The 40,584-nt window shown below is 72.3% G+C and carries 37 protein-coding genes; 13 read left to right on the top strand and 24 right to left on the bottom strand.

Translation table 11 applies throughout. The annotated features are described in order from the left end of the window. Nucleotides 1–5: 5 nt before the first annotated feature. On the top strand, nucleotides 6–956 hold the full coding sequence (locus IE275_RS39160) for an ABC transporter substrate-binding protein (RefSeq protein ID WP_229871048.1): 951 nt from the start codon (nucleotides 6–8) through the stop codon (nucleotides 954–956). Nucleotides 957–973: 17 nt separating this feature from the next. Here IE275_RS39160 and IE275_RS39165 read toward each other — a convergent pair whose 3' ends face one another. Further along, the gene (locus tag IE275_RS39165; protein ID WP_189717458.1) at nucleotides 974–1,567 is read right to left on the bottom strand and encodes a GTP-binding protein; all 594 of its coding nucleotides are present in this window, start codon (nucleotides 1,565–1,567) and stop codon (nucleotides 974–976) included. Between the two features lie 122 nt (nucleotides 1,568–1,689). Further along, nucleotides 1,690–2,892: a DUF5685 family protein gene (locus IE275_RS39170; protein WP_189717459.1), complete on the bottom strand. Its 1,203-nt coding sequence runs from the start codon at nucleotides 2,890–2,892 to the stop codon at nucleotides 1,690–1,692. Between the two features lie 347 nt (nucleotides 2,893–3,239). On the opposite strand from IE275_RS39170, the gene IE275_RS39175 reads away from it, so the two are divergent. Further along, entirely contained in the window at nucleotides 3,240–3,677 is a 438-nt protein-coding gene (locus IE275_RS39175; protein ID WP_189717460.1) for a cell division protein SepF, read from the top strand. A gap of 37 nt (nucleotides 3,678–3,714) precedes the next feature. On the opposite strand, the gene IE275_RS39180 is transcribed toward IE275_RS39175, so the two are convergent. Further along, entirely contained in the window at nucleotides 3,715–4,905 is a 1,191-nt protein-coding gene (locus IE275_RS39180; RefSeq protein WP_189717461.1) for an acyl-CoA dehydrogenase family protein, read from the bottom strand. Between the two features lie 211 nt (nucleotides 4,906–5,116). After that, nucleotides 5,117–6,703, bottom strand: a complete 1,587-nt coding sequence (locus tag IE275_RS39185; protein ID WP_189717462.1) for an MFS transporter — start codon at nucleotides 6,701–6,703, stop codon at nucleotides 5,117–5,119. A gap of 247 nt (nucleotides 6,704–6,950) precedes the next feature. On the opposite strand from IE275_RS39185, the gene IE275_RS39190 reads away from it, so the two are divergent. After that, complete coding sequence (locus tag IE275_RS39190; RefSeq protein WP_189717463.1) at nucleotides 6,951–8,291, top strand: mannosyltransferase family protein; 1,341 nt, start codon at nucleotides 6,951–6,953, stop codon at nucleotides 8,289–8,291. Between the two features lie 227 nt (nucleotides 8,292–8,518). Then, complete coding sequence (locus IE275_RS39195) at nucleotides 8,519–9,553, top strand: phosphatase PAP2 family protein (protein ID WP_189717464.1); 1,035 nt, start codon at nucleotides 8,519–8,521, stop codon at nucleotides 9,551–9,553. A 108-nt stretch (nucleotides 9,554–9,661) separates the two neighbouring features. On the opposite strand, the gene IE275_RS39200 is transcribed toward IE275_RS39195, so the two are convergent. Further along, nucleotides 9,662–9,877 (bottom strand): I78 family peptidase inhibitor, encoded by a 216-nt coding sequence (locus IE275_RS39200; protein ID WP_189717465.1) that lies wholly within the window; start codon nucleotides 9,875–9,877, stop codon nucleotides 9,662–9,664. A 452-nt stretch (nucleotides 9,878–10,329) separates the two neighbouring features. Between IE275_RS39200 and ctaD the strand changes: the two genes are divergently transcribed. Next, nucleotides 10,330–12,036: an aa3-type cytochrome oxidase subunit I gene (ctaD, locus tag IE275_RS39205; protein WP_189717466.1), complete on the top strand. Its 1,707-nt coding sequence runs from the start codon at nucleotides 10,330–10,332 to the stop codon at nucleotides 12,034–12,036. 39 nt (nucleotides 12,037–12,075) lie between these two features. Here ctaD and IE275_RS39210 read toward each other — a convergent pair whose 3' ends face one another. Then, nucleotides 12,076–13,353, bottom strand: a complete 1,278-nt coding sequence (locus IE275_RS39210) for an ABC transporter substrate-binding protein (protein ID WP_189717467.1) — start codon at nucleotides 13,351–13,353, stop codon at nucleotides 12,076–12,078. Continuing rightward, entirely contained in the window at nucleotides 13,325–13,855 is a 531-nt protein-coding gene (locus IE275_RS39215; protein WP_189717468.1) for an MTB12 C-terminal domain-containing protein, read from the bottom strand. Before IE275_RS39215 ends, IE275_RS39210 begins: the two co-directional genes overlap by 29 nt. Before the next feature lie 121 nt (nucleotides 13,856–13,976). Between IE275_RS39215 and IE275_RS39220 the strand changes: the two genes are divergently transcribed. From IE275_RS39220 to IE275_RS39230, 3 genes are read left to right on the top strand one after another with little or no spacing between them, the layout of a single operon-like run. After that, on the top strand, nucleotides 13,977–14,450 hold the full coding sequence (locus tag IE275_RS39220; protein WP_189717469.1) for a hypothetical protein: 474 nt from the start codon (nucleotides 13,977–13,979) through the stop codon (nucleotides 14,448–14,450). Further along, nucleotides 14,450–17,095, top strand: coding sequence for a branched-chain amino acid ABC transporter permease/ATP-binding protein (locus IE275_RS39225; protein ID WP_189717470.1), 2,646 nt, complete (start codon nucleotides 14,450–14,452; stop codon nucleotides 17,093–17,095). Before IE275_RS39220 ends, IE275_RS39225 begins: the two co-directional genes overlap by 1 nt. Further along, nucleotides 17,092–17,748: an ABC transporter ATP-binding protein gene (locus IE275_RS39230; RefSeq protein ID WP_189717471.1), complete on the top strand. Its 657-nt coding sequence runs from the start codon at nucleotides 17,092–17,094 to the stop codon at nucleotides 17,746–17,748. The genes IE275_RS39225 and IE275_RS39230 overlap by 4 nt, the downstream gene beginning before the upstream one ends. A 37-nt stretch (nucleotides 17,749–17,785) precedes the next feature. Here the strand turns inward: IE275_RS39230 and IE275_RS39235 are convergent, their stop codons facing one another. After that, nucleotides 17,786–18,496 carry a LysM peptidoglycan-binding domain-containing protein gene (locus IE275_RS39235; RefSeq protein ID WP_189717472.1) on the bottom strand — a complete coding sequence of 237 codons (711 nt, stop codon included), beginning with the start codon at nucleotides 18,494–18,496 and terminating at the stop codon, nucleotides 17,786–17,788. A 517-nt stretch (nucleotides 18,497–19,013) separates the two neighbouring features. Between IE275_RS39235 and IE275_RS39240 the strand changes: the two genes are divergently transcribed. Together IE275_RS39240 and IE275_RS39245 are read left to right on the top strand one after the other, a co-directional pair. Then, nucleotides 19,014–19,799, top strand: coding sequence for a DUF8842 C-terminal domain-containing protein (locus IE275_RS39240; protein ID WP_189717473.1), 786 nt, complete (start codon nucleotides 19,014–19,016; stop codon nucleotides 19,797–19,799). Nucleotides 19,800–19,935: 136 nt separating this feature from the next. Continuing rightward, nucleotides 19,936–20,355 carry a hypothetical protein gene (locus tag IE275_RS39245; RefSeq protein ID WP_189717474.1) on the top strand — a complete coding sequence of 140 codons (420 nt, stop codon included), beginning with the start codon at nucleotides 19,936–19,938 and terminating at the stop codon, nucleotides 20,353–20,355. 76 nt (nucleotides 20,356–20,431) lie between these two features. Here the strand turns inward: IE275_RS39245 and der are convergent, their stop codons facing one another. From der to aroH, 5 genes are all read right to left on the bottom strand, one after another. Beyond that, on the bottom strand, nucleotides 20,432–21,907 hold the full coding sequence (gene der / locus IE275_RS39250) for a ribosome biogenesis GTPase Der (protein ID WP_189717475.1): 1,476 nt from the start codon (nucleotides 21,905–21,907) through the stop codon (nucleotides 20,432–20,434). Between the two features lie 78 nt (nucleotides 21,908–21,985). Continuing rightward, nucleotides 21,986–22,633: a lysophospholipid acyltransferase family protein gene (locus IE275_RS39255; protein WP_189717476.1), complete on the bottom strand. Its 648-nt coding sequence runs from the start codon at nucleotides 22,631–22,633 to the stop codon at nucleotides 21,986–21,988. Beyond that, nucleotides 22,630–23,316 (bottom strand): (d)CMP kinase, encoded by a 687-nt coding sequence (gene cmk / locus IE275_RS39260; RefSeq protein WP_189717477.1) that lies wholly within the window; start codon nucleotides 23,314–23,316, stop codon nucleotides 22,630–22,632. The genes IE275_RS39255 and cmk overlap by 4 nt, the downstream gene beginning before the upstream one ends. Nucleotides 23,317–23,563: 247 nt before the next feature. Then, nucleotides 23,564–24,649, bottom strand: coding sequence for a prephenate dehydrogenase (locus IE275_RS39265; RefSeq protein WP_189717478.1), 1,086 nt, complete (start codon nucleotides 24,647–24,649; stop codon nucleotides 23,564–23,566). Further along, nucleotides 24,646–25,008 carry a chorismate mutase gene (aroH, locus tag IE275_RS39270; protein ID WP_189717479.1) on the bottom strand — a complete coding sequence of 121 codons (363 nt, stop codon included), beginning with the start codon at nucleotides 25,006–25,008 and terminating at the stop codon, nucleotides 24,646–24,648. Before aroH ends, IE275_RS39265 begins: the two co-directional genes overlap by 4 nt. Nucleotides 25,009–25,209: 201 nt before the next feature. On the opposite strand from aroH, the gene IE275_RS39275 reads away from it, so the two are divergent. The 3 genes from IE275_RS39275 to IE275_RS39285 are packed head-to-tail and all read left to right on the top strand — an operon-like array spanning nucleotide 25,210 to nucleotide 26,913. Next, nucleotides 25,210–25,875, top strand: coding sequence for a hypothetical protein (locus IE275_RS39275; RefSeq protein WP_189717480.1), 666 nt, complete (start codon nucleotides 25,210–25,212; stop codon nucleotides 25,873–25,875). Nucleotides 25,876–25,897: 22 nt separating this feature from the next. Continuing rightward, nucleotides 25,898–26,476, top strand: coding sequence for a DUF6529 family protein (locus IE275_RS39280; protein WP_189717481.1), 579 nt, complete (start codon nucleotides 25,898–25,900; stop codon nucleotides 26,474–26,476). Then, nucleotides 26,473–26,913, top strand: coding sequence for a Rieske (2Fe-2S) protein (locus tag IE275_RS39285; RefSeq protein ID WP_189717482.1), 441 nt, complete (start codon nucleotides 26,473–26,475; stop codon nucleotides 26,911–26,913). The genes IE275_RS39280 and IE275_RS39285 overlap by 4 nt, the downstream gene beginning before the upstream one ends. A 35-nt stretch (nucleotides 26,914–26,948) precedes the next feature. Here IE275_RS39285 and IE275_RS39290 read toward each other — a convergent pair whose 3' ends face one another. The 11 genes from IE275_RS39290 to pyrG all read right to left on the bottom strand — a co-directional run bounded on the left by IE275_RS39290 (nucleotide 26,949) and on the right by pyrG (nucleotide 39,924). After that, nucleotides 26,949–27,971, bottom strand: a complete 1,023-nt coding sequence (locus tag IE275_RS39290; protein WP_189717483.1) for an ADP-ribosylglycohydrolase family protein — start codon at nucleotides 27,969–27,971, stop codon at nucleotides 26,949–26,951. Beyond that, nucleotides 27,968–28,687, bottom strand: a complete 720-nt coding sequence (locus tag IE275_RS39295) for an NUDIX hydrolase (protein WP_189717484.1) — start codon at nucleotides 28,685–28,687, stop codon at nucleotides 27,968–27,970. Before IE275_RS39295 ends, IE275_RS39290 begins: the two co-directional genes overlap by 4 nt. A 187-nt stretch (nucleotides 28,688–28,874) precedes the next feature. Next, nucleotides 28,875–30,047: a pseudouridine synthase gene (locus IE275_RS39300; protein ID WP_189717485.1), complete on the bottom strand. Its 1,173-nt coding sequence runs from the start codon at nucleotides 30,045–30,047 to the stop codon at nucleotides 28,875–28,877. After that, complete coding sequence (gene scpB, locus IE275_RS39305) at nucleotides 30,047–30,673, bottom strand: SMC-Scp complex subunit ScpB (RefSeq protein WP_189717486.1); 627 nt, start codon at nucleotides 30,671–30,673, stop codon at nucleotides 30,047–30,049. The genes IE275_RS39300 and scpB overlap by 1 nt, the downstream gene beginning before the upstream one ends. Beyond that, nucleotides 30,673–31,770, bottom strand: a complete 1,098-nt coding sequence (locus IE275_RS39310; protein WP_189717487.1) for a segregation and condensation protein A — start codon at nucleotides 31,768–31,770, stop codon at nucleotides 30,673–30,675. The genes scpB and IE275_RS39310 overlap by 1 nt, the downstream gene beginning before the upstream one ends. Nucleotides 31,771–31,788: 18 nt before the next feature. Then, entirely contained in the window at nucleotides 31,789–32,373 is a 585-nt protein-coding gene (locus IE275_RS39315; protein WP_189717488.1) for a hypothetical protein, read from the bottom strand. Next, the gene (locus IE275_RS39320) at nucleotides 32,358–33,494 is read right to left on the bottom strand and encodes a ParA family protein (RefSeq protein WP_189717489.1); all 1,137 of its coding nucleotides are present in this window, start codon (nucleotides 33,492–33,494) and stop codon (nucleotides 32,358–32,360) included. The genes IE275_RS39315 and IE275_RS39320 overlap by 16 nt, the downstream gene beginning before the upstream one ends. 401 nt (nucleotides 33,495–33,895) lie before the next feature. After that, complete coding sequence (gene ald, locus IE275_RS39325; RefSeq protein ID WP_189717490.1) at nucleotides 33,896–35,020, bottom strand: alanine dehydrogenase; 1,125 nt, start codon at nucleotides 35,018–35,020, stop codon at nucleotides 33,896–33,898. Nucleotides 35,021–35,155: 135 nt separating this feature from the next. Next, nucleotides 35,156–37,342: a tetratricopeptide repeat protein gene (locus IE275_RS39330; protein ID WP_189717491.1), complete on the bottom strand. Its 2,187-nt coding sequence runs from the start codon at nucleotides 37,340–37,342 to the stop codon at nucleotides 35,156–35,158. Between the two features lie 171 nt (nucleotides 37,343–37,513). Then, nucleotides 37,514–38,140 carry an NUDIX domain-containing protein gene (locus IE275_RS39335; RefSeq protein WP_189717492.1) on the bottom strand — a complete coding sequence of 209 codons (627 nt, stop codon included), beginning with the start codon at nucleotides 38,138–38,140 and terminating at the stop codon, nucleotides 37,514–37,516. A gap of 116 nt (nucleotides 38,141–38,256) precedes the next feature. Then, on the bottom strand, nucleotides 38,257–39,924 hold the full coding sequence (pyrG, locus tag IE275_RS39340; protein ID WP_189717497.1) for a CTP synthase: 1,668 nt from the start codon (nucleotides 39,922–39,924) through the stop codon (nucleotides 38,257–38,259). Nucleotides 39,925–40,584 lie beyond the last annotated feature (660 nt).

The raw sequence follows: 40,584 nt of genomic DNA on the forward strand, positions 1-40,584 counted from the left end.
CACCCATGCGCATGCCTTCGCGTGTCCGACATCGGCATTTCCTCCCCTTCGCCCTGATCACCTCGGCGACCCTGCTGCTCACCGCGTGCGGCTCCGGCTCGTCCGGGACCGACACGGCCGAGGTGGCCGCCCAGTCCGACGCGATCCCCACCACGGACGTGGTGTCCTCGATCCACAAGGACGAGAAGGCCGCCGCGCTGCTGCCGTCCGGGGTGAGCGGCCTGACCGTCGGCCTCAGCGTCGGCGGCACCCCGCCCGGCACCGGCTTCCTGGACGACGGCAAGACCCTGGCCGGCCAGGACGTCGACTTCACCGACGCCGTCGCCAAGGTGCTCGGCATCGAGGTCAGGACGGAGCAGGCGAGTTTCGAGGCGATCCTGCCCGCCCTGGACAGCGGCAAGTACGACCTCGGCGTCAGCAACTTCGGCGTCACCACCGAACGTCTCAAGACCATCGACTTCGTCACCTACATCAACGACGGTCAGGGCTTCGCCACCCGCGAGGACAGCAAGCTCTCCGAGGTGACCGACCTGCGGCAGCTGTGCGGTCTGACCGTCGCCACCGGCGCCGGCACCACGTTCGAGGCCACGCTGGAGGAGAACAAGCACCTCTGCACCGACGCCGGCGAGAAGGCGTACACCGTGCAGACCTACAGCGAGCAGGGCGCCATCTGGTCCTCCCTCCAGCAGGGCCGCAGCGACATCGTGATGTCCACGATCAACGGCCTGCGCTACGCCGTCGCCCACCAGAAGGGCGTCAAGTTCCTCAACGAGTTCCACCGGCTGGACGTCGGCTTCGCCTTCGACAAGGGCACCGAGCTGGCTCCCGCCTTCCAGGCGGCGGTGAACCGGCTGATCGAGGACGGCACGTACGCCAGGATCCTGAAGAAGTGGGGCACGACGGACTCGGCCATCGCGAAGTCCGAGATCTCGCCCCCGGAGGTGACCACCCCCTGAGGGGCCCGGGGAAACCGTCAGGGCACGACCACGGCCCGCCGGCCGCGGTCGGCCCTGACCCCGATCACCCGGTCCACCAGCGCCCCGAGCACCTCCCGTACGGACCCCGCGTCCCGTGCGTCGCACTCCAGTACGGGGATCTCCGCGTTCAGCCCCAACGCCGTGCGCACCCGGTCGAGTTCGACGCGCTCGGCCCCGTCGAACCGGTTGACCGCGAGCACGAACGGCGCCCCCCGCGCCTCGACGTGGTCGACCGCCGGAAAACACTCCTCGATCCGGCGGGCGTCCACGAGGACCACCGTGCCGAGCGCGCCGTCCACCAGGTCGTCCCAGAGGAACCTGAACCGGCTCTGCCCCGGCGTCCCGAACAGATACAGCGCGATGCGGTCGAAGGTGATCCGCCCGAAGTCGAGGGCGACGGTGGTGGTCGTCTTGGACTCCACCCCCTCCAGCGAATCGACCCCCACCGACACCTGGGTGAGGGGAGCCTCCGTGCCGAGGGGCTCGATCTCGGAGACGGCCCCGATGAAGGTCGTCTTGCCCACCCCGAGCCCCCCGCTCACCACGATCTTCAGCGCGAGAGGCACGGCTTTCTCTGAGCACCCGGACATGGTCCCTGGTCCTTTCGAGCATCGACGGGCCGTACGCGGTCCGTCTCCTCGACCGGAGATACGGCCGTGGGCCGCCGACCACTCACCCGTCCGGCGAACCCCGCCGAAAAGATGACGTCACGTCAGCAGGAGCAGTCGCAGCCGCAGCCGTCACAGCAGTCGCACCCGTCACAGCAGTTGCAGCAGTCACAGCAGGAGCCGTCGCAGTTGCAGCAGTCGCCGCACCAGCCGTCCCGCTTCTTGCGCGACCAGGGCCCCTCGAACTCGTCGGCGCAGCACACCTGGCAGGTGCAGAACAGTCCGAGGGCGACGGCGCATCCGGCGAGCAGGCCCCGCTTGTCCGGACGCGGCGGCTCGCCCCCGAAGGGGTTGCCCGGCGTGTCCGGACCGGCCGGGCTCTGCGGGGCGTACGGACCGGTCGGCGGCCCGAAGGCGCCGTCCGGACCGTGCGCGTGCCCGCACGACCGCGACCCGAACGCCCGGTCCACCGACCGCTCCAGCTCATGGGCGAGCAGCAGATGCGCCAGCCTGCCCTCCGTGAACTCGACGTCCTTCAGGGCGAGCCGGATCCCGTGCAGGGCGTCGTCGGCGAGCCGCCGGGCCTCGGTGAGCGGGGTCCCGGTCGCCGTCAGCGGGTTCCAGGCGCCGGCCGCGGCGTCGGTCTCCCGGTCCTCGACGGCGTCCAGCAGATGGGCCAGCCGTCCGAACAGGCGCCCGGCCTCGGCGAGCGGCTGGGCGTTGCCGGGGCGGCCCGCCAGGACCGCGGTGTGCGCGAACGCGGCGGCGGTGGCGGTCTCGGTGGGCTCGGTGACGGTCAGCAGCGAGGTGCCGGGCCCGGCGAGCGACTCGATGCCGATCTGCCGCTCCACGGCGCCGACGAGGACGGCGGTGTCGAAGCCGACCGCGGCCCCGCTCCGCTCCCCGGCCCGCCCCCAGCTCGCGGCGACCCTGCGCGCGGCGACGGCGACCGGCCGGCGCTTCAGCAGTCCGTCGCCGTCGGCGACATGGTCGCGGACCTTGGCGGAGGCCAGCACCAGCGAGACGGCGGCCGCGAGTCGGGCGCCCTCGCCCTGGGCGACGGAGGCGGTGCGCATACCGCGCAGGGGGCACGGCCCCGCCGTACGCCGCCAGCCGCCGGCCCTGGCCCGCTCGGCCTGAGCCTCCGTCAGAACCGAGATGAGCAGGCCGTCGTAGTTGGTGACGATCCGCGCGAACTGGCCGTGATCCCCGCGCAGCGCGAGGCAGAGCCCGCACAGGTGGGCCATCCACTGGGTCTTGAGGCCGTCTCCCAGACGGTGGCTGCATGGCCTGACAATTCCGAACACGACGATCCCCCGTGGTTCTACGATGTGATGGGCGGGTAGCCGCAAGCTGCTGTCAAGTGCGTGAGGCTGCCGCATCGTATCGACCGATTGTCACGCCGGTTCCGCTTGCCCTGTTCACCCGTACGCACCGCCCTTCACCCGTACGCCATGAAGAGTCATATTTCACTCTCAGTCAGCAGCCGTGCACGGTACGACCCTTGGGAGACGCGGGCTCTCGACGGATTCGCTGTGCACCAGTACCGTCACAAACCCCCCGCGCGGCGTCTATCCACTTGGCGCGACATCCGCATCATGGACGACCATGGGGATGCGGAAGACAAGAAAGACCGCTGTGAGAGGAGGCGTCCATGGGATCGGTGCGCAAGGCGAGTGCCTGGCTTGGCCTCGTCGACGACAACGATGACGAGCGTTACTACGACGACGACTACTCCGAGGGGACCGACTCCGGGGACGCCTGGGTCACCGACCCCCGGGTGAAGGTGGCCTCGGACACGGCCGAGGAGAAGGGCCGCCGGATCGGCACGGTCACCCCGGACAGCTTCCGGGACGCGCGGGCCATCGGCGAGCTGTTCCGCGAGGGTGTGCCGGTCATCGTGAACCTCACGGCCATGGAGGCCGGCGACGCCAAGCGGGTCGTCGACTTCGCGGCCGGGCTGATCTTCGGTCTGCGCGGTTCGATCGAGCGGGTCTCGACCCGGGTGTTCCTGCTGACCCCGTCCAACACCGAGATCGTGAACGGCGATCCGGCGGCCCGCCGTACGGACGGCTTCTTCAACCAGAGCTGAGGCAGGGCCGCTCACCGGCCCTGCCCCCCCTTCGGGGTCAGCGGAAGGCGTCGAGCCCGGTGAGCGCCTTGCCCAGCACGAGCTGGTGCATCTCGACGGTGCCCTCGTAGGTCAGCACGGACTCCAGGTTGGTCGCGTGCCGCATGACCGGGTACTCCAGCGAGATCCCGTTCGCCCCCAGGATCGTCCGCGCCGTACGGCAGATCTCGATGGCCTCCCGTACGTTGTTGAGCTTGCCGAAGCTGACCTGCTCGGGACGCAGGCGGCCGGCATCCATGCGCCGCCCCAGATGATGGGCGAGCAGGATCCCCTTGTGCAGCTCGACCGCCATGTCGGCCAGCTTGGCCTGGGTCAGCTGGAACCCTCCGATGGGCCGTCCGAACTGCTCCCGCGTCCTCGCGTACGCGACGGCGGCCTCGAAACTGGCGCGCGCCGCCCCCATCGCTCCCCACACGATCCCGTAGCGGGCGTGGTTCAGACAGCCGAGGGGTCCCTTGAGGCCGACGGCCTCGGGCAGCACGGCGTCGGCGGGCAGCCGTACGTCGTCCAGCACCAGTTCGCTGGTCACGCTGGCCCGCAGCGACCACTTGTGCTTGATCTCGGGCGCGGAGAACCCGGGGCTGTCGGTGGGCACGACGAACCCCCGGATCCCGGCGTCCGTCTGCGCCCACACCACCGCGACGCCCGCCACGGACCCGTTGGTGATCCACATCTTGCGCCCGTCGAGGACCCAGTCCGAGCCGTCGCGCTTGGCGTAGGTGCGCATGCCGGCGGGGTCGGAGCCATGGTCGGGCTCGGTGAGGCCGAAGCACCCGATGACCTCGCCGGAGGCCATCCGCGGCAGCCAGGCCCGCTTCTGTTCCTCGCTGCCGAACCGGTGGATCGCGTACATGGCGAGCGAGCCCTGCACGGAGACCAGCGACCGGATCCCGGAGTCCGCGGCCTCCAGCTCCAGACACGCGAGCCCGTACTGCACGGCGCTGGCCCCGGCGCACCCGTACCCGCTCAGCGACATCCCGAGCGCCCCGATCGCCCCGAGCTCCCGGGCCAGCTCCCGGATCCCCGGCAGCTCCCCCTGTTCGTACCACTCGGCGACATGGGGCAGCACCCGGTCCGCGGCCCAGCTCCGCACGGTGTCACGGATCGCCAGATCCTCCGGCTCCAGCAGATCGTCGATCCCGAGCGGATCGGTGGGATCGAAGGGCGGCATCTTCGAGGACGCGGACATACGACAGCCTCCGAAAGCGCAAAACTAGCACCGCTAGTCACGATGCCCGGTCGACGTTACGACCCGGCGTCCCGCACGTCCAGTACCGCCGGAGCCACCCTGTCCCGGGCCCGTCGGCCGTGCCGCCCCGCACCCGTCGGCCGTGCCACCCCGGGCCCGTCGGCCGTGCTCCACCCGCACCGGAAGGGCCACGCCCCGGTGCGCGGGAGCGTCACACGGAGACGCGGGACTCCGCGACCTCGCGGGGCGCGGGCAGCTCCACCTCGGCCGCCGGCATCTCGCACTGCATCGTCCGCGGCAGCCGCAGCGCCATCACCGCGCCCAGCAGCAACAACCCCGCGCTCACCAGCAACGTCACATGCAGCCCGTGCACGAAACAGTCCCGGGCCGCCCGGCGCAGCGCCACCCCGACCGGCCCGCCCAGCTGCGCGGCGACCTCGTAGGCCTCGCCCAGCGAGTGCCCCGCCGAGGCCGACGCCGACGCCGGCACCCCGGGCACCGAGCTGAGCCCGGGCGCGTACGCGGCGTTCATGACACTGCCCAGCAGGGCGATCCCGATCCCCGCCCCCAGCTGGTACGACGTCTCGCCGATCGCCGCCGCGCCGCCCGCCTGCTCCGGCGGAGCCTCGCTCAGCATCGACTCGTACGCCGCGAACAGCGTCGTCTCCAGGCCGAACCCGAGCAGCACGAACCCGCACAGCAGCAGCCCCGGGTTGTCCGACTGACCCATCGCGGTCAGTGTCAGCACCGCGACGGCGGTGAGGCAGAACCCTCCGCAGACCATCCGCCGGGGCCCGAACCTCCGCAGCAGTTTCGCCCCGGCCAGCCCCGCCGCCATCGCCGCGAAGGTCAGCGGCAGCAGTCGCAGGCCGGTCTCCAGCGGCGACAGTCCCAGCACCAGCTGGAGGTACTGCGCGGCGATCAGCTCCAGGCCGACCAGTGCCAGCATCGCCAGCACGATGCACCCCACCGAGGTGCTGAACGCCGGCCGCCCGAACATCCGCAGGTCCACCAGCGGATACGTGCGCCGGCGCTGCCGGCGGACGAACAGCACGAGCAGGACCGCGCCGACCACCAGCGGCACCACGGTGAACACGCCGAGTTCCCCGCCGCCCAGCCGCTTCACGGCGAGGACGACGGCGAACAGCCCGGCCGCCGCCATCAGGGCGCCGATCACGTCCCAGGGGCCCTTCGCCGTGCCGCGCGACTCGGGCAGCAGCAGACGTCCCACCGGCAGGCTGACCAGCATCAGCGGGATGTTGACGAGGAAGACCGACCCCCACCAGAAGTGTTCGAGGAGGAAGCCGCCGAGCAGCGGCCCGACCGCCGCGCCGACCGCGGCCACCGCGCTCCAGATGCCGATCGCGAGAGCACGCTCGCGCCGGTCGGGAAAGACCTGGCGCAGGATCGACAGCGTGGCCGGCATGATCATCGCACCGCCGACGCCGAGCAGCCCCCGCGCCAGGATCAGCACCTGGGCGCTCGGGGCGAAGGCCGCCAGGGCGGAGGCGACGCCGAACAGGGTGTAGCCGAGCAGCAGGACCCGGCGGCGGCCGACCCTGTCGCCGAGCGTGCCGAAGAGGATCAGCAGCGAGGCGCAGACCAGTGGATAGGTGTCGACGATCCAGAGCAGCTCGATCGCGCCGGGCCGCAGGTCCTCGGTGACGGCGGGCACCGCGACGTGCAGCACGGTCGCGTCGACCGCGACCAGGAGCAGGCTGACGCAGAGCACCACGAGCACACCGGCCCCGGCCGCCCGACGGCGCAGCCCAGCGGCGGCCGTGGTCGTCCCGGACATGTACGTACCTCCCAGGTGTCCCTCGGTCCGGCGGGCTCACGGGGTGGGGACTCCCCGTGGCTCGGCCGGAGAGGAGCGGTGGTCTCCGGCCCGCGCAAACGAACACGAGTGGAACGCAGCGTACGCGAGTTCGCGCCAGGGCCACGTGGCGGACCTCTCACACTCCACGGCGAACCCATGTGGCGTACGCCACTCCCGAAGGACCCGCCCGGCGCCCGTCCGGACACCCCCGCCGATAATCGAGCCCGTGACCGATCTCGAGACGCGCGCGGCGCCCACCGGCCCTTCCGCCCTGCGGCGGGCGGCGCCCGCCCTGCTGGGGTACGCGGCCGTGCGGGCCACGGGCCTGCTCGCCCTCGCCCTGTGGAGCGCCGCCCGCGACAAGAGCGCTCACACGCTGCTCACCGCCCGCTGGGACGCCCTGTGGTACACGAGGGTGGCCGAGCTGGGCTACGGCTACGAGGTCCGGCTGCCGAACGGCGACGTCCACTCCAATCTCGCCTTCTTCCCGCTGCTGCCGTGGCTGGAAGGGCTGCTGCACGCGGTGACCCCGCTGTCGTACGCCGACGCGGGGCTCGTGGTCTCGCTGCTCTCCTCGCTCGCGGCGGCCTGGGGGATCTTCGCGGTCGCCGACCATGTGTACGGACCGCGGGCGGGGGTGTGCGCGGCCCTGGTGTGGGCCCTGCTGCCGGTCGGGATCGTGCAGTCGATGGCGTACAGCGAGTCACTGTTCACCGCGCTGGCCGCCTGGTCGCTGTACGCGCTGCTCACCGGGCGCTGGGTGACCGCGGGCCTGCTCGCGTCGCTGTGCGGGCTGACCCGGCCGGTGGGGCTCGCGGTGGTCGCGGCGGTGTGGGCGGCCGGCGCGGCGTCCTTCCTCCGGGACCGGGGCACCTGGCCGGCGTCCCTCGTCCGGGACCGGGGCACCCGGCCGGCATCCTCCCTTCGGAACGGAGCCGCCCGGTCGGTGTTCCCGTTCGGGTGGAGTCGCAGCGCGTCGCCCGAGCCCGGCGCGCACGCACCCGAACGCGCCCCCGCCCGGCCCGCCGAAGCCCCGGCCCGGCGCGAGCCCGCTTCCGACGGCGCGTCCCCGGCCGTACGCGCCGCGGGCATGCTCCTCGCACCCCTCGGCGCCGCCGGGTACGTCCTCTGGGTCGGCCACCACACGGGCAGGGGCCCCCTCGGCTATCTCGACGTCCAGGCGGGCTGGCGCAACGGCTTCGACGGCGGGTACGCCTTCGCCCGTTTCGTCGCCGACAAGTTCACGTCGTTCCCGTCCGCCCTGGCCGGCCTCGGCCTGACCGTCGGCGTCGCCCTCCTGCTCGTGCTGTACGTCGTCGGCGTCCGGCAGCGCCAGCCGCTCCCGCTGCTGGTGTACTCGGGCACGGTCCTCGCGCTCGCCCTGTGCGCGTCGAGCTACTTCGGCTCGAAGCCGCGCCTGCTGCTGCCGGCCTTCCCCCTGCTGTTCCCCCTCGCGCTGGCCCTGGCCCGGCTGCGGACCTCCCGGTCGGTGATGGTCGCGGGGGGTGTCGCGGTGGCGTCGGCCGTGTACGGCGCCTGGTGGCTGAACGGCTCCGGTCCGCCGTGACCGACGGCGTACGGCCGGGGAATTGAGTCCAAGCTTTCGGTGAACGCATTCATACGTTCCCTAAAACTATCCCTCTGAATGATCAAAGGAATTGAAGGGAAGAGTGTTCGAGGATTACCGATTCCGTAGGAATAAACGCCCTTCTGAGAGCAATCCCACATCACATCGTCATCACAAAGACGCGGAATCGGCCGGGTTCAGAGCTCACTCGCTGTAACGTCGTTTAGGTGCGTACCGAACAAAACCTCACCCGTCTGGACCGGGTGTTCGCAAGGCTCGACCGGGAGCCGGAACGACCGGCCCACATCGATGTGCCGAAGATGAGCAGGCACCGGGTCGCGCTGTTCGCGGCGACCCTGGCCTTCTATCTCGCCATCGTGTGGCTCGTGGTGATCACCTCGTGGCTGGTCCGCCTCGACTGGCAGGTCATGTTCTTCCGGCCGTACCAGCAGTGGCCGGAGATCCACGCGTTCCTGGACTACTACGTCGTGCTCGGCCAGCGCGGCCCCACCGCCGTGATGGTCGCGGCCTGGCTGGGCTGGAGATCCTGGCGCCAGCACACCCTGCGCCCCATGCTCACGCTGGGCGCGTCCCTGCTGCTGCTGAACATCACCGTCGGCGCCGCCAAGATCGGCATGGGCCGCCTCGGGCCGCACTACGCCACCACCATCGGCTCCAACGAGATGGGTCTCGGCGGCGATATATTTCCCAGCGGCCACACCGCCAACGCGGTCGTGACCTGGGGAATCCTGGCCTATCTGGCCTCCACTCCGAGAGCCCGCCGCTGGCTGTCCGCGCTCTCCGCGGTGGTCTCGCTCGGCGTCGGCCTCACCACCGTCTACCTCGGCACACACTGGCTGAGCGACGTGGTGCTGGGCTGGGCCGCGGGCCTGCTGATCCTGCTGGCACTGCCCTGGTGCGAGCCGCTGATCGCCGGCGCCGAGGCCTGGATCCTGGACCTGCGCGACCGCTGGCGCGACCGCGGCAGGGTCACGGCACCGGTGCGGGTCCCCGTCCCCGTGTCGTTCAAGCCGCGCAGCGCGGTGAAGGACGAGGCCGCGGCGGCCCGCGACACGGTCACCGCCGCCCGCGCGGCCCGGCCACCCGTCTACCTGGCCCCGGGCCCGCACACGACCCGCTCGGAGCGCACCCCGGTCACCCCGGCCGGCAGCCGCCGGCCACCGCACCCCGACCGGCTGACGCATCCCGACCGCCTGCCGCGCGGCACGGCCTCCACGGCCCGCCCGCTGACCGGCGGCTGACCTCCCGAAACGGCGGGACCACCGGTACGCACAACCTGGTCCCGCACCGCGAAGGCCCCGGCCCCGGCGTCACCCGACGCCGGGAGCCGGGGCCTTCGTCGTGCCGCCTCAGCCCTTCCAGGCCCGCGCCACGCGCCCGTCCCGCACCTCGAAGTTCAGCCGCCCGAAGCGGTACTCCATGGTGACGATCGTCCCCGGCTCCAGCGAGCGCACCGTGGACCACCCCCGGTCCCGGGCGAGCCGCTCGGCGCGGTCGGCCTCGAGGCCGACATATCCGTCCGGACTGTCCTGGGGCTCCGCGGGCGGAGTGGGATTCGGTGCCATACCGCCACGCTAGGCGGCGGACCCCGCCCGGGGAACCCGGAACCGCGATGTGGATCACCCCGGTCACACTTCTGTCACAGGATCACGACACACGTTTCAGCCGCGCGGGCATCGGCCGGCGCACAGCGGACTGTCACACGAACGAGCGGTTCCGGGCCTGTTGTGTAGTCCTTCCGCGCGTATTCGAACGTAATTCCCGCGTGTCGTCACGCCCCGTCGATAAACCCGGCGGAAAGTGCCCGGAGAACCGTGCCCGGCACCGTTCCATTCCGATTCCACAGGGTCGCGCGAGAGCTGACGGCCCATAGGAAATGCACGGCTTCCCCACACGTCCTCCGTACGCCCCTGCCGGAGCGTGCGGGGGCGCGAGCGGCACGGCGAAGGCTCGCGCCGGCGCGTGCGGCGCGGGTACGGGCGGCCCGGGGCGCGACGAGCGAAGGGGCGAGCGAGCGATGGGGACGCAGACCGTGGCGGAGGCGGCACGACCCGCTCCGGCCAGGCGCAGGGGCCGGGGCCGGGTGGTCGTCGACTGGCTGACCACCACCGACCACAAGAAGATCGGCCATCTGTACCTGATCACGTCGTTCGTGTTCTTCCTGGTCGGCGGTGCGATGGCCCTGCTGATGCGGGCCGAGCTGGCCCGGCCCGGCCTGCAAATCATGGACAACGGCCAGTTCAACCAGCTGTTCACGATGCACGGCACGATCATGCTGCTGCTGTTCGCGACCCCGTCCTTCGCGGGCTTCGCCAACGAGCTGATGCCGCTCCAGATCGGCGCCCCGGACGTGGCCTTCCCCCGGCTGAACATGTTCTCGTTCTGGCTGTTCCTGTTCGGCGGGCTGATCGTGCTCGGCTCGCTGCTGACGACGGGCGGCGCGGCCGCCTTCGGCTGGTTCGCCTACGCGCCGCTGAACAGCCTGAACTACTCCCCCGGGGTCGGCGCCGATCTGTGGATCATGGGCCTGGCGCTGGCCGGCTTCGGCACGATCCTCGGCGCGGTCAACTTCATCACCACGATCATCGGGATGCGCGCCCCCGGCATGACGATGTTCCGGATGCCGATCTTCACCTGGAACATCCTGTTCACCTCGATCCTGGTCCTGTTCGCGTTCCCGGTGCTGGCGGCCTCGCTGCTGGTGCTGGAGGCGGACCGGCGGTTCGGTTCGCAGGTGTTCGAGGCGGCCAACGGCGGGGCGCTGCTGTGGCAGCACCTGTTCTGGTTCTTCGGGCATCCCGAGGTCTACATCATCGCGCTGCCGTTCTTCGGGATCATCTCCGAGATCATCCCGGTCTTCAGCCGCAAGCCGATCTTCGGCTACCTCACCCTGGTCGCCGCGACGATGGCGATCACCGGGCTGTCGATCGTGGTGTGGGCGCACCACATGTTCGTCACGGGCGCGGTGCTGCTGCCCTTCTTCTCCTTCATGAGCTTCCTGATCGCGGTCCCCACGGGCGTGAAGTTCTTCAACTGGAGCGGGACCATGATCAAGGGCTCGCTGTCCTTCGAGACCCCGATGCTGTGGGCGACGGGCTTCCTGGTGACGTTCCTGTTCGGCGGTCTGACCGGGGTGATCCTGGCGTCGCCGCCGATGGACTTCCATGTCTCCGACTCGTACTTCGTGGTCGCCCACTTCCACTACGTGGTCTTCGGCACGGTCGTCTTCGCGGTCTTCGGCGGATTCCACTTCTGGTGGCCCAAGTTCACCGGGCGGATGCTCGACGAGCGGCTGGGCAAGATGCACTTCTGGACGCTGTTCGTGGGCTTCCACACCACGTTCCTGGTGCAGCACTGGCTGGGCGCGGAGGGCATGCCGCGCCGCTACGCCGACTACCTCGCCGCCGACGGCTTCACCGCGCTCAACACGGTCTCCTCGATCGGCGCCTTCCTGCTGGGCATCTCCACGCTGCCGTTCCTCTACAACGTCTGGAAGACCGCCAAGTACGGCGTGAAGGTCGCCGACGACGACCCCTGGGGCTTCGGCCGCTCCCTCGAGTGGGCGACCTCCTGTCCGCCGCCGCGGCACAACTTCACGTCGCTGCCGAAGATCCGCTCGGAGTCCCCTGCGTTCGATCTGCACCATCCGGAGTACGCGGCGCTGGAGTCGTCGTCCGCCCGGGAGCCCGGTCCCGCCGGGCCTTCCGGGCCCGCGCCGTCCTGATCGCCCCGGGCGCCGAGCCGCCCGCCGGCCTGGGCCGGCTCACGGTGTGTACGGCAGTTGGGGCACGTCGAAACAGGTGGTGTTCATGTCCCCCTGGGTGACCCAGCCCCGGCCGTCCTGCCAGCGGGCGACCGACAGACAGGTCCGCCGGGTCCGCGGCGGCTCGGCGAGCCGCTCGAACCGTACGGGGAGCAGCAGCCCGTCGGCGTCGAAGTCCTCGCCGTGGTTCATGCGGTCGTCGACGCACGCGCGCGTGATGCCGCGGTCCGCGCACGACCGGGCCGCCCGGGTGAACCACATCGCGGCCGCCCAGCCCTCCAGCTGCCACTGCGAGTGCGTCTTCAGGCTCCGCGTCGCGTCCCGGAACTCCCGTACGGCCGGGTCGGAGGTGTCCTGGTGGTTGCGGCTGGATCCGGTGGCCCACAGGGCGTTGCGGCAGTCCGGGGAGTCCTTGTAGTCCTCGGCGACGGTGGACGTCCAGTTCTGTACGTTCGTCACCTTCGCGGTGACCCGTGCGCCGACCTCGTCCATGGCCCGGCACAGCTGTGCGTTGCCGTGCGTGTCGAGCGCGTCGAAGACCAGGTCGGCGCCCTCGGCCTTCAGGTCGGCCGCGGCGGCGCGGAAGTTGGGCAGCGCGAAGTCGAGCTGTTCGCCCACCACCCGGTACCCCTCGGCCTTCAGTCCGCGCTCCACGAGCCGGGCGTAGGCGGCGGACGCGGGCTGGTTGTAGGAGACGACGGCGGCCGTGCGGGCGCCGTGCTCGCGCTTGAAGTAGCGGTACACCTCGGTGCCGCCGTACAGCTGACCGTCCCAGCCCGGGGTTCCGTCGCGGGGCGCGAGGCTGCCGTAGATGCCGTACAGGTGCGGCCAGGTGTCGTAGGCGGCGCCGATGGGCTGGCCGCCGATGTCGGGCACGCGCGCGTGGGAGACACGGGGGGCGCCTGCGTAGTCGAGGGCGGTGGTGGCGACGAGGGCGACGACCTTGTCCTCGTCGAGCAGCCGGTGCACGCACGTGTTGTCGCCGACGCCGCTGCCGCCGTCGTCGCACAGCCGCACCTCGACCCGCCGGCCGTCGATGCCCCCGCGCGCGTTGAGCCGGTCGAAGTAGGCGAGGGCGCCGTCGCGCGGGCCGGTGAAGGCGCCGCCGCCGACCGGGCTGGTGGCGCTGCTGATGATGCCGACCCTGATCGGGGCGGCCGCGGGGGTCGTGGTGCGCTCGAAGTCGCTCTCCGGCAGCCGGCTGCCGCAGGCCGCGCTCAGCAGGAGCAGCAGCGCCGCGGCGGCGGTCTCAGCAGCCCGGAACGGACGACGAGCCATCGCCGCTCAGCTGCACCAGCGCGCACAGCGTGCTGACGGACACCTTCCAGCTGCCGTCCTGTTCGACGGCCGTCCCGGAGGCGTCCGGCAGGGCGGTCGCGCCGTCGAGGGTGAGGGTGTACGTCACGGTCGCCCGCGTCGGCCCGGTGAACTCGACCTGCTGGACCTGTGCCGCCACCTGTCCGCCGCGCCGGTCGCCGCCGAACGCCTGGAGCACCGGCCCCATCCGCTCCCCGTTCTCCAGGACGGCCTGCTTGTCGGCGGTGGAGGTGGCCGGGTCGAAGAACTTCTCCCAGTTCTGCCGGATCTGCGTCTCGGCCGCCGCCCGGTCGGCGGGCGCGCTCGCCGGCGCGCTGGAGGTGGCCGGGGCCGTACCGGCCGCGTCGCCGTCGTCGTCGCTGCACGCCGCGAGGGCCGGAGCGAGGAGGAGGACGAGGACGGCCGCCAGCGCCGCCGTACCCCGTCGTGCGTCGTGTCGCCCGAGGTCGCTCCCGAGAACCATGTGGCTCACCGCCGGGTGTCCGTCCGGGCGTGCGCGCCCGGTCCTTTCAGGGTCAGCTTGCAGAGGGCATAGTGCAAGCCATCGGCCGAAACGGCCGGAAGCCGTACGCGGGGAGCCGGAGATGCGGACAGGACGACTGCGGAGCGTGCGCCCCGTCCTGTGGGCCGGCTGGGCCGTGCTGGCCGTCGGCGCGGTGCTGTGCGCGGTCGGCTGGTACGGCGTCTCGGGCGAGCGCTACGCCGAACGGCAGCTGCCCTACCTCGCGTCCTGCACGATCCCCGGCGCCGCGCTGCTCGTGGCCGGCGCGGTCCTGCTGACGTACGGGCGCGGGCAGGACGCCTCCGCGCGCGTGGAGGAGCTGTACCGCCTGCTGGTGGCGGCCGCGCCGGCGGAGCCGGAGGACGACCCCGCGGCGACGGCGCCGGTCGCGGTCAGCGGCGACCTGCGGATGGTGCCGGGCGGCACGCTGTGGCACCGGGCGGACTGCCCGCTGGTCGCCGGGAAGGCGGCGGCGGTGCCGGTGGACGGCAGGCTGCTGGCGAGCGGCGAGCTGGACCCGTGCCCGATCTGCGAGCCGGACGCCGCGGACTCCTGATGTCGTCCCTGACCTACGACCTCACCCTGGCGGGCCTCTCGGTCGGCAGCGCCGCCGCGCTCACCGGGATCGGTCTGGTCGTCACCCATCGGGCGACCGGCGTGCTCAACTTCGCGCACGGGGCGATCGCCATGGTGTGCGCGTACGTGCTGCGGAGTTGCGTGGTCGACCGGGGCTGGCCGCTGTGGCCGGCCGCGGTGGTGACGCTGCTGGTCCTGGCGCCGGCGATCGGCGTGGTGCTGGAACGGTTCGTCTTCCGTCCGCTCGCGGTCCTGGGCAGTGACCCCACGCAGACCCTGGTCGCCTCGATCGGGGTGTTCGTGCTGCTCGTGGGCGGGGCTGCGCTGCTGTGGGGGCCGGGGGCGCGGGACGACGCCCCGGAGCTGGTGGCGGCGGATCCCTGGGGGCAGACGGCGGTCGTGCTCGTGCTGGCGGCCGGGGTCGGCGCGGTGATCCGGTGGACCCGGTTCGGGCGGGAGCTGCGGGCCGTGGTGGACGACCGGCGGCTCGCCGCGCTCGGCGGCATCGACGCGAACCGGGTGGCCGCGGCGGGCTGGGCGTTCGGCTCCTTCACGGCCGGTCTGACGGGCGTGCTGCTGGCGCCGTACGTGCGTCTGGACCCGTACGGGCTGCCGCTCCTGGTGATGGAGGTGGTCGCGGTCGCGGTGGCGGCGCGGATGCGCAGTCTGCCGGTCGCGGTGGTGGTGGCGCTGGGCATCGGGATCGCGCAGAGCCAGCTGACGCGGCTGCACCCGTCGGGCCGGGGCGCGCCGCTGCTCCAGGCGGTCGGCGCGAACCTGTTCGTGGTGGCGCTGCTGGTCGCCGCGCTCGTGCTGCCCGGTGTCGCCACGCGTGACGCGGCGCCGCGTCCGCCGGCGGCACGCGTGCGTACCCCGCCCGCCGCGTGGATCGTGGCCGGGGTGCTGTTCCTGCTGCCACTCGGCCTCGCGGGCCCGGACCTGCACACCGCGGTCCAGGTCCCGGCGCTGGCCGTGATCCTGCTGTCCCTGGTGGTGGTCACCGGCCGCGGCGGCCAGATCTCCCTCGGACAGGCCGCGTACGCGGGGCTGGGCGCCCTGTTCACCGCGCTGCTCGCGGCGGGCCGCTTCCCCGGTCTGCCGCGGCTGCCGGAACTGGCGGCCCTGGCCGTGGCGGTGCTCCTGGTGGCGCCGCTCGGCCTGCTCACCGGCTGGCCCGCGATCGGCCGCCGCGGCCTCGCGCTGGCCCTCGCCACCTTCGCGGTCGGCGTCGGCGTGAGCCGCTTCGTCCTCGCCCAGCCGTACGCCGTGTCCGGGCTGTCGCTGGGCCGGCCGGCCGGCTTCGACGGGGACCGCGCCTACTACGTCCTCGAACTGGTCCTGCTCGGGGTCGCGCTGCCGGCGACGCGGGCGCTGCGCCGGGGCCGTACCGGGCGGGCCCTGGCGGCGATGCGGGACCACGAGGCGGGGGCGTCGGCGGCGGGCGTGCGGGTGCCGTCCCTGAAGCTCCTGGCCTTCGTCGTGGGCGCCGCGCTGGCCGCGCTGGGCGGCGCGATGCTCGGCATGGGGCTGCGCGCCTTCGACGCGGGTGCGTACGACCCCGTGCGCAGCCTGCTGTGGTTCGCGGCGGTGGTGGTCCTGGGCGCCGACAGCACCCTGGGCGCCCTGGCCGCGGCGGCGCTGCTGGTGGGGCTGGACGCGGGGGCCCGGGGCGGGGTCGCGGCGGCGCTGGTGGGCGTCCTGGCCGTACTGGTGGGCCGGTTCCCGCACGGGCCGTACGAGGCGGTGCGGGAGCGGGCCGAGCGGGTGCGGGCCCGCCTGTGGCCGAGCGGGGAGCTGACGCCGCTCGGGGCACGGCTGCGGGCGCGGCTGCGGCCAGGGGCACGGCCGCGGCCCGGGGAGGAGCAGGAGCGGCCGGCGGCGGGGCGGCCGGTGCGGGCCGCCGCGCGAACCCGCCCCTCCCGCCCGCCCTCCGTCCTCACCGCCCGCGGCCTGCACGCCCGTTACGGCGGTTTCGCCGCGCTCGGCGGTGTCGACCTCGAGGTCCGTCCCGGTCGGGTGACCGCCGTCGTCGGGCCCAACGGGGCCGGGAAGAGCACCCTGTTCCACTGTCTGGCCGGAACCCTGCGTCCCGCGCGCGGGAAGGTGCTGTTCGACGGGCGGGACATCACCCGGCTCCCGGCGCACGCCCGCACCCGGCTCGGCATCGCGCGGACCTTCCAGCAGCTGGCCGTCTTCCCGTCGTTGACGGTCGAGGAGAACGTCCGGGTGGGCGCCGAGCAGGGGCGCGGCGGTGCGGAGGAGGCCGTGGAGCGGGCGTTGGCGCTGTTCGGGCTGGACGGGACGGTCCGGGCGCGGCCCGCCGCCGGGCTGCCCACGGGCACGCTGCGCCGTGTCGAACTGGCCCGGGCGTTCGCGGGCGACCCGCGGGTGCTGCTGCTCGACGAGCCGGCCGCGGGACTCGACACCGCCGAGGTGAGCGCGCTGGCCCGCGTCCTGGGGGCGCTGGCCGCCGACGGCACCGCGCTGCTCGTCGTCGAGCACGACCTCGACCTGGTCGCGGACCTCGCCGACGTCGTGCATGTCATGGCGGCGGGCCGGATCGTCGCCTCGGGCCCACCCGGCCGCGTCCTCGGCACGTCGACCGCACGGGAGGCTCCCGCGTGATCTCGCTCCGGCACGCGCGCGTGCGCTACGGCCCTCTGGAGGCCCTGCACGGCGTCACCCTCTGCGCCCCTGCCCCGGGCCTCACCGTACTGCTGGGCCGCAACGGCTCCGGCCGGACGACGGTGCTTCAGGCGCTGGCGGGGACCGTGCCGCTGGCGGGCGGCGCCGTGGTGTGGGACGGGGTGGACGTGACGCGGATGCCGGCGTTCGAGCGGGCGCGGCACGGGCTGTGCCTGGTGCCCGAACGGCGGGCGGTGTTCGGTTCGCTGACCGTCCGGGAGCATCTGGAGCTCCTCGCGGCGGACCGGCTGCCGTACCCGCAGCTGGAGCCCCTGCTCGACCGGCGCGCCGGGACGCTGTCCGGCGGCGAGCAGCGCATGCTCGCCCTGTCCCGGGCCCTGCTGGCGCCCGCGCGCGTGGTGCTCGTCGACGAGCCCGCGCAGGGCATGTCCCCGGCGGTAGCGGCCCGCACCTACGCCCTGCTGGCCGCGCTCGACGCCTGTGTGGTCGTCGCCGAGCAGCGGCTGCCGCCCGCGCTGCTCGGCCGCCGGGTCTTCGTGCACGAACTGCGCCGCGGTGCCGTGGTGTTCAGCGGCGAGGCGGCGGAGTGGGCGGGACGGTCCGGGAACGGCGCCGCCCCGTCCGGTGGGTGAACCGGACGGGGCGGCCGTGCCCGAGGGGTGCGAGGGCTCAGAGCGCGAGGCGCTGGCCGGGCATGATCAGGTCGGGGTCACCGCCGATGACGGCCTTGTTGGCGGCGTAGAGGCGCTGCCAGGTGGTCCCGTGCCGGGCCGCGATGGTGCTGAGGGTGTCGCCCGCGCGGACGGTGTAGTCGCCGCGGGAGGCGCCCCGGGAGGTGTTCGCGGTCGTGCGCTCGGGTGCCTGCGAGGGCTTCGAGGAGTTCGAGGACCCGGTCGGCTTCGACGGCTTCGACGACGTCGAGGAACCGGAACCGGACGTGCTCGACTTCGGCTTCGTGGACGTCGTGCCGGCCCCGGAGGCCGCCGGCGCGCTGCCGGTCGCCCCGGCGCGTGCCGAGCAGGTCGGCCACGCACCCCACCCCTGGGACTTCTGGACCTTGGTGGCGACGGAGATCTGCTGCGCCCTGCTCGCCCGGTCGGCGGTCGGCGCGTAGGCGGTGCCGCCGTACGCGCGCCAGGTGGAGGCGGAGAACTGGAGTCCGCCGTAGTACCCGTTGCCGGTGTTGATGTGCCAGTTGCCGCCGCTCTCGCACTGGGCGATGCGGTCCCACACGCCGCTGTCCGCCGCCGCGGCGTTGCCGCCGGCGGCCAGCAGTCCGAGCGGGGCGAGCAGCGCCGCCCCGGCGAGGACCGCCGTCGTACGCGCCGTGCTGCCGGTGGCGCGTGTGGTCTCGCGGGTGTTGTCGGCACATTCGGACATGTAGATCCCTCTCTACGAACCCGGGTCTCCCCCAGGGCGGGGCGCTTCCCGCACGTCTGCGCGGGTGTCACGCTCCGCCCCCGTCCGCCGGCGGTGGTGCTGCGCGCTGTCTGGCTCTGCGCGGCCGGCGGACGTACCCGAGCGGTGCTCGTTGCACACGGCGGAGCAATCTAGGGAGCCTGACGAGCCGTTATCAACCAACTCCTGGTTGTCGCAGGTCAGTTGAGCGTTACCGCGAGTAGCCACAATATTCCGTCGGCCACTTCATCCGGAGATTTCCTGATGTGTCGACCAGCGCGCCGGGTCCGCTGTGAGTCAGTTCACGGGACCAACTTCCGTGACCTCCCCGTTACTTGACAGGGAGTGTCCGATTCCGTACCTATCGTGACCGTCAGCGCTCGGCGGTTCGATTCCGTTCCCCGTGCAGCGTGACCCCCACCACAGATCCCCCGTTGTCTCTGCATGAGCCGGGGACCGCCCCGGCCCGCCAACGCCCCGCCTTCCGAGGGAGTCACCCGTGCCGCGCATGCTCGACGTCAGCGACGAGGTACGCGCCGAGATCGGCGACGAAGAAGCCAACCGGCTGCTCGCCGGAGAGAACGCCCCGGGCAGTTACGACTGCACGTCCTGCCGCACCCCGGGCGACTCCGAGCACGAGCGCACCAGCACCGTCCTGTTCATCGGCGACGAGACCGCCGTCCTCGCCTTCGCCCACGCCACCTGCCTGCCCTCACAGATCGTCCAGGTCACCGAGGAGCAGCTCCAGGGCGCGGTCCGCTCCATCAGCGGCGACAGCGCCGACATGGACCCGGGCAACAAGGTCGCCCCCGAGCAGGCCGTCCTCGGGGTGACCAGCGGACTCGTCCTGATCGCCGGGGAGCTGCACCCCGCACTGGTCGTCGAGCCGACCTCGCCGATCGTCCGCCCCGGCTCGACCGGCCTCGGCGACGACTTCCTGCCGCTCCTCATCGAACAGGGCTTCATGCCGCTCTCCGAACTGTCCGAGGCGCCGCCGGTGCAGCACGGCTGGTCCGTGCTGCTCGCGATGGGCCAGCTGCACGCCGTGCTCCAGCCGTCGGCGAACGGCGGGCAGCCGGTGGCCTGGTGGCAGGCCCACCAGCCGCTCCAGGTGACGGAGGGGTGGCGGGCCGCCGCCAACAAGCACCAGCAGGTGCTGATGTTCGCGGCGCCGGTCGGTTCCATCGGCCGCCAGCCCCGCGAGGACCTGCTGCGGGACGCGCTCGACAAGGCCGCGGCCAACGGCAAGCTGGTCGGCGCCGCGCTTCCGCTCGCCGGTACCTGAGTCCGCCCGCGGGGCGGGGGACCGCGGTCCGCGGGGCGGCGCGCAGGCCGTCCGCGGCCGGTCACGCGGTCCCCCCGCGTCCGCACCGGGCGCGCCCCGGCCGCATCCCTTGAAGTGCGCGGTCGTTTGGACCTACGTGCACACCTACGACGTTCCCCGCCGCCCGGCCTTCGCCTCGGTCCCCTCCGCGCGACCGGCCCAGGACCCCCAGGGCGGCCCATCGGCCACGCCGATCTACGACGCGCTCTATGCCGAGTACGTCAAGTCCTTCCGTTCGCTGCCGGGCGACCGCAGCGGCGAGGAGGAACTGGGGTTCACCGCGTTCGGCAACATCCCGCACAGTACGGGCACGTACGGCGGACACCGGCCGGGGTCGTTCAGCCACTCCTACAGCGCGTACAGCGCGGGGGCGCAGAGCGCACGGCAGGGGCTCGGGCAGCAGTCGCAGTGGCAGCGGGTCGGCACGATCGGCCAGCATCCGACGCCGACGGTGATGCAGCCGGTGATGCAGCCGGTGCCGGCGGCGCTTCCGCCGGGCCCCCGAAGGGGCTTCTGAGCCGCGGGAGCCGGTGAGACGCCCGGAGGGCGGTCCCCCACGGGGGCCGCCCTCCGGACACGTCCTCGTACCGCCGTTACTTCTTCTTGCCGCGCTTCTCGCGCACCCGCACCGAGATGTGGATCGGGGTGCCCTCGAAGCCGAACTCCTCACGCAGCCGGCGCTCGATGAAGCGCCGGTAGCCCGCCTCGATGAAGCCGGAGGCGAAGAGCACGAACCGCGGCGGCTTGGTGCCGGCCTGGGTGCCGAAGAGGATGCGCGGCTGCTTGCCGCCCCGGATCGGGTGCGGGTGGGCGGCGACCAGCTCGCCGAGGAAGGCGTTGAGACGGCCCGTCGGAACGCGGGTCTCCCAGCCGGCCAGCGCGGCCTCGATCGCCGGGACGAGCTTCTCCATGTGCCGCCCGGTCTGCGCCGAGACGTTCACCCGCGGCGCCCACGCCACCTGGCCGAACTCGGTCTCGATCTCCCGCTCCAGGTAGTAGCGGCGCTCCTCGTCGAGGGTGTCCCACTTGTTGTACGCGATGACGATGGCGCGCCCCGCGTCGACGGCCATCGTCACGATCCGCTGGTCCTGCACCGAGATGGACTCGGAGGCGTCGATCAGGATGACCGCCACCTCGGCCTTCTCGACGGCGGCCGCGGTGCGCAGCGAGGCGTAGTAGTCGGCGCCCTGCTGGAGGTGGACGCGCTTGCGGATACCGGCGGTGTCGACGAACTTCCAGGTGATGCCGCCGAGTTCGATCAGCTCGTCGACGGGGTCGCGGGTGGTGCCGGCGATCTCGTTGACGACGACCCGCTCCTCGCCGGCCACCTTGTTCAGCAGGGAGGACTTGCCGACGTTCGGGCGGCCGATGAGCGCGATGCGGCGCGGACCGCCGGTCCCGGCGCCGCCGAAGGTCTGCGCGGGGGCGTCCGGCAGCACGTCCAGGACGGCGTCCAGCATGTCGCCGGTGCCGCGCCCGTGCAGCGCGGAGACCGGGTGCGGCTCACCGAGGCCCAGGCCCCACAGATAGGACGCGTCGGACTCGCCGCTCTGCCCGTCGACCTTGTTGGCCGCCAGCACCACCGGCTTGCCGGCCTTGCGCAGCAGCCGTACGACCGCCTCGTCGGTGTCGGTCGCGCCGACCTTGGCGTCGACGACGAAGACGACGGCGTCGGCGGCCTCGATCGCGTACTCGGCCTGCGCGGCCACGGAGGCGTCGATGCCGAGGACGTCCTGCTCCCAGCCGCCGGTGTCGACGACCTTGAAGCGGCGGCCCGCCCACTCGGCCTCATAGGTGACGCGGTCGCGGGTGACGCCGGGCTTGTCCTCGACGACCGCCTCACGGCGGCCGATGATCCGGTTGACCAGGGTCGACTTGCCGACGTTCGGCCGGCCGACGACCGCGAGCACCGGGAGCGGGCCGTGGCCGGCCTCCTCGATGGCGCCCTCGACGTCCTCCAGGTCGAAGCCCTCTTCCGCGGCGAGCTCCATGAAGTCCGCGTACTCGGCGTCGCCAAGCGCTCCGTGGTCGTGCTCGGCCGAGCCCTCGGAGTGGATGTCGTCGTTCATGAAGTCCGTACCTCGTTCATCGTGGTGATCGGTGGACGCCCGTTTTCCCCGGGTTGATCCACTACTCGTCAGTGTCGCCTAGCGGCCGGTCAGGCGCCTGGCGTTTTCCAGGTGGGCGGCGAGCTGCTTCTGGATGCGCTCGGTCGCCTCGTCCAGCGCCTTGCGGGTCCGGCGGCCGCTGCCGTCGCCCGCCTCGAAGGGGTCGCCGAAGACGACGTCGACGCGGGAGCGCAGCGGGGGCAGCCCCTTTATCAACCGTCCGCGGCGCTCCGTGCTTCCCAGGACGGCGACGGGGACGATCGGCGCGCCGCTGCGCACGGCGAAGTAGGCGAGCCCGGCGCGCAGGGCGGCGAAGTCGCCCTCGCCCCGGGTGCCCTCCGGAAAGATACCGAGGACCCCGCCGTTCTCCAGCACGCCCAGGGCGCGGGTGATCGCCGTGCGGTCGGTGGTGTCACGGTCGACCTTGATCTGGCCGACGCCCTCCATGAACGGCCCGAGCGGGCCGACGAAGGCCTCTTTCTTGACCAGGAAGTGCGACGCCCGGGGCGCCACGCCGATGACCATCGGTCCGTCGATGTTGTGGGAGTGGTTGACCGCGAAGATCAGCGGACCGCTCGCGGGCACCTTCCAGGCGCCCAGCACGCGCGGTCTCCACAGCCCGTACATCAGGCCGACGCCGATCCGCCGGCCGATCTCGGCGCCCTTCGGGGAGGGCAGCTCGCTCACCGCGCGGCCCGCTTCTCCTCGACGAGGGTGACGACACACTCGATGACCTGGGCCAGCGAAAGCTCGGTGGTGTCCACCTCGACGGCGTCGTCCGCCTTGGCGAGCGGGGAGGTCTTGCGGGAGGAGTCGGCCGCGTCCCGCTTGACCAGCGCCTCGCGGGTGGCCTGCACGTCCGCGCCCTTCAGCTCACCGCTGCGGCGGGCGGCGCGGGCCTCGGCGGAGGCGGTCAGGAAGATCTTCAGATCGGCGTCCGGCAGCACGGTCGTACCGATGTCCCGGCCCTCGACGACGATGCCCTTCTCGGCGGCGGCGGCCAGCGACCGCTGGAGCTCGGTGATCCGGGCCCGCACCTCGGGTACCGCGCTCACCGCGCTGACCTGGGAGGTGACCTCCTGGGTGCGGATCGGGCCGGCCACGTCGGTGCCGTCGACGGTGATCGTGGGCCCGGCCGGGTCGGTGCCGGAGACGATCTCCGGCTTGCCGGCGACGGCGGCGATCGCCGTGGGGTCCTCGATGTCGATCTCGTTGTTCACCATCCACCACGTGATCGCCCGGTACTGGGCGCCGGTGTCCAGGTAGCTCAGCCCGAGCTGGGCGGCCACGGCCTTGGACGTGCTCGACTTGCCCGTGCCGGACGGGCCGTCGATGGCGACAATCACGGGCTGGGCGGCGCCGTTTTCCACGGGGGGACACCTTCCTGGTGCGAGGCGGTGGATGTGCGGGGCGCGAACGTGCCCCGCACAAGGTTACCGGGCACAGGTCACTCGTCCGGCCCTCGGCTTCCCGGCCCGGGTGCGCACCGGCCCGGTCCGCCGTGCGGGGCCGGGACACCGGGCCGCCGTACGGGTCCGGGGGCCGGGCGCCGTACCGGGCCGGGGGCCGGGCGCCGTACCGGGCCGGGGGCCGGGCGCCGGCACCGCCGCCGGGCGCCTACTGGCGGATCGCCCAGCCGCGCTCGCGCAGCGCCGCCGAGAGCACCGGCGCCGACTTCGGCTCCACCATGAGCTGCACCAGGCCCGCCTGCTGCCCCGTCGCGTGCTCGATGCGGACGTCCTCGATGTTGACGCCCGCCCGTCCGGCGTCCGCGAAGATGCGGGCCAGCTGGCCCGGCTGGTCGTCGATGAGCACCGCGACGACCTCGTACGCCCGCGGTGCCGCCCCGTGCTTGCCCGGGACCCGGACCTGCCCGGCGTTGCCCCGGCGCAGGACGTCCTCGATACCGCCCGCGCCCTCGTGGCGCTTGGCCTCGTCGGCGGACTGCAGGGCGCGCAGGGCCCGCACCGTCTCGTCCAGGTCTGCGGCGACATCGGTGAGCAGGTCGGCGACCGGCCCGGGGTTCGCGGAGAGGATGTCGATCCACATCCGGGGGTCGGACGCGGCGATCCGGGTCACGTCCCGGATGCCCTGCCCGCACAGCCGTACGGCGGCCTCCTCGGCGTTCTCCAGACGGGCGGCGACCATGCTGGAGACCAGGTGGGGCATGTGGGAGACCAGGGCGACGGCACGGTCGTGGGCGTCGGCGTCCATCACGACCGGGACGGCCCGGCAGTGCGAGACCAGCTCCAGGGCGAGGTTCAGCACCTCGGTGTCGGTGTCCCGGGTCGGGGTCAGCACCCAGGGCCGTCCCTCGAACAGGTCGCCGGTCGCGGCCAGCGGCCCGGACTTCTCCCGGCCGGACATGGGGTGCGTGCCGATGTACCCGGACAGGTCGAGGCCGAGCGCCTCCAGCTCACGGCGCGGGCCGCCCTTGACGCTGGCCACGTCGAGGTAGCCGCGGGCCACCCCCCGCCGCATGGCGTCGGCGAGCACCGCGGCCACATGGGCGGGCGGCGCGGCGACGACGGCGAGGTCGACCGGCTTCTCGGGCGCCTCGTCCGTGCCGGCGCCCAGCGCGGCGGCCGTGCGGGCCTGCTCGGGGTCGTGGTCCTCCAGATGGACGACCACACCCCGCTGGGCGAGGGCCAGGGCGACGGAGGTGCCGATGAGCCCGGTTCCGATGACGAGCGCGGTCCTCACTGGGCGATGTCCTTGCGCAGGGCGGCGGCGGCGCCGAGGTAGACGTGGCTGATCTCGGCGCGGGGCCGGTCGGACTCGATGTGCGCGAGGATCCGCACGACCCGCGGCATGGCGCCCTCGATGTCGAGTTCCTGCGCGCAGATCAGCGGCACGTCGACGATCCCGAGCTTGCGGGCGGCGGCCGCCGGGAAGTCGCTGTGCAGATCGGGCGTGGCCGTGAACCAGATGCTGATCAGGTCGTCGACGCCGAGGGAGTTCCGCTCCAGGACCGCGGTGAGCAGTGCCCCGACCTGCTCGTCCATGTGCCCGGCCTCGTCGCGTTCGAGTTGGACGGCTCCCCGGACCGCTCGTACCGCCACGGCGCTGCTCCTCGCTCTGCTGCATCACTGATGTGCTGATGTACGACTCTTGGCGGATCCAGCCTAGTCAGCCCGCGCCGGGCCGGGTGCGCGCCGACCGCCCGCTGAGACGGGAACACCCCCATACGCCCTTTACGCCGGGTGCCGCTTCCGCTCTCATGGCAGGTTGACGGCAGGACATCCGGCTCGGGAAGGCCCGACATGAAGCGTCCAGGACCCCTGCTCACCCTTCTCGCGGGACTGGTGCTCGGCCTGTTCCTGCTGACCCTCAATGTGACGTCGGGGACGAGGAACGCGTCGTCCTCCTACCAGGAGCCGGCGCCGAGCCCGACCCCCACCGCGGGCGCCGCCTCCCCTGCCCCCAGCCCGAGCCCCAGCCCCAGCCCCACGGCGGCACCGCCCGAGGACGCCGAGTACGCGGGCCGCACGGACGACGACTCCGCGGCGATCGCCGTCACCGTGCGCGACGGGAAGGCGATCGCGTACTTCTGCGACGGCCGGACGAAGGAGTCGTGGCTGAAGGGGGACGTCGAGGACGACGGCACCCTGCGGCTCACCGGGAAGCACGGCGCGAAGCTGGACGGCACGATCGAGGCGGACCGGCGGATCAGCGGCACGGTCGACGTGGCCGGCGGGCACCACGCGTTCACCGCGGACCGGGCGAAGAAGCCCTCGGGGCTGTACCGGGCGACGGCCACCGTCCGCTCCGCGACGATCGACGCCGGCTGGATCGTCCTGCGGGACGGCACCCAGGTCGGCGTTCTCACCCGGGACGGCGAGCCGTCGCCCGCGCCCCGGATCGACCCGGAGACCGGCGCGGTGACGATCGACGGCCGGCAGCTCACGGCCCGTCCCGCGACCCCCTGACCGTCTTCCCCAGGGAGCCACCATGACCGTCGACCCGAACGCCGCCACCCAGGGCTTCCCCTCCCCCGGCCCCGCCCGCCCGCACCCGGCCCGCTATCTGGTCCCGGCCCTCGTGGGAGCCGCGGTGGCGGTCGGACTGGGGGCCTACGGCAGGATCCACGACCCGGCCGGCACGTCCTTCAACCTCGCCGGCTTCAGCAGCACGGGAGCGGTGAAGTCGTGGCTGGCGACGGCGGCGCTGTTCTTCGCGCTGGTCCAGGTCGCCTCGGCACTGATGCTGTACGGCAAACTGCCGGGCCCCCGCTGGTCGGAGGCGCTCCACCGGTGGTCCGGCAGGGCGGCGTTCCTGCTGGCGGTCCCGGTCGCGGTGCACTGTCTGTACGCTTTGGGATATCAAACATACGAAACACGGGTTTTCTGGCACTCCCTCCTGGGTTGCTTCTTCTTCGGTGCATTCAGTGCCAAGATGCTGTTGCTCCGCTCGGAGCGGCTCCCGGGATGGCTGCTGCCGCTCGTCGGCGGACTCGTCTTCACCGTGCTCACGATCATCTGGCTGACCTCTGCCCTCTGGTTCTTCCGCACCTTCGGAGTGACGACATGACCCACCCCGCGACCCGGCGCACGGTTCTCCTCGCGACGGGCGGCGCGACAGCGGCGCTCGTGGTGGGGTGCAGCGACTACGGCGACGGCAACGGCTCCTCCTCCGAGCAGTCCGCCGGTGACTCCGGCGAGGCCACGAGCGGAGCGGGCGGCACGGAGCTGGCCAAGACGTCAGACATCCCCCTCGGCGGCGGCAAGATCTTCAAGGACGAGAAGGTCGTCGTCACCCAGCCCACGAAGGACGACTTCAAGGCCTTCTCCGCGATCTGCACCCACCAGGGCTGCACGGTCGGCTCGGTCGCCGACGGCACGATCAACTGCCCGTGCCACAAGAGCGAGTTCCGGATCGCCGACGGCTCGGTGGCGGGCGGCCCGGCCCCCCGCCCGCTGCCGGCGAAGCAGATCACGGTGGAGGGCGGCTCGATCAGCCTGGCGTGACGGGGCCGGGCCGGCCCCGGCTCACGCCGGTGCGGTCACTGGTCCCAGAGCGCCCCGAGCGTCACGAGTTCCCCGTGGTACTCGATCCGGTCCGCCCACTCCGTCGGCCACGCCTCGGCGCCCGCGTACGCGCCGGCGAAGGCGCCCGCCAGACAGGCGATGGAGTCGGAGTCGCCGGAGGAGCAGGCGGCCCGGCGCAGCGCGGTGACCGGCTCGTCGGGGAAGAGCAGGAAGCACAGCAGGCCGGTGGCCATGGCCTCCTCGGCGATCCATCCCTCCCCCGTGACCAGGCACGGGTCGTCCTCGGGCGCGGGGACGCGCAAGGCCTTCTCGAGGCGCTCCAGCACGCCCAGGCACTCGTCCCAGCCGCGCGCGATGAAGTGCTCCGGAGAGGGGTCCTGGCTGCGGGTCCACAGGTCGCCCAGCCAGCGGTGGTGGTAGCGGGAGCGGTTGTCGACGGCGTACGCCTTCAGGAGCCCGACCAGGGCCGTCGGCTCGGCGCCCTGGGTGAGCAGCCGTACGGCGTGGGCGGTGAGGTCGGAGGCGGCGAGCGCGGTGGGGTGCCCGTGCGTGAGGGCGGACTGGAGCTGGGCGGCCCCGGCCCGCTGCTCCTCGCTGAGGCCGGGGGCGAGACCGACGGGCGCGACGCGCATGTTGGCACCGCAGCCCTTGGAGCCGATCTGGCTGGCGTCCTGCCACTCGCGCCGCTCGTCCTTGAGCAGGTTGCAGGCGGTCAGGCAGGTCCGGCCGGGAGCCCGGTTGTTGTCGGGAGACTGATACCAGTCCACGAACTCCTCGCGCAGCGGCCGCGTCAGCCGGGTGGGCACGAGCAGGCCCCGGTCCATGGCGGTCCGCAGGGCCCGGCCCACCGCGAGGGTCATCTGGGTGTCGTCGGAGACCAGGGCGCGGTTCGGCAGCTCCATCTCCCGCCACGGCCCGCATTTGGCGAGGATCGACGCGACGTCGTTGAACTCGGTCGGAAACCCGAGCGCGTCCCCCAGCGCGAGTCCCAGCAGGGACCCGGTGGCGCGCTTCCTGGCGGTGGTCGTGGCGGTCATGCGGGTCCTTCCCGGGGCGGGCGGAGCAGGGGCGGGTGGAGCGTGGTGGCGGTGCCCGCGCGGTAGAGGGCGGCCGGTTTGCCCCGGCCGCCGGTCAGCCGGGCGACGCCGCCGGGTACCGGCTCGACGAAGCCCGGCGTGGTGAGGACCTTGCGGCGGAAGTTGGGGCGGTCGAGCGCCGTCCCCCACACCGTCTCGTAGACCCGCTGGAGCTCCCCGAGGGTGAACTCGGGCGCGCAGAAGGCGGTGGCGAGGCAGCTGTACTCGAGCTTGGCGCCGACCCGGTCGTGGGCGTCGGCCAGGATCCGGTCGTGGTCGAAGGCGAGCGGGCCCGTGCCGTCGTAGGGCAGCCAGCGGGCCTGTGCCGCGTCGCCGCCGCCGAGCGGTTCGGGCGCGTGCGGCAGCAGTGCGGCGAAGGCGACGGAGACGACCCGCATCCGGGGGTCGCGGTCCGGTTCGCTGTAGGTGCGCAGCTGCTCCAGGTGCAGTCCGGAGACGTCGGCGAGGCCGGTCTCCTCGGCGAGTTCACGCCGCGCGGCCGTCTCGGCGGACTCGTCGGGCAGGACGAAGCCCCCGGGCAGCGCCCACGTCCCTGCGTACGGCTCCTGTCCGCGCTCGACGAGCAGCACATGGAGCGCGCCCGCGCGCAGGGTGAGGACGGCGAGGTCGACGGTGACGGCGAAGGGTTCGTAGGCGTACTTGTCGTACCCGTCCATCTGCGGTCACCTCCTGGGAGTCGGGTGGGCCGGGGAGAACCGGCCTCACTAATAGTCGTTACGACTATAAAGAGCCCGCCCCCGCTCCACAACCCCTCAGCGCCTCTCGGCGGCCCTGGCGCGCACAAGGAAGCGGCCGGTACCGGGAAACCCGGTACCGGCCGCCACAGCCCCGCTGGAGACGCTTCTAGAGGTCGACTTCCTTCATCAGCATCCCGACCTCCGTGTTGGACAGCCGTCGCAGCCAGCCCGACTTCTGGTCGCCCAGGGTGATCGGGCCGAAGGCGACCCGCACCAGCTTGTCGACCGGGAAGCCGGCCTCGGCCAGCATGCGGCGCACGATGTGCTTGCGGCCCTCGTGCAGGGTGACCTCGACGAGGTAGTTCTTGCCGGTCTGCTCGACGACCCGGAAGTGGTCGGCCTTGGCGTAGCCGTCCTCCAGCTGGATGCCGTCCTTGAGCCGCTTGCCCAGGTCCCGCGGGATGGGGCCGACGATGTGCGCGAGGTAGACCTTCTTCACGCCGTACTTGGGGTGGGTCAGCCGGTGCGCCAGCTCGCCGTGGTTGGTGAGCAGGATGACGCCCTCGGTCTCGGTGTCGAGCCGCCCCACGTGGAAGAGCCGCGTCTCGCGGTTGGTGACGTAGTCGCCGAGGCACTGCCGGCCCTCGTTGTCCTCCATCGTCGAGACGACACCGGCCGGCTTGTTCAGCGAGAAGAACTGGTACGACTGGGTCGCCACGGTCAGCCCGTCGACCTTGACCTCGTCGTGCTCCGGGTCGACCCGCTTGCCCTGCTCCAGGACGATCTCGCCGTTGACCTCGACCCGGGCCTGCTCGATCAGCTCCTCGCAGGAACGCCGGGAGCCGTAGCCCGCGCGCGCGAGGACCTTCTGGAGCCGCTCGCCCTCCTGCTCGGCGCCCGGGAAGGTCTTGGGCAGCTTGACGTCCTTCTTGCCCGCGTACCGGTCGCGGTTGCGCTCCTCGGCACGGGCGTCGTACTCACGGGAGGTGGCGGGCGCCCAACGCCCCCGGCCGGTGCCCGAAGACTGCTTCGGGCCGCCCTTGGCCCCACCGCGCGCCGAAGCGCCGCGCCCGGACTTGGGGCCCTCCGGGGAGGCGCCGGGGCCTACGTCGTAGCGGCGCTCCTCGGGGCGGGGCTTGCTCGGCCGGCCGCCCCGCTCGTCGTCGCGGCTCCTGCCGGCGCCACGGGGATTACCGCGCCCACCGCCGCTCGCGCCGCGTCCACCACCGCTTCCGCCGCTCGCGCCGCGTCCACCGCTGTTCCCGCCGCGGCCGCCGCTGTTGCCACCACGGCTCCCGCCGTTGTTTCCGCTGCTGTTCCTGCCGCTGCTGCTTCGCATCAAAGTTCCGTCTTGTCGTCTGCGTCCTCGGAATCCGGAGCGTCCGGATCGAACGACGGGACCCCTTCCTGGGTCTCGGCCTCGATCGCCTCCGCCTCCGGGAGGAAGGGCGCGAGCTCCGGGAGCTCGTCCAGGCCGCGCAGGCCCATCCGCTCCAGGAAATAGTTCGTCGTCGTGTACAGGATCGCACCTGTTTCGGGTTCCGCGCCCGCCTCCTCGACCAGACCGCGCTGGAGAAGGGTCCGCATCACGCCGTCGCAGTTCACTCCGCGCACCGCGGAGACCCTGCTGCGGCTGACCGGCTGGCGGTAGGCGACGACCGCCAGGGTCTCCAGCGCCGCCTGGGTGAGCCGGGCCTGCTGCCCGTCCAGCACGAACCGCTCGACGGCTCGCGCGTACCCGGCCCGGGTGTAGAACCGCCAGCCGCCCGCGACGAACCGCAGCTCGAAGCCGCGCCCCTGCACGGTGTACTCGTCGGCCAGCTCCCGCAGCGCGTCCGCGATCTGCCGCCGGGGCCGCTCCAGGATCTTCGCGAGGTGCTCCTCGGTCGCGGGTTCGTCCACGACCATGAGGACGGCCTCCAGGGCCGGCTTGAGGTCGAGTGCGGCGACGGTCTCCTCGCTCATCACGGCTTCCTCTCCTTCTCGGGCTCCTCGGGCGGCCGGTCGAACTCGTCGGTGACCGTCGGCGTCTCGTCCCCGTCCCCGCCGGTCCAGCGCACCAGCAGTTCGCCGAGCGCGGTCTCCTGGTCGAGGGCGACGGCCTTCTCCCGGTACAGCTCCAGCAGGGCCAGGAACCGGGCGACGACGGTGAGGGTGTCGTCGGTGTCCTGCACCAGCACCCGGAAGCTGGCCTCCCCCAGCTCGCGCAGCCGCGTGACGACGATCCCCGCCTGCTCCTGCACGCTCACCAGCGGCGCGTGGATGTGGTCGACGTACACCTGCGGCTTGGGTCGGGGCTGCATCGCCTTGACCGCGAGCCGGGCGAAGCCCTCCGCGCCGATGCTGATCACCACGTCGGGCAGCAGCGCGGCGTGGTGCGGTTCGAGGCCGACGGTGCGGGGATAGCGCCGGGACTCCACGTCGAGGCGGTGCGTGAAGATGTCGGCGATCTGCTTGTAGGCGCGGTACTGGAGCAGCCGGGCGAACAGCAGGTCCCGCGCCTCCAGCAGGGCGAGGTCGGCCTCGTCCTCGATCTCGGCGACGGGCAGCAGGCGGGCCGCCTTCAGATCGAGCAGGGTGGCGGCGACGACGAGGAACTCGGTCGTCTGGTCCAGATCCCAGTCCGGCCCCATCGCCCTGATGTGCGCCATGAACTCGTCGGTCACCTTCGACAGCGCGACCTCGGTGACGTCCAGCTTGTGCCTGGAGATCAGCTGGAGCAGCAGATCGAAGGGCCCCTCGAAATTGGCGAGCCGCACCTTGAAGACGCCGTCGGGAACCCCGGGCGCCTCGGGAACGGAATCCGGAGCGACGGGCTCGGGTTCGGGCGCGATGAGTTCGGGCGCGGTGGGTTCAGGAGCGTCGGGTTCCGGAGGGGAGGCTTCGGGACCGGCGGGCTCCGCAGCGTCGGGCTCCGCCACGACAGGTTCAGGGACGGGCTCCGGTACGACGACCTCGGGCTCCCGCTCGACGGGCGGCACCGCTCCCGGCCCCCGCCCCAGCGCACGCCGACGACCGCCGGATGCACCGGAACCGGGAACAGGAACGTCGTTCGAGGTCATAGCCCTCGCAGGCTACCGCTACCGCCCGCGCAGCCGTCGTACGAGGATGCTCGCCTCTCCGCGGGTCTCCAGATCGGCCAGCACCACGGCGACCGCCTCGCGCACGATCCGTCCCCGGTCCACGGCCAGCCCGTGTTCGCCCCGGAGCACCAGGCGGGCGTGCTCCAGGTCCATCAGTTCCTCGGCGGACACGTACACGGTGATCTTCTCGTCGTGCCGCTCCCGCCCGCTGGGCCGGCGGGCCGCCGCCCGGCCCCGTTTGCGCGACTGCCCCTCGCCGGAGGCACCCGTGGCAGAACCTTCCTGCGCCGGTACCCCCTGCCGGCGCGCCGATCGTTCGGCGCCCCGGCTGCGGGACTCGGCGTCGTTCTGCTCGGCGTCGGCCGCCACATGCTCGGCGCCCTCGCCGTCCCCGCCCTGCGCGGGTACGGCCTGCGGCGCGTCCTCGCCCGAGGCGGCGGCCACCCCGTCGCTCTCGCCCGCCGGCGCCGGCACCCGGGCCTCGCCACCCGGCTGGCGCCGGGGCGCGGACGGCTGAAGCGCCGTTCCCCCTGTCGTACGGAAGAGTTCGTCGGCCCCCGGCAGACTCACTCGGCGTGACACCGGGCGAGCACCTCCCTGGCGAGCTGGCGATAGGCGGCGGCACCGACGGAGTTGGAGGCGTAGGTGGTGATCGGCTCACCGGCGACCGTGGTCTCCGGGAAGCGGACCGTGCGCCCGATGACCGTGTGGTAGACGTGATCGTCGAAGGCCTCGACGACCCGTGCGAGCACCTCACGGCTGTGCACCGTGCGGGAGTCGTACATGGTGGCGAGGATGCCGTCGAGCTCCAGCTCCGGGTTGAGCCGTTCCTGGACCTTCTCGATGGTCTCGGTCAGCAGGGCCACACCGCGCAGTGCGAAGAACTCGCACTCCAGCGGCACGATCACCTTGTGCGCGGCCGTCAGCGCGTTCACGGTCAGCAGACCGAGCGAGGGCTGACAGTCGATGACGATGTAGTCGTAGTCGTCCATCAGCGGCTTCAGCGCCCGCTGGAGGGTCGACTCGCGCGCGACCTCGGAGACCAGCTGGACCTCGGCGGCCGACAGGTCGATGTTGCTCGGCAGCAGGTCCATGTTGGGGACCGCCGTCTTCAGGAGCACCTCGTCGGCCGACATGCCCCGCTCCATGAGCAGGTTGTAGACCGTGAGGTCGAGCTCCATCGGATTGACACCGAGGCCGACCGACAGCGCGCCCTGCGGGTCGAAGTCCACGAGCAGGACGCGGCGTCCGTACTCCGCGAGCGCGGCACCCAGGTTGATGGTCGACGTCGTCTTGCCGACGCCGCCCTTCTGGTTGCACATCGCGATGATCGTCGCGGGTCCGTGCTGCGTCAGCGGTCCCGGGATCGGGAAGTACGGCAGCGGGCGTCCGGTCGGGCCGACGCGCTCACGGCGCTGCCGTGCCGCGTCGGGCGCGAGCGTGGCCGCGTACTCCGGGTCCGGCTCGTATTCGGCGTCGGGGTCGTAGAAGTGCCCGTCGGGCAGTTCGTCGTAGTCGGCGAAGTGGTTGCGGGGCGCGCCACTTCCGTCGCCGGCCATGGCGTTCACGTGATGACCGTCCATGCTCTGGTGTGCTGACAGAGCCGTGCGGGGGCTGGTCTGGCTCTGGTGGGCTGCGAAGGTTCGGACAGCGACGGAGCCGACAGCCTCGAGCCCCGCGGGACCTGGGTCCCGCGTAGGCATTCCTGGTTGACCACCCCCGGGAGCAAATGTCGACTCATTCACAAGTCGTCTTACCTCCTTGGTGACCAGGAAACTTCTAGACAAGGTCAGCGTGGCACCATGCCGACGGTTGGCGACTCTATGGCGTGTCGGGCGTCCGCAGCAACACAATCCGCCGGACCCGGCCCGATGTGTCGGCAATGAAACATCCCGCTGTCAAGGGCGTACGGCCGTCGCACGGCGGGTTTCACCGGTGTGCGAATCGGTCCAAGGGTTACGTTCGAGGCGAGTTGACCGAGTGCCGCAAAGTGACCATACACACATCCGGCCGGACCTTGTGGGGCAAGGTCCGGCCGGTCGTGCGCCATTGACGCGCCAAGTTGACGTATCGCCTTTACGAAAAGGTGACTTACCCGGGAAGGTCAGTCGAGGAGCGTGTCGAGCTCCACGTGCTCCAGGCCGTGCGCCTCGGCGACCTCGCGGTAAACGACCTTGCCGTCATGGGTGTTGAGGCCCTTGGCCAGCGCGGCATCGCGGCGCAGCGCCTCGACCCAGCCCTTGTTCGCGAGTTCGACGATGTAGGGCATCGTCGCGTTGGTCAGCGCGTACGTGGAGGTGTTGGGCACCGCGCCCGGCATGTTGGCGACGCAGTAGAAGACCGAGTTGTGGACCGGGAAGGTCGGCTCGGCGTGGGTGGTCGGACGGGAGTCCTCGAAGCAGCCGCCCTGGTCGATCGCGATGTCGACAAGGACACTTCCGGGCTTCATCCGGGACACCAGCTCGTTGGTGACCAGCTTCGGGGCCTTGGCGCCGGGGATCAGCACCGCGCCGATGACGAGGTCGGCCTCGAGGCAGGCCTTCTCCAGCTCGAAGGCGTTGGAGACGACGGTCTGGATCTTCGTACCGAAGATCTTGTCCGCCTCCTTGAGCTTGTTGATGTCCCGGTCGAGCAGGGTCACGTGGAAGCCCATGCCGATGGCGATCTGCGCCGCGTTCCAGCCGGAGACACCGCCGCCGATGACGACGGCCCGCCCGGCCGCCACGCCCGGGACGCCGCCGGGCAGCACGCCGCGGCCGCCGTTGGCGCGCATCAGGTGGTAAGCGCCGACCTGCGGGGCGAGCCGGCCCGCGACCTCGGACATGGGCGCGAGCAGCGGGAGCGCGCGGCTGGGCAGCTCGACGGTCTCGTAGGCGATCGCGGTCGTGCCGGACTCCAGCAGGGCGTCCGTGCACTCCTTGGAGGCGGCCAGATGCAGGTAGGTGAAGAGCGTCTGGTCCTTGCGGAGGCGGTGGTACTCCTCGGCGATGGGCTCCTTGACCTTCAGCAGCAGGTCGGCGGTGGCCCACACCTCGTCGGCCGTCTCCAGGATCCGGGCGCCGGCGGCCACGTACTCCTCGTCCGGGATGGACGAGCCGACACCGGCGTCGCGCTCGACGAAGACCTGGTGGCCGTGGCGCACCAGCTCGTGCACGCCGGCGGGGGTGATGGCCACCCGGAACTCGTTGTTCTTGACCTCGCGGGGGATGCCGACCTTCACGTCGATCACGGTCCTTGGCTCAGAGGGTGTGGGGGCACAGCAAGAGAAACCCGGATGTAGCGGGCACATCGGGATACACCGCAGGAGAAGGTGCGGCAGAGCCAGTCTAATGAAGGTGTTCCCGCTGTCTAGCCTTTCAATGCATCAATCTTCAGCAGGTGTACTGCGGATTTCGCAGGCGTTAGCGCCATGTTCCAGCTGTTCCGGCTCAGAAACGGCCTCCGGGGCCCGCTTCCGAAGGCGCTCCGCGTCACGTGTGCGGACCGGCTCCGCGGCGCGCTCCGGCTCACGTTCGGTGGCGCGCTCCGGCTCACGGTCCGAAGCGTGCCCCTGCTCGCCGTCCGGGCGCTCCTCCCCCAGGATGCGCTCGGCGGCGCCGCGGTGCAGTCGGGCGGCGGCCGGGTCGCCCAGGCGCTCCAGCGTGTCGGCCAGCCTGAGCTGCACGGCCGCCTGGAGCCGCGCGTCCTCGGCGCGCCGGGCCCACTCCACGGCCTCCTGGCAGGTGCGCAGCGACTCCTCCGGCCGGCCCGCGTACTCCTGGACCCGGGCCAGCTCGCTCAGCGCCCGCGCGTACGCCGCGATGTCGCCGTTCTTGCGGTGTCCCGAGGCGGCGGCCCGCCAGTTGCGCTGGGCCTCGCCGTACCGGCCCGCGTAGGTGTGGGCGGTGGCGATCCGGCCGTAGAGGCGGGCGGCGTCGGCGCGCTCGTCGCGGGCCAGCCGCTGGGCGAGGGCCCGGCCGAACCAGTCGGCGGCCCGCTCGTAGTCGCCCAGCTCCAGGTGCGCCCCGCCTACGGATTCCATCGCGCGGCCGGTCGCGTACGGGTCGTTCGCCTCCCGTCCGGCGTCCAGTGCCGCCCGGTAGCGGGCCAGGGCCTCCGCCGTACGGCCGGTCCTGGCGTCGACGTCGGCCAGGTTCAGCAGCGCGGCGGCCCGCTCCCGGGGCAGGTCGCGGCGCTCGGCCACGTCGAGGACGAGCTGGTGGATCCCGTACAGGTCGGGCGCGGCGGCCTGGGTGCCGAAGTGCGCGACCATCGCCCTGACCAGCTGCGACATCAGCCGGCGGGCCAGGGTGTCCAGCTCCCCGTCGGCCACCGCGGCCCGGGCCGCCGCGAGCAGGGCGGGCCGGCGCACGCGCAGCCAGTCCGCGGCGGCGGCGGGGCTGGAGAAGCGCAGGGCGCTGGGCGTGCCCTGGAGCTTCTCGCGGGCCTGCGGATTGTCGGTCTCGGTGACGGCCCGGCAGGACTGGAGCAGCCGCACCGTCCGCTCCAGCATCCGGGCGCGGGCCAGCTGGAGCTCGGCCGGGCGCTCCTGGGTCTCGGCGGCGGCCCGCAGCAGGGGGTGCAGACAGCCGGGGACCTCGTACTGGGGCACCGGTGAGGGCACGGTCCGCAGCAGACCGAGCGCGGCGAGGTCGTCGAGGGTGGTGCGGGCGGCGCCCACCGAGCAGCCGGCGAGCGCGGACGCCGTGTGGGGGTCGACGAGGCCGGCCGGGGCGAGGGAGAGCAGCCGCAGGGTCCGGGCGGCGGGAGCGGGCAGCGTGGCGTGCACCAGCCGCAGGATCCGGCTGAGCGGGGTGCCCTCGTCGCCCTCGGCGTGCAGCTGCTTGGCGAGGTCGGCGACGGCCGTCTGGGGCCGGGCGGCGAGCCAGCCGCCGGCCAGGATCAGCGCGGCCGGCTGCCCCTGGCAGGCCTCCACGAGCCCCTCGGCGGACCGCGGGTCCACGGTGATGCGGACCGAGCCGGTGTAGCGGGTGAGCAGTTCGAGGGCGGACTTGGTGTCCAGGCCGCCCAGGGTGCAGGGGCGGACGTCGGAGATGCCGGTGAGCGGGCCCGCGGAGACGGCGACCAGCAGGCACTCCGGGCTGTCCGGCAGCAGCGCGTCGACCTGCTCGGCGCCCGCCGCGTCGTCCAGCAGGAGCAGGACGCGCCGGTCGGCGAGGGCCTCGCGCAGGGCGGCGGAGAGCTCGTCCTCGTCGGCGCCGGCCGGGGCCGGCACGGCGAGGGCGGCGAGCAGCTCGCGGGCGGCCTGCTCGACGGGGACGGGGGTGCCGTCGGGCTCGGCGAGGCGGGCCCGCAGAACGCCGTCGCGGTAACGGTCGGCGACCTGCCGGACCAGTTCCTCGGCGAGCGCGGTGCGCCCGGAGCCGGGCCGGCCGGCGATGAGGAGCACCCGCGCGCGGGGGGCCTTCTTCCCGGCGATGGTGTCCAGTCCCGCGCGCTCGATGTCGGCGCGCAGTTCCTTCAACTCCCGGGTGCGGCCCAGGAAATGGCCCTCTGTCGCAGCGTCTCCGGACAGCTGCACGCCGTCTGTGTCCACTGCCTGATCCGCCACGGGCCACGCTCCCGTCCCACGCACGTGCTGGACCCGCCGGGACTCCGGATCGGGCCGTTCCAGAGCCTAGTTCACGCTCTGCGACGTTCCCGGCGGAGGACGGCGGGGCACGGCGGGGACATCCCCCGATCGGATCAGGCGATCGTCACACCGCAGGTGTCGATGTCGGGCTCAGGCCTCGAACGGCCGTGCCGGCCACGGCGCCTGCGGCGGGCGCAGCGCGTCGATGCCGTCGCCGGCCCGCACGGCGGCCAGCGACAGGACGCCGACCACCAGGCAGTTGTTGTGCACATCACCGGCGAGCACCGCCCGGACCAGGTCACCGACCGGCACGCGCGCGTGCTCCATGTCGGCCTCCTCGTCCTCGACCTCGAAGCGCTGCCCCTCGGCCTCGGAAAGGCCCCGCGCCAGGAAGATCCGTACGGACTCGTCGCAGCCGCCGGCCGTCGTGTAGACGTCGGTCAGCACCCGCCAGTCCTCGGCCTTGACGTGCGCCTCCTCGTACAGTTCGCGCTGCGCGGCGTGCAGCGGGTTCTCGCCGGGCACGTCGAGCAGCCCGGCCGGGATCTCCCACAGCTTCTGCCGTACGGGGTGGCGGTACTGCTTGATGAGCAGGACCCGGTCCTCGTCGTCGAGGGCGAGGACGGCCACCGAGCCGGGGTGGACCTGGTAGTCGCGGCGGACCACCGAGCCGTCGGGCATGACCACCTCGTCGGTGCGGACGGAGGTCTTGTTGCCCACGAAGGGGGTCTCCGTGGACCGGATCTCCCACGCCTCGGGAGTGTCCTTGATCGTCATGCCCTTGCCCTTCCCACGCGCTCTCCACCAAGACCGGCACACACGGACCGGCACAAGAAAAAACCGGGGTGCCCACCTGTGAAGGTTTGCACCCCGGCCACCGTACAACCGGTGTGTTACTTCGAATTCTTCCGCTCGACGGCCGCCTTCACGAGACCGGCGAACAGCGGGTGCGGACGGGTCGGCCGCGAGCGCAGCTCCGGGTGCGCCTGGGTGGCGACCAGGTAGGGGTGGACGTCGCGCGGGTACTCGACGTACTCGACGAGCTTGCCGTCCGGGGAGGTGCCGGAGAACAGGATGCCCGCCTTCTTCTCCAGCTCCGCGCGGTAGGCGTTGTTCACCTCGTAGCGGTGCCGGTGGCGCTCCTCGACGTATTCCTTGCCGTCGTAGACCTCGCGCACGATGGAGCCCTCGGCCAGCTTGGCCGGGTACATGCCCAGGCGCATCGTTCCGCCCATGTCGCCCTCGCCGGCGACGATGTCGAGCTGCTCGGCCATGGTGGAGATGACCGGGTGGGAGGTGGCCGCGTCGAACTCGGTGGAATTCGCGTCCGTGATGTCGGCGAGGTTGCGGGCCGCCTCGATCACGATGCACTGGAGACCCAGGCAGAGGCCCAGGAGCGGGATCTTGTTCTCCCGGGCGTAGCGGATCGCGCCGACCTTGCCGAGCACGCCCCGGTCGCCGAAACCGCCCGGGATGCAGATGGCGTCCACGTCCGCCAGCTGCGCCTTGGCCCCGGCCGGGGTCTTGCAGTCGTCGGACGTGACCCACTTGATCTTCACGCGGGCCTTGTTGGCGAAGCCGCCGGCGCGCAGTGCCTCGGTGACCGAGAGATAGGCGTCGGGCAGGTCGATGTACTTGCCGACCAGGGCCAGATTGATCTCGTGGTCGGGGTTGTGGACGCGGTCGAGCAGGTCGTCCCAGGTCGTCCAGTCCACATCGCGGAACGGCAGGTCCAGCTTGCGGACGACGTAGGCGTCCAGGCCCTCGCCGTGCACGGTCTTCGGGATGTCGTAGATCGAGCGGGCGTCGGGGCAGGCCACCACGGCGGCCTCGTCGACGTCGCACATCAGCGAGATCTTCCGCTTGATCGCGGTCGGCACCTCACGGTCGCAGCGCAGCACGATCGCGTCGGGCTGGATGCCGATGTTGCGCAGCGCGGCCACCGAGTGCTGGGTCGGCTTGGTCTTCAGCTCGCCGGACGGGCCGATGTACGGCAGCAAAGAGATGTGCACGACGAAGACGTTGTCCCGGCCGACCTCGTGGCGGACCTGGCGGACCGTCTCCAGGAACGGCAGCGACTCGATGTCGCCGACCGTGCCGCCCACCTCCGTGATCACGACGTCGACCTCGTCCGTCGCCATCCGGCGGATGCGGTGCTTGATCTCGTTGGTGATGTGCGGGATGACCTGCACGGTGTCGCCCAGGTACTCGCCGCGCCGCTCCTTGGCGATCACCGTGTTGTAGACCTGGCCGGTGGTGACGTTGGCGGAGCCGTCGAGGTCGCGGTCGAGGAAGCGCTCGTAGTGGCCGATGTCCAGGTCGGTCTCGGCGCCGTCGTTGGTGACGAACACCTCGCCGTGCTGGAAGGGGTTCATCGTGCCGGGGTCGACGTTCAGGTACGGGTCGAGCTTCTGCATCACGACGCGCAGGCCCCGCGCCTTGAGCAGCATGCCGAGGCTGGAGGCGGTCAGTCCCTTGCCGAGCGAGGAGGCGACACCCCCGGTGACGAAGATGTGCTTGGTCGTCGTGGCTGTGCTGTTTCGAAAAGCAGCGGGCGGCATGGCCAAGAGGGGGCTCCCGTGGTCGCGGTCTGGGGGTGCGGAGCGGCACTGCGGCCGGAGTTTTCCGGGGGTGCCGTCGCTGCGGTTCGGGGGTTTCGAGCCCACCGGTCCACGGGCTACCAGGGTATCAGCGCCTCGGGGGGATGGCTTCCGGGCACGCTCCGCGCACATGCCGACACGTCACGCGTACGCGACGGGCGGAAAACAGGTCGTGCGGACATGGATGCGGCCCCACTGGGCACACGCACACCACCGCTCACCAGGCTCTCACCCGTTGCTCACCCGTTCGGCCCACCCACGTTGCCCGGAGCGGCACGCAGATCATCTACGTGCGTCGTATCCTGCTCGGACACTCGCTGCCGAGCCCGCCGGTCGAACACGACACCACCCCCGTCCGTATCCATCGGAACAACGAGAGCTCGTCAGTTCGTTGAGCAAGAATTGGCGTTTTGCCCATACGGCTGAGCGGCTGCTTTGCTTCACCGCTCAACGACGCATTACAACGACCCCTTGACCGCACTAGCGACAGCCCCCGTTCCATACTGGGGGTGACGTGGCCGTTCGACTGGAGTTGCACGTGGCCGGGCGCATCGAAGACTACGCACTCATCGGAGACATGCAGACCGCTGCCCTGGTCTGCCGTGACGGGACAGTGGACTG

The sequence above is a fragment of the Streptomyces phaeofaciens genome, assembly GCF_014648915.1.
Lineage (GTDB): Bacteria > Actinomycetota > Actinomycetes > Streptomycetales > Streptomycetaceae > Streptomyces > Streptomyces phaeofaciens.

Excerpts from the sequence above, each read along its gene's own strand:
- IE275_RS39160 (WP_229871048.1), top strand. The coding sequence starts at position 6 with ATGCGCATGCCTTCGCGTGTCCGACATCGGCATTTCCTCCCCTTCGCC.
- IE275_RS39165 (WP_189717458.1), bottom strand. The coding sequence starts at position 1,567 with ATGTCCGGGTGCTCAGAGAAAGCCGTGCCTCTCGCGCTGAAGATCGTG.
- IE275_RS39175 (WP_189717460.1), top strand. The coding sequence starts at position 3,240 with ATGGGATCGGTGCGCAAGGCGAGTGCCTGGCTTGGCCTCGTCGACGAC.
- IE275_RS39180 (WP_189717461.1), bottom strand. The coding sequence starts at position 4,905 with ATGTCCGCGTCCTCGAAGATGCCGCCCTTCGATCCCACCGATCCGCTC.
- IE275_RS39185 (WP_189717462.1), bottom strand. The coding sequence starts at position 6,703 with ATGTCCGGGACGACCACGGCCGCCGCTGGGCTGCGCCGTCGGGCGGCC.
- IE275_RS39200 (WP_189717465.1), bottom strand. The coding sequence starts at position 9,877 with ATGGCACCGAATCCCACTCCGCCCGCGGAGCCCCAGGACAGTCCGGAC.
- ctaD (WP_189717466.1), top strand. The coding sequence starts at position 10,330 with ATGGGGACGCAGACCGTGGCGGAGGCGGCACGACCCGCTCCGGCCAGG.
- IE275_RS39210 (WP_189717467.1), bottom strand. The coding sequence starts at position 13,353 with ATGGCTCGTCGTCCGTTCCGGGCTGCTGAGACCGCCGCCGCGGCGCTG.
- IE275_RS39215 (WP_189717468.1), bottom strand. The coding sequence starts at position 13,855 with ATGGTTCTCGGGAGCGACCTCGGGCGACACGACGCACGACGGGGTACG.
- IE275_RS39220 (WP_189717469.1), top strand. The coding sequence starts at position 13,977 with ATGCGGACAGGACGACTGCGGAGCGTGCGCCCCGTCCTGTGGGCCGGC.
- IE275_RS39225 (WP_189717470.1), top strand. The coding sequence starts at position 14,450 with ATGTCGTCCCTGACCTACGACCTCACCCTGGCGGGCCTCTCGGTCGGC.
- IE275_RS39235 (WP_189717472.1), bottom strand. The coding sequence starts at position 18,496 with ATGTCCGAATGTGCCGACAACACCCGCGAGACCACACGCGCCACCGGC.
- der (WP_189717475.1), bottom strand. The coding sequence starts at position 21,907 with ATGAACGACGACATCCACTCCGAGGGCTCGGCCGAGCACGACCACGGA.
- IE275_RS39275 (WP_189717480.1), top strand. The coding sequence starts at position 25,210 with ATGAAGCGTCCAGGACCCCTGCTCACCCTTCTCGCGGGACTGGTGCTC.
- IE275_RS39280 (WP_189717481.1), top strand. The coding sequence starts at position 25,898 with ATGACCGTCGACCCGAACGCCGCCACCCAGGGCTTCCCCTCCCCCGGC.
- IE275_RS39285 (WP_189717482.1), top strand. The coding sequence starts at position 26,473 with ATGACCCACCCCGCGACCCGGCGCACGGTTCTCCTCGCGACGGGCGGC.
- IE275_RS39290 (WP_189717483.1), bottom strand. The coding sequence starts at position 27,971 with ATGACCGCCACGACCACCGCCAGGAAGCGCGCCACCGGGTCCCTGCTG.
- IE275_RS39295 (WP_189717484.1), bottom strand. The coding sequence starts at position 28,687 with ATGGACGGGTACGACAAGTACGCCTACGAACCCTTCGCCGTCACCGTC.
- IE275_RS39300 (WP_189717485.1), bottom strand. The coding sequence starts at position 30,047 with ATGCGAAGCAGCAGCGGCAGGAACAGCAGCGGAAACAACGGCGGGAGC.
- scpB (WP_189717486.1), bottom strand. The coding sequence starts at position 30,673 with ATGAGCGAGGAGACCGTCGCCGCACTCGACCTCAAGCCGGCCCTGGAG.
- IE275_RS39310 (WP_189717487.1), bottom strand. The coding sequence starts at position 31,770 with ATGACCTCGAACGACGTTCCTGTTCCCGGTTCCGGTGCATCCGGCGGT.
- IE275_RS39320 (WP_189717489.1), bottom strand. The coding sequence starts at position 33,494 with ATGCCTACGCGGGACCCAGGTCCCGCGGGGCTCGAGGCTGTCGGCTCC.
- IE275_RS39335 (WP_189717492.1), bottom strand. The coding sequence starts at position 38,140 with ATGACGATCAAGGACACTCCCGAGGCGTGGGAGATCCGGTCCACGGAG.
- pyrG (WP_189717497.1), bottom strand. The coding sequence starts at position 39,924 with ATGCCGCCCGCTGCTTTTCGAAACAGCACAGCCACGACGACCAAGCAC.